Below are 57,671 nucleotides of genomic sequence, written 5' to 3'. Positions count from 1 at the left end.
AAAGTTGAAAAAGTTTTATGATTGTAAAAAGTAGAAATATTAATAGGTCTTGGATCATAAATTTTAAACCTTTTCGATTCAGTAGCAAAATCAATCTGACCTATTTCTTTTAGTTCATCAGAATAGGACGTGCTTACCCATGTATTTGTTTCCTTGTCAATCATGTAAGAAGGCGTAATGTTATATTTGAATTTATCATCTTTAAATCCATAGCCAACAAAACCGCCAATTTTATATTTATCAGATAATTTAGTATTGGTAACGCCACCTATTCCAAGTCGAAAACCTTCGTAATTGTTATATTTTATAACACTTCTCAAGTCAATATCAACAACATTAATTGGAAAATAACCATTAATTATTTTTCTTCCAAGAAGTAATCTATGTTCAATTTTTTCTACTTCTGATAGACTGTCTAAGCTTGTGTAAGTTTGAATTCTTCTTATGTCTAATGTGTCTTTTTGAAATGTTTTCCAAAACTCTTTTGGTTTAGACATTCCCGATTCTGGAACATCTATTTTTATTTGCGGATGCTTAATTATAGTATTCTTATTGATTTCGATATCATAAGGAGTCGATTCCAATTTCATAAAAACTCTATCAGAAGCGTCTTGATTTATTCCTTCCAAACTCGAATTAAACTTGATTGTTCCTCCAAGAATATTCAAATCTCGAGTATTATTTCCTTTTACAACATTAAAACTTCTTTTTTTAGGAAACCATATTTTTTGGTCTTTCAAATAGGTGTAACTAAACGCGGCATTTATATTTACAACACCATAAATTCTGAAAAACGCTTTGGCAATTCCATAATTTTCGGCATCAACATAGACAAGTCCGCGTAATCGATTGGCAGTGAGTTTTTTTGGCTGAAAATATACACAGTAAACTTGTCTTTTATCTACCATTACAGTATCTACAATTCGGTAATAGTATAATTTTCTACCTGAATTAGATAGCGGATTCTTCATGGCATTTTCTAGAATTTCTATTTGATTTTCATAAAGCGAATACGAAACCAAATTTAATCCTAAATATTCGTAGATTGGTTTTTTGAAACCTGCCATTCTGCTTGCAATAACAGTTTCTTTGGTTGTTTTTCCGTCAAACTGAATTTGATTTACCTTTTCTGTTTGGTAAACATGTTGTTTTTTGAGAATTTTTTTGAATTTGTAATTGCTCGAATCTATTTTAATTCTTCTTTGACCCAAAAGATTTCTTTTTAAAATAGTATCAATTTTACTCGAAATTGAATCTGGATTTGCAGAAACCAAAACTGATTCATAATTTTTATATTGAAAACTTTTAAATGCCTTTTCAGGTTGGTTTTTATGTCTATTCTCAACCAATTTTCTAATTATTGCATTCGATTTATCTTCAGAAAGGAGTTCGTCTTTTACAGAATAATTAGTCGCCATTTTTATTAATAAAAAATTCTCATCGGGCGATAGATAGTGTTTTTTATCATAATAACCTTTGTAAGTAACAATAATTGGTTTTTTGTTATGAAAGATTTCTAGGGTAAATTTTCCTTCCCAATCGGATAAAATAGTTTTGTTGTTATAGGATATTTTGGCAAAAGAAATCGGCACAGTAGTTTCTATATCAATAACTTGACCTTGCAGTAATTCTTGCGATTGCATTGCCGAACAAATCAATAAAAAGAAAGCTAAAAGCAGATTTCGCATTAAAAAATAAGTTTTTCCAAATGTAAGAATAAAAAAAACCGTCTCATCAATTATTTATTGAAGAAACGGATTTTTAATATAGTTTTAACGTAAGGCAATTTACACCTTCATTATTTCGGCTTCTTTGACAATCAAATGTTCTTCAATTTTTTTGATGAAATTGTCAGTCATTTTTTGAACTGTTTCTTCTGCTGTTTTGCAAACATCTTCAGAAACGCCTTCTTTTTCTAATTTTTTGATGTCTGTATTAGCATCTTTACGGTGGTTACGAACACCAATTTTTGCTTCTTCTGATTCGTGTTTGGCTTGTTTTACTAAGTCACGACGACGCTCTTCTGTCAATGGTGGAACGCTAATAATAATAACATCACCATTATTCATTGGGTTGAAACCAAGATTAGCCACCATAATTGCTTTTTCAATTGGTGTCATCATGCTTTTTTCATATGGCTGAATAGTCAATGTTCTCGCATCTGGAACATTGATATTAGCAATTTGCGAAAGCGGTGTTTGTGAACCATAATAATCAACAAAAACACTTCCAAGCATTTGAGGTGAAGCTTTACCGGCACGAATATTTAAAAATGATTTTTCTAAATGCTCAACCGAACCATTCATCGCTTCTTTTGTACTGTCTAAAATAAATTCTATATCTTCCATGTTATTTTAAAGTTTTTTAGTCGCAGTCGCAGTTTTCAGTATTTAAAAACTGAGACTGTAAACTGAGACTGTTTACTAAATATTAACTACTGTTCCTACGTTTTCGCCTTCACAGATTTTTAATAAATTTCCTTTTTTGTTCATATCAAAAACTACGATTGGCAACTTATTTTCTTGGCTTAATGTAAAAGCAGTGGTGTCCATTACATTTAGTCCTTTTTTCAACACATCTTCAAATGAAATGTAGTCGAATTTTACTGCTGATTTATCTTTTTCAGGGTCGGCAGTGTAAATACCATCAACTCTTGTTCCTTTCAAAATCACATCGGCATGAACTTCTACTCCACGAAGAACTGCTGCTGTATCCGTTGTAAAATATGGGTTTCCAGTTCCTGCTCCAAAAATAACAATTCTTCCTTTTTCTAGGTGACGAACAGCTCTTCTTTTTATATAAGGTTCAGCAATTGCCTCAATTTTTAAGGCAGTTTGCAAACGAGTTAGCATGCCTTTATCTTCCAACGCACCTTGCAAAGCCATTCCATTAATAACTGTTGCTAGCATTCCCATATAATCACCTTGTACTCTGTCCATTCCGTTGCTTGCACCGGCAACACCTCTAAAAATATTTCCACCACCAATTACAATCGCAATTTCAACACCTTTGTCGTGAATTTGCTTAATTTCATCTGCATATTCGGCTAGAATTTTTGGGTCAATTCCGTATTGTCTTTCACCCATTAATGCTTCGCCACTTAATTTTAGAAGGATTCTTTTGTATTTCATTACTCTTTATTTTTTTTTTAGTTGTGTAATGCTGTCGCTCACGCTCGAGTCATTTTGTTTTGGAGTTGTGTTAATCTAAATTTTCGTTGCAAATATAAACATTAGTTTTTTATTTTTTTTTATCAAAATTCATGTTGTGTAACATTTCTTACTACTAAAAGAATTTAGATTTACTAATTTTGAAGCATAAATAAAACAATTATGAAATCAATCCTGAATAAAAGTCTAGAAAATAGTTATTCATATCAAGAATATAGAGCATTTGTAACCAATTTAGCTAATGAAAATTTAACAACTGGTAACGAGCAAAGAGAAGATCTAGTTCATTATACACAGCTTAATGAAGCGCGTTTGCATCGCTTAGATAAAACCATACAACTTATAGATGAAGTACAAAGTTTTTTAGAAAATTTAGAAAAAGTATATACTTGGCTAGTTATTAGTGAAAGTTGGTGTGGGGATGCGGCTCAAATTTTGCCTATTATCAATAAAATGGCTACTGTTTCAGATAAAATAAATTTGAGAATTGTTTTGAGAGATGATAATGAAGAGTTGATGAATCAATTTTTGACAAATGGCTCAAAATCAATTCCAAAACTGATTATCATTGATAAAGAAAGTAATGATGTTATCACCGATTTTGGACCAAGACCAGTTGGAGCAAAACAACTTATTTTAGATTATAAGTCAGAGCATGGAGTTGTGGATGAAACAGCAAAAATAGAATTGCAAAAATGGTATTTACAAGACAAAGGAATTTCAACTCAAAAGGAAATTGTGAAGTTGATGAAGTAGTTTTAGACTTTTACTTTTCTAACTTGTTTGATGATTTTAGGAGAACGACTTCCGTGAAAATCTCTTAAAACTTCAATCTTGTTGGTTTTGATTCTGTAGATAATTAAATAGGAACCTAGAATAATATTTCGATAAATTTTGGTTTTAGTTTCTAGATGACGACATTCGGGATGAACTAAATAATTTGTTTCCAAATTACGCACCTTTAATTTTAAATCTTCATAAAAATAGAATGCTGCCTTTTCACCAAAAGTAGATTCTCCGTATTCAAAAATATCTTGAATATCATTAAGATAAAAAATTGAACGAACTACTTCTTTCTTTGTAATCTCCATTCTTCGAACTTTTTATCAAATTCTTTTTCAGTTAAAAAAGTGCCTTCTTCAGCTTCTTTTATCAAAGAAACAAATTCATCTTGTGACATTGGTTTGCCTGGAGTTGCAAGATTTTTGGTTTTTTTATTGGCAGTTTTCATAGCAAAGATTTTGAATAAAAAGTAAAAATAAGAAATTAATGAATTGAAAAGTAAAACTTTACAAAATTTATTCCAAAGTTTTTTCAAATTCTTCTGGTAAAACGCCATTTACAACTGAATAATTTCCAATTTTTGTTCTGCGAAGAGCGGTTAAATGTCCGCCAGAATTTAATGCATTTCCAAAATCGAATGCTAGTGAGCGAATGTAAGTTCCTTTGCTACATTTGACTCTAAAATCAATTTCAGGCAAGGCTATTCTTGTGATTTCAAACTCGTAAATAGTTGTTTTTCTTGAAGCAATTTCGATTTCTTCACCAGCGCGGGCATGTTCATACAATCGTTTTCCGTCTTTTTTTATGGCAGAAAAAACAGGCGGTTTTTGGTCAATTTCACCAATGAATTGTTGGGTTGTTTCTAGAATTAATGCTTCTGAAATATGTTGGGTTGGAAAAGTTGCGTTGACTTCGGTTTCCAAATCATAACTTGGTGTTGTGGCTCCAACGCTAATTGTTCCAGTATATTCTTTGGCTTGCGCTTGAATTTCGCTGATTTTTTTGGTAAATTTTCCTGTACAAATTATCAGTAAACCAGTTGCTAATGGATCAAGAGTTCCAGCATGACCAATTTTGAATTTTTTTGGCAAATCAAATTTTCTTTTCAGAATATATTTCAATTTATTCACCGCTTGAAATGAACTCCAAGTCAGCGGTTTATCTATCAAAATAATTTGTCCTTCTAGAAAATCTTCTGGTGTTTTCAAATCTTATTTGTTTAAAGAAAAATAAGCCAAAAGTATAATTCCGGCCACAATTCGGTAATAACCCCAAGGTTTAAAACCATATTTTTTGATAATTCCAATAAAGAATTTTATGGCAATAACGGCCACAATAAATGCTACAATATTCCCTATTACAAACATTTTTAAATTATCACTTGATTGCGTCAAAAGTTCGTAACCTTTTAGCTGAGAAACCTCATATGTTTTTAAAAATAACGAATAAGTTGTAACCGCTAACATAGTCGGAACTGCTAGAAAAAAAGAGAATTCTGCAGCTGTTTCGCGTGTCAAACCTTGTTGCATTCCACCAATTATAGAAGCTGCCGAACGACTTGTTCCAGGCATCATAGCCAAGCATTGCCAAAAACCAATTGTTATAGCTTTTTTAATCGTGATGTCTTCTTCATTTGCAATGGTTGGATTATGAAATCTTCCGTCAACAAATAACAAAACTATTCCACCTAGAATCAACACAATCGCAATGGGAATAGGATTTCCAAGAATTGCATCGATTTTATCATCAAATATTTTTCCTAAAACCAATGCAGGAATAACCGCGCAAGCCAATTTAATATAAAAGTTAATTTTAGAAAAATCAAAAAACTTTTTCCAATACAAAACAACCACTGCCAAAATAGCACCAAACTGAATTGATACTTGAAATAATTTTACAAAGTCATCTTCTTGAATACCAAAAAAAGAACTGGTAAAAATCATGTGGGCCGTCGAAGAAACGGGCAGATATTCAGTTAATCCTTCAACAATTGCAATAAGTATTGCCTGTAAATAATCCATTTTTAGTAGTGATTAGTGATTAGTTATAATGAAGAGTAAAAAGGCTAATTACTATTCACTTAGTACTATTTACTTTTTTTAAATATCGAGTAAATAGTAATTCCAAAGCCAATTAACACAACTGTTGGTGCCAATCGAATTCTTCTAAAACTAAAAACTTCGTCGTTCCACACTTTTGGGTCATCGCTTCCGCCACCAGACATTAGTATGAATCCTAATGCGATAACTGCAATACCAATAAGAAGAATTTTATAATTTACTTTATCAAAAAGAAAATCTGATTTAGGTTGTTCGTCGTTTTTCATTTGTACTTTTAATAATTCAAAAAATCTAAAATCGTTAATCAGCAATCTTTCATTAATAAAGATTGTCCGTTCTCAAGTTCAAAAATCGTTGTGTAGCAAAGTAAGTGCTTATCCAAGTAATTAAAATACCTATTACCAAAACACCAACTAAAACCAAAACGGTAAGTTCAATATCTTTCAAAATATCCAATGCTGGGAAATTGGTTTCTATATAAACCAACACGCCAATAATTGCCAAAATCGCCAAAACAGAACCAATCAAACCTAGTAAAATGCTTTTTCTTACAAATGGTTTTCTGATAAACGCTTTGGTTGCACCAACCATTTGCATCGTTTTTATTATAAATCGATTGGCATAAATTGAAAGCCGTAATGAACTGTTAATCAGTAAGAAAGCGATTATTGCAAAAATACCGCTGATAATCAAAACCCACATAGTTATTTTCTTAATATTATCATTTACTAGCGTAATCAGTTGTTTGTCATATACAATATCGGCGACCATCGGATTTTTTCTAATAAGGGTTTCTACTTTCGAAAACCCAGGATTGGTAACATAAGCAGCTTTCAAATTAATATCATACGAATTCTGCAACGGATTTACACCTAAAAACTGCATAAAATCCTCTCCAAAAACCTCTTTGTGTTGCTTTGCTGCATCGTCTTTTGATACATATTTAAAGCTTTTAGCAAATTTTGCCGCTTTAATTTCAGCTTCAAAAGCATTAAAAATGCTGTCAGTAGCTTCATTCTTAAAGAAAACCGTCATTGCTATATCTTCTTTAAAATTATCAGATAAACGTTTCGAATTGATAATGAAAAGCCCTAATAATCCTAGCAAAAACAATACAAGAAAAACACTTAAAACCACCGAAAAATAAGATGATATTAACCTGCGCTTCTGAAATTTATCAAATGATGATGCCATATATACATATTTTAAGGTGTAAAAATAATAAAGAATTTGTTTAATTATAGTTTATAACGTTTAAAGTTTTGACTTTAGTACAATAAACGTAAATTTGTGCCTTAATTTTTTTGATTAGAGGTTTATTAAGAAACAATTTTAAACTTTTAAACTCATAAACTTTTAAATCTTTTTATGAAATATTTCCACGAACAAATCGAAGCCAAATGGCAAAAATACTGGGCAGAAAATCAAACTTTTGCAGCCTATAACAATTCCGACAAACCAAAATATTATGTTTTGGATATGTTTCCTTATCCATCAGGTGCTGGTTTACACGTTGGGCATCCGCTAGGGTATATTGCTTCCGATATTGTGGCAAGATTCAAGCGTCATAAAGGTTTTAATGTATTGCATCCGCAAGGGTACGATTCGTTTGGTTTGCCAGCAGAACAATATGCTATTCAAACTGGGCAACATCCAGATACAACTACCAAAGAAAACATAGCACGTTACCGTGAACAATTAGATAAAATCGGATTTTCATTCGATTGGAGTAGAGAAGTGCGCACTTCAAATGCCGATTATTACAAACACACGCAATGGATTTTCATTCAATTATTCAACTCGTGGTACAATAATAATAGCGATAAAGCGGAAGATATTGCAACCTTAATTTCAATTTTTGAAAAAGAAGGAAATGTTACTATAAATGCGGTTTGTGATGATAACATTGCATTTTTTTCAGCTTCAGAATGGAACGCTTTTTCATCAGACCAACAACAAAAAATCTTATTACAATATAGATTAACCTATTTAGCTGAAACCGAAGTCAATTGGTGTGCCGCTTTAGGAACCGTTTTAGCGAATGACGAAATTGTAAACGGCGTTTCAGAACGTGGTGGACATCCCGTAGTTCGTAAGAAAATGACACAATGGAGTATGCGAATTTCTGCTTACGCGGAACGCTTATTACAAGGTTTAAACGATATCGATTGGACCGAATCTATCAAAGAATCACAACGAAATTGGATTGGAAAATCAGTCGGAGCGACTGTTAAGTTTCAAGTTTCAGGTTCCAAGTTTCAAGTTGAAGTGTTTACGACCAGACCAGACACGATTTTCGGAGTTACTTTTATGACATTGGCACCCGAACACGAATTGGTAGCACAAATTACCACTCCAGAACAAAAAGCAGCGGTGGAAGCCTATGTAGAAGCCACAGCAAAACGTTCTGAAAGAGAGCGTATGGCCGATGTAAAAACCATTTCAGGTGTATTTACAGGTGCATATGCCGAACATCCGTTTACCAAAGAACCCATTCCAGTTTGGATTGGCGATTACGTTTTAGCGGGTTACGGAACTGGTGCGGTTATGGCGGTTCCTTGTGGCGATGAGCGTGATTATGCTTTCGCGAATTTCTTCAAAGGCACACAAGGAATGCCCGAAATAAAAAATATTTTCAACCAAGATATTTCTGAAGCCGCTTATGGTGAAAAAGGCGTATTCGAGTTGGTAAATTCGGATTTTTTAAACGGATTAGATTACAAAAACGGAACGAAAAAAGCCATCGAAGCTTTAGAAGAAATAGGTGCAGGAAATGCCAAAGTAAATTACCGTTTACGTGATGCCGTTTTCTCTCGCCAACGTTATTGGGGCGAACCTTTTCCAGTATATTATGTGAATGGCTTACCACAAATGATTGACAAAAAACACTTGCCAATTGTATTACCAGAAGTAGAAAAGTACTTACCCACCGAAGACGGGCAACCGCCATTAGGAAACGCAACAGTTTGGGCATGGGATAGTGTTCAGTGTTCAGTGGTTAGTAATCAGTTGATTGATAACGTGAATATTTTTCCATTAGAATTGAACACGATGCCAGGTTGGGCAGGTTCTTCTTGGTACTGGATGCGTTATATGGATGCGCATAATACAGAAGAGTTTGCAAACGAAGACGCTTTAAAATATTGGGAAAACGTAGATTTATACATAGGCGGAAGCGAGCACGCTACGGGACATTTATTATACGCTCGTTTTTGGAATAAATTCTTAAAAGACAGAGGGTATGCGCCTACCGAAGAACCATTCAAAAAACTGATTAATCAGGGAATGATTTTGGGATTGTCTGCTATTGTTTACAGAATTGATATTTCAATTTTTGGGTTACACGAAATCCATGTAAATGAAAAAGGGCATAAATTAATATCATATCACAGTGAAGCTATAGGTGCAAATAGCGATATAATTGTTTCATCTGATTTGCTAGCTGAAGCTTTAGGTAAAAAGGATTTAAAAGAATATTCAGGCGAAGGTTTTGGTCATGAATTTTATGATTTAAATTTAAATTCAAGATTGATAAATTATATTTTTGAAAATTCTGGTTTCACATCAGATGTAATAGAGGAAGTCAAAAATAATAAGCGACATTTAAATTTTTATACTTGGCCAATAAGAGTTGATGTTAATAATGTTGATGCTTCAAACGCTGTAAAAAATTTGGATTTGTTCAAAAGGCATTCAGGATTTCATAGTTTGGAGATTTTGATGAATGATTCGAAACTTATTACAGAAAGAGTTGTAGAAAAAATGTCAAAATCGAAATACAACGTTGTCAATCCAGATGATATTTGTAATGAATATGGAGCAGATACCTTACGTTTATACGAAATGTTCCTAGGGCCATTAGAGCAATCTAAACCTTGGAATACAGCTGGAATTACAGGTGTTTCTGGTTTCTTGAAAAAGCTTTGGAAATTATATCATTCTGGAGAAAATGACTCTTTTTACGTTTCTGATTCCCCTCCTTCGGAGGGGTTAGGGGAGGCTTACAAATCGTTACACAAAACCATTAAAAAAGTAACCGAAGACATCGAGAATTTCTCATTTAATACTTCAGTTTCTCAATTTATGATTTGCGTAAACGAATTGCAACAATTAAAATGTAACCATCGAGCTATTTTAGATCCTTTAGCTATTTTAGTTTCGCCTTATGCTCCTCATATCGCAGAAGAATTATGGAGTGCTTTAGGTCACGAAGGTTCGATTGCAACAGTTGCTTTTCCAAAATTTGAAGAAAAATATTTGGTTGAATCTGAAAAAGAATATCCAGTTTCATTCAATGGTAAAATGCGATTTACAATTAAGTTACCATTAGACTTAACAGCGGCTCAAATTGAAGAAATCGTAATGGCAGACGAACGAACCATAAAACAATTAGACGGAAGAACACCAAACAAAGTAATCATCGTTCCAGGAAAAGTGATTAATTTGGTAGGGTAATTACCATTTTGTCATTCTGTAGGCATTTCATATCAAAAGGGACTCTTTTCTAAATAACAAACTTTGAGCAACATTTTACCGCAGATTTGCAAAGTAATAATTTTCAAAATCTACGAATTTGTGGTTTTTTTGTAACATTTTTAAATTTTTACGTATAATGATAGAAATGTCAACTTGTCATTTTCAAAATTTGGCTTGTATTTTGCTATTTACTTTATACTTTTATATTTCTAAAACTTAAAAATTATGATGACGTATTATATTATTATTGGAATTATTGCCCTTGCAAGTTGGATGGTTAGTTCAAAACTAAAGAGCAAGTTTACACATTATTCCCAAATTTCTTTAAGAAACGGAATGTCTGGAGCAGAAATTGCTGAAAAAATGCTTGCCGATCATGGTATTCGAGGCGTACAAGTTATTTCTACGCCAGGCCAATTGACGGATCATTACAACCCAATGGACAAAACCGTTAATCTTTCGGAAGCTGTTTATAACGAAAGAAACGCCGCTGCCGCTGCTGTTGCCGCTCATGAAGTTGGTCACGCTGTACAACACGCGCAAGCTTATAGTTGGTTAACAATGCGCTCTAAAATGGTGCCAATTGTAAATGTATCATCTTCAATGTCACAATGGCTAATAATGGGTGGATTAATACTTGGGATTGCTTCAAAAGGAACATCAATTGGTCTATATGTTGCAGTTGCAGGTTTAGTGTTGATGGCTATTGCGACAGCTTTTAGTTTTATCACTTTACCAGTAGAATATGATGCAAGCAATAGAGCTTTGGCTTGGTTAAAAAACAAAAATATGTTGAGCCAAGAAGAATTTGCGGGAGCAGAAGACGCATTAAAATGGGCCGCAAGAACATACGTTGTGGCTGCTTTAGGAGCATTAGCATCATTATTATATTGGGCTTTTCAAATATTAGGAAGAAGAGAATAATAAAGATATTTTTTCTTAAAAAACAAAAATCCGTTCACAATTTTCGAACGGATTTTTTTAGGTTTAAAAATGAAAGAAAGCATCTTCTATATGTTCCAACTTATATTCTTTATCTTCTTTATAAATGGAAACAATATCAAAGCGAACTTCAACATCTAAATCGCTCGAAATCACATATTCATTGATAGCTTTTACTAAAAGTTGGATTTTTTTTGGTTTAACGAAATCTTGAGGTAATCCAAATTCTATCGACGAACGTGTTTTGACTTCTACAACGGCAAGAATATTTTCTTTTTGAGCAATAATGTCAATTTCGGCTTTTTGAAAAGTCCAATTGGTTTCTAGAATTTCATAGCCATTTTGTTGCAGAAATTCTACAGCTAATTCTTCACCAAATTTTCCGAGTTCGATGTGTTCTGCCATTTTTTTAGTATTCAGTCGCAGTTATTAGTCGCAGTGTTTAGTTATTCAAAGATAACTTTACTTTCCAAATTATTTGCTTCTAACAAAATTTGTTTTCCAAAAATCAAGGCGCGATTATCGGCTAAATGACCCGCTGGAAAATTATAAATTACAGGAATATTGTAGTTTTTAGTAATATCGTCAATAATTTGAAGCGCATTTTTCCCCCAAGGAATTTCGTTGTCTTTCATTTTGGTCATGCCCCCCACAATAATTCCCTTAAGACTTTCTAGGCAACCATTGCGTTTTAGATTCATCATCATTCTATCGATATGGTATAAATATTCATCTAAATCTTCTATAAAAAGAATTTTATCGGAACAATCAATGGCCGATGGCGATCCAAACAAACTGTATAAAATAGATAAATTGCCACCAACTAATTCGCCTTTTGCAGTTCCAAGTCGGTTCATGTTTTCACATGGAACGGTGTATTCAAGATGTTCACCAAACAACGCTTTTCGTAAACTTTCTTTAGCTTCTTCTGAAGCTTTTGTACTAACAGGCATAATTCCATGAATAGATTGAAACCCCATAGTGTTCAAATGACTGTGTAAAACGGTAACATCGCTAAATCCAACAATCCACTTTGGGTTTTGTTTGAATTTTGTAAAATCTAATAAATCAATCATTCTCACAGTTCCATAACCGCCACGAACACACCAAATTGCTTTAATATTTGGATTGTCAAGTTGTGTTTGAAAATCGGCTGCACGTTGCTCATCTGTTCCTGCTAATTGATTTTTGTCTAATCCAATTGTGTTGCCAATAACTACTTCTAAACCCCAATTTTTTAACCAAGAAATAGCTGGTTGCAAGTTGTCTTCAATGTTTTTACGAGCGGTTGCAACGATTGCTATAGTGTCGCCTTTTTGTAAATAAGGGGGTGTAATCATCTTTTTTTGAGCTTGAATGTTAATTGAGAAAAGTGAGATTAGAATATAAAATATAAATTTCTTCATTTTTGATTTTAAAACAGAACTACAAATATATAAATTAAGTTGAATTGAAAACGATTACCCTAGCCCAGATAGCAGTGAAAATCCTTTTCTTTTTTTCTTTAAAAAAGAAAAGATTGCAACGGATAGCTGGAAATAGCTTCAAATAAAAAATCTATTGCTTATTTTTGCATCATATATATAGAATTTACAATGTTAGAAAATCCAAAAAGATATACTATTACGGCTGCATTGCCCTATACCAACGGACCAATTCACATAGGGCATTTAGCCGGAGTTTATGTCCCAAGTGATATTTATGCGCGTTATTTGAGACTTCAAGGCAAAGATGTGGCGTTCATTTGCGGTAGCGACGAACACGGCGTTGCTATTTCGATGAAAGCTAAGAAAGAAGGCATTACGCCGCAACAAGTTATTGATAAATACGATGGAATTATTCGCCAATCGTTTTTTGATTTCGGAATTTCGTTTGATAATTATTCAAGAACCTCTTCTAAAATTCATCACGATACAGCTTCTGAGTTTTTTAGAAAATTGTATGACAATGGCGATTTCATTGAAGAAGTAACCGAGCAATTGTATGATGCTAAAGCCGACCAGTTTCTTGCTGACCGATTTGTAATTGGAACTTGTCCGAAATGCGGCAACGAAGAAGCCTATGGCGATCAATGTGAAAAATGTGGTTCGACTTTAAATGCAACTGATTTAATCAATCCAAAATCTACAATTACAGGTGAAACACCTATTTTAAAATCGACTAAACACTGGTTTTTGCCTTTGGATAGATACGACGATTTCTTGAAAGAATGGATTTTAGTTGGTCACGCCAAAGATTGGAAAACAAATGTTCTTGGACAAGTAAAATCATGGTTAGATGACGGATTAAAACCGCGTGCTGTAACACGTGATTTGGATTGGGGAATTGATGTACCTGTTGAAGGTGCAGAGGGGAAAAAATTATATGTTTGGTTTGATGCTCCAATTGGATATATTTCTTCAACCAAAGAATGGGCAGCTCGTGAAGGGAAAGATTGGGAACTGTATTGGAAAGATAAACACACAAAATTGGTTCACTTTATTGGGAAAGATAATATTGTTTTTCATTGCATTATTTTCCCTGCGATGTTGAAAGCCGAAGGAAGTTTTATCTTGCCAGATAATGTCCCAGCAAATGAGTTTTTGAACTTGGAAGGCAACAAACTTTCTACTTCTAAAAACTGGGCAGTTTGGTTGCACGAATATTTGTTAGATTTTCCAGACAAGCAAGATTCTTTACGTTATGCACTTACTTCAAATGCGCCAGAAACCAAAGACAACGACTTTACTTGGAAAGATTTTCAAGCAAGAAATAATAATGAATTGGCTTCTATTTTTGGAAATTTCATTAATCGTGTAGTGGTTTTAACTAACAAATATTATGATGGATTTATTCCTGCGCCAAATGATTTTACACAAGTTGACGAACAAACTTTAGCCGAATTAAAAGCGTATCCAGCGGTAATTTCTTCATCAATCGAAAGATTCAGATTTAGAGAAGCTCAAGGAGAATTAATGAATGTAGCTCGTTTAGGAAATAAATATTTAGCCGACGAAGAGCCTTGGAAAATGGTAAAAGAAAATCCTGAACGAGTTAAAACACAAATGTATGTGGCATTACAAATCGCAGCTGCATTAAGAGTTTTGTCGGAACCTTTCTTACCATTTACAGCTTGCAAATTATCAGGAATTTTAAAAACCGATTTGAATTTGAGTTGGAAAGATGTTGCTGAAAGAAGTGATTTAATTCCTGCTGGGCACAAAATAGGTGAAGCTGAAATCTTATTTGCTCAAATAGAAGATGCCGAAATTCAAAAACAAATTGACAAACTAGAAGCTACAAAAGTGGCTAATAAAGCAGAAAATAAAGTGATTGAGCCACAAAAAGAAACAGCAACATTTGAAGATTTTTCAAAATTAGATTTACGTGTTGGAACGATTTTGGAAGCCGAAAAAATGCCAAAAGCCAACAAACTTTTAGTTTTAAAAGTTGATACTGGAATTGATGTGAGAACAATAGTTTCAGGAATTGCAGAACATTTTTCACCAGAAGAAGTGGTTGGAAAACGTGTTACGGTTTTAGTAAACTTAGCACCAAGAGCTTTACGCGGCGTTGAAAGTCAAGGCATGATTTTGATGACCAATAATGCTGAAGGAAAACTAGTTTTCGTAAATCCTGATGCTGATGGGGTTGAAAATGGAGTGTTGATTTCCTAAATAACTATTCATGAATCCAAAAATAATAGCTTTCGATGCCGACGATACGCTTTGGCACAACGAACCATATTTCGATGAAGCGCAAGCAAAATTCTGTGAACTTTTTGCTGATTATGCTTCCAATCAAGAAATTTTGCAATTGATTTTGAATCATCAAGTAAAAAATCTTCCGCTTTATGGTTTTGGAATTAAGGCGTTTGTTTTGTCTATGATAGAATCGGCTTTGGAGTTGACCAATCATCAAATATCAGGAAACGGGATTGAGAAAATCATCAAAATTGGGAAAGATTTATTGCAAAAACCTGTAGAACTTTTACCCGAAGTGGAAGATGTTTTACAACAATTAAAAGGAAAATATAAACTTGTTGTAGCAACCAAAGGCGATTTGAAAGACCAACATAGAAAATTACACGATTCTGGAATTGGACATTATTTTCATCACATCGAAGTAATGAGCGACAAAAAAGAATTGGATTACGAAAAAATGTTAGGTCGTTTAGATGTGAAACCTGAATACTTTATCATGATTGGAAACTCTTTAAAATCGGATGTCTTACCTGTTTTAAAAATTGGCGGGCATGGTTATCATATTGCCTATCACACCACTTGGGAATACGAAAAAATTGATTTTGAAATAGAACACGATAATTTCAAATCACTAGAAAAAATCTCAGATGTTTTACCAATTTTATTGAAATAACGTAACAATGTATTACCGCAAATTACTTTATTAACTAAAAAGAAAATTTGCGAATTTGCGGTAAAATTATTTTCCATGAAACAAAAACTCAACCTAGAAACCTGGAATCGTAAAGAACATTTTCTGTTTTTCAAACAAATGGAAGAACCTTTTTTTGGCGTAACCATAACTGTTGATTGTACCAAAGCTTATGAAAAAGCCAAAGAAATAGGGGTTTCGTTTTTTACCTTTTATTTGCATAAAACTTTGGTTGCAGTAAATTCCATCGAACCTTTTCGTTATCGAATTTTAAATGATGAGGTTTATATTTTTGATAGAATTGATGTTTCCTCTACGATTTTGCGTGAAGATAAAACGTTTGGATTTTCACAAATTGCATTTTCTGAATATTTAAATGAATTTGCAGAAAACACCAAAAATGAAATTGCAAGAATTCAATCTACAACTGGACTTTTCACAAGAGAATATTCAGAAAATCTAATTCATTTTTCGGCATTGCCTTGGATTAACTTTACTTCATTTTCACATGCAAGAAGTTTTTCGTGGCCAGATAGTTGTCCAAAAATATCTTTCGGCAAAATGGTGGATGAAAATGGCAAAAAAACCATGTCAATGTCCATTCACGTGCATCACGGATTGATGGATGGTTATCATGTTGGAGAATTTATTGAATTATTTCAAAAGTTAATGAACAATTAGAAAAAGTAAGACCAGTTTTCACCATCGCTTATTACAATAATTGTTTTTAAATCACCTGTATTTGGTAATTTTAAATAAGAAGGATTGCCAATTCCATCAGGATAGGTTGCATTCATTGAATTTTTTGGAAAAAATTTACTCGTTCCTGCCGAATATAAAAACGCCCAATTTACAGAAGCAATATTTCTAATTATGTAAATTCTGCCTGGAACTGTTGCTGCATCTGGAAGTTCAAAATCATTGTTAGCACCACTTGGTGAAAGTGAAATATAAACACCGTCATTAATAGGGGTTTTATTGGCAAAAGTTCCACCATTGAAAATCGCTGAACCTACAACATTTGGATTTACAATTCCAATTTCTTTTACATTCAAATTCCCATTGATATCTAATGTGCTCAATGGAGTTGAGGTGTTAATTCCAACTTGAGAAAAGCCAAATTGATAAAAAAGAAAGAAAGAAATGACTAAAAAGAAAGGTTTTATATGAGACATAGTGCGTTATTAGCTATAATTAAAATAAAGGTACTAAAAAATGTAGTAATTACTTATTTAAATTTCCGCGAAATCGTTTTCGTGTTAAAAAGTTATTAGAGTTGTAAGTTTGTCTTTTTAGTAAAAATAAAAAAGCGACAGAATGTTTCTTCTATCGCTTTTCAAAAGTAAAGAACAATTGCTTTAAAAAGCGTTCAACAATGAAATAATGTCGTCGCCATAATTTAATGTTCTACTTTCTCCAAAATTTTTCACTTTTTTAAGTTCGTCCAAATTCTGTGGTTTCTCTTTTGCAATTGAAATTAAATGTGAATTGTGGCAAATTCTAATAGCCGACCAACCTAATTTTTGAGCTAAATCATGTCGCCATTGTTTTAAGGCAGTGAAGATTTTCTCCTCTTTTTCGTTAAGCTCGATAACTTCTTTTTGAATTGAATTTGCTTTTTTTGGTTCATAAAAAACTACCGCTGACCAAAAATCAACCGTTCCTGTGGTTACAAAATTTGTGGAAGTAAGTTTTACTTCTACCGAATCTAAAAACGCATTCATTTTGCTTTGATCGTTTTGACAGTTTTCCTTATCTAATCGAATATTAAATACTTTGATGTTCATAGTGACACTTTTTCCGTTAGACTATTTTCCTAAAAGCAACAAATCTGTAACAACAATCTCTGTTATGTAACGTTTGTTTCCGTCTTTGTCGTCATAACTTCTGTGCGTTAGTTTTCCTTCAATAGCAATTTCTTTACCTTTTATAACGTACTTATCTATTAAGTCTGCCAGTTTTCCCCATGCGGTAATTCGATGCCATTCGGTTTGTTCCACTTTTTCGCCTTTATTGTTGGTGTAATTTTCATTGGTAGCCAACGTAATGTTTGCTAACTTTTTTCCACCTTCAAAAGTTTTGATTTCAGGTTCTTGTCCTACGTGTCCTATTAATTGTACTTTGTTTTTTAATGCATTCATGGCGTGTAAAATTTAAAATTGTTTTTGTTATGTAAATTATTGATTTTTGACATTGCAATTGAAATTAATTTTTGCAATTGATATTGAAAACTATTTGTTCATCAAAACTAGTTCGTTGGCAACTACTTCAGTTATATAGCGTTTGTTTCCGTCTTTGTCGTCATAACTTCTGTGCGTTAGTTTTCCTTCGATAGCAATTTCTTTTCCTTTGGTTACATATTTTTCGATAATGTCGGCTGTTTTTCCCCAAGCACTTACTCGGTGCCATTCGGTTTTTTCGGCTTTATCACCGTTTTCTTTGTAATATACTTCGCTTGTAGCAATAGTAATGCTGGCAAGTTTTCTTCCACCTTCAAAGGTTTTGATTTCAGGTTCTTGACCTACGTTTCCGATTAATTGTACTTTGTTTCTCATGGCGTGTAAAAATTTAATTGTTATTATTTTTAATTATCTGTTGTCGGTTGTGAGTTATCAGTTTCTCATTTCCGACGATGCAAAGTTGTGGCGAGTTGCAAATTTTATTCGGTTGATAACCATTTAATTTCGGTTGTAAATGTTTGTAAGCGTTTGTAAACGGAAAATAATTTATATATTTGTTTGATTTTTAAAGAATTGTGGCTGGTAAATTATCTTTATATTTTTTTTAGAAATTTATAAGAAATACAAAAGACAAAACCCATCTAGCCCTGTTTGCAGTGGCATCTCGTCTTTTGGGACGAGATAGAACGAAAAGCAGGAATTAGGTAACCAAAAATACCAGAGCCACCTGTCTGCCGACAGGCAGGTTCGCTCCTAAAAATATATAGAACTATGAGCAAAAACTGTTTAGAATGTGGTGAAAAAATTGTAGGTCGTGAGGACAAAAAGTTCTGTAGCGATGGTTGTCGCAATGCTTACAATAACAAAATTAACAAGGATAGCAATAATTATATGCGTAATGTGAATAACAAATTGCGTAAAAATTACCGAATTTTGTCGGATGCAAATCCGGATGGGAAATCGAAAATTACCAAAACTAAATTGCTAAGCAAAGGTTTCGATTTTGAGTATTTTACCAATATGTTGACTACAAATACGGGTAATACTTATCATTTTGTGTACGATCAAGGCTATCGTTTTTTGGAAAATGATTATTATATGTTGGTAAAAAAAGAATATTAATAAGTACGAGGTTCTATATATGAAGTACAAAATAAAAGGGTTACGATAAATGAAAAAAAATTACTCAATTGAGTCTATGTTGGTTCTCTTGGCACTTTTGATAGGTGTCTTTTACTTCATAATGCCACAAGATTATGATACTACTGAAGCGCCACTTTCGGAGTTTTCTACCAAAAGAGCTTTGGTAAAAGTGAAACAAATGACTAAAGAACCGCATTATGTTGGTTCTAAAAATCATGAAGTTGTCGCTCAATATTTGGTAAATGAATTGGAGGATTTAGGATTGCAAACCAACCTTCAAGAAGGTTTTACGATGACTGAAAAAGGAACGTTGGTTTATTCTAAAAATATTTTAACAAAAATAAAAGGTTCTGCCAACACAAAGGCTTTATTGTTGCTTTCGCATTATGATTCAGCACCGCATTCTTTTTCTAAAGGTGCAAGTGATGATGCTTCTGGTGTTGCAACAATTTTGGAAAGTGTTCGGGCTTTTTTGCATAACAAGACTAAGCATAAAAACGATATTATCATCTTATTTTCTGATGCGGAAGAATTGGGATTGAACGGAGCTGCACTTTTTGTTACCAAGCATAAATGGGCAAAAGAAGTGGGATTGGTGTTAAATTTTGAAGCGCGTGGTTCGGGCGGGCCAAGTTATATGTTGATGGAGACCAACCAAGGAAATGCCAAAATGGTAGATGCTTTTAGTGATGGAAATGTTGATTATCCAGCATCTAATTCGTTGATGTACAGTATTTATAAAATGTTGCCTAATGATACTGATTTGACTGTTTTTAGAGAAAGCGGAAAAATTCAAGGGTACAATTTTGCTTTTATTGACGACCATTTTGACTATCATACTTCGCAAGATACTTATGAGAATTTGAATCCGAAAACTTTGGCACATCAAGGAACGTATTTATTTCCGTTACTTAATTATTTTTCAAATGCAGATTTGACCAATTTGAATTCGGGCGAAGACAAAATCTATTTCAATATTCCATTTACATTTGTAAACTATCCATTTACATGGATTTTTCCAATGTTGATTGTTGGGTTTTTGTTGTTTTTTGGAGCAGTATTTATTGGATTAGGCAAACAAGTTTTACGAATAGATTTGATTATCAAAGGATTTTCACCTCTTCTAGCGACACTTATTGTAGCTGGCGGCATCACTTTTTTTGGATGGAAAATGTTTCTTTTCATATATCCACAATACAATGATATTTTACACGGATTCACCTATAACGGTCACGATTATATTTACGGATTTGTGAGTTTGACTTTGGCAATTTGTTTCTTTTTTTACAAAAATAGCGGAAATATAAATCCAGAAATGAATAAAATGATTGCGCCAATGTTGATTTGGTTGGTGATTAATACATCAATTGCATTTTATTTAAAAGGCGCAGGTTTCTTGATAATTCCTGTAATTTCTAGTTTGATAATGTTGCTTTATTTTGTGTTTACGCAAAAGTCGAGTTGGTTATTAAATCTCATTTTGGCAATACCAACTTTAGCAATTTTACCACCATTTATTCAAATGTTTCCTGTTGGATTAGGATTGAAAATTTTAGTTGGCAGTGCTGTTTTGACGGTTTTAAGTTTTACACTATTATTACCAATTTTTGGGACTATTACAAATAAAAATCGTTGGTCAATGTTGTTCTTACTTCTTTCGATAGGTTTGTTTGTAAAAGCGCATCAATCATCAGGATATGTTTATGGAAAAGCAAAACCGAATAGTTTGGTTTATGTTTTAAACGCAGATACAAATAAAGCAAATTGGGCAACTTATGACACCAATTTAGACGAATGGACAAAAGGATATTTAGGTGAAAAACCAAAAGATGCCAAATCATTAAACACCAATAAAATGTACAGTAAATACGGTTCACAATATACTTTTATGGCTAATGCCGAAGTTAAGAATGTAGCAAAACCAACCATTGAATTTTTAAAAGATTCAACAATAGGAAGCCGACGTTATTTGAAAATTGTGATTACTCCTAATAGAAAAGTAAATCGTTACGACATTTTTTCTAATTCTGAAATTACAAATTTGAAAGCAAACGGTGTAAAATCGATTGATTTAGAAAGTAAAATTTCTGGAAAAGTTAGCAATAAAATGTTGAGTTATTATGTGGTAGATGATATACCGCTTGAACTTCAATTTTCGATTTCTAGTTCGGAAAAATTAGACATGAATTTGGTTGAAAGTTCGTTCGATTTAATGACCAATCCGCAATTTAGCATGGCAAAAAGACGCAATTGGATGATTCCAACGCCTTTTGTATTAACAGACGCAGTCATTATCAAGCAAAAAATAAAACCGACGCCAATAGTTGAAATTGTTGAGTAATCGAATTATTAAAATTAATAGCTCATCTCGACAATTTCACGTACTTTTTCTAAAGTGATATTTTGTTTTTCGCCTAAACCTTTCCAACCTCTTTCTTCAAAACGATTTACAATAAAATCGGCTGTATTTTCAATGTTTTCGGCGTTTTCAGAGATTTTGGTTTTCATTCCCATTATGTGGAAAAATTCTATTGTTTTTTCAATAGCTTGATGTGCCGTTTCATCGACTGTGTTTCTTGAAATATTCCAAACTCTTTCACCGTATTGTGCTAGTTTGTCTTTTTTGGTTTCAAACATTACTTTGTATAAGTTTGGACCGATAATCGCCAATGTTCTAGCGTGGTCGATTTCGTATAAAGCGGTTAATTCGTGACCAATCATGTGTGTTGCCCAATCAGAAGGAACACCTTTTTGAATCAAACCGTTCAATGCCATTGTAGCGCACCAAACAAAATTAGAAGCCAATTTGTAATCACCAGGATTTTCTACGACACTTGGACCAACTTCTATTAAAGTTTTTAAAATACTTTCTGCTAATCTATCTTGTAAAAGTGCATCGTGAGGAAACGTTAAATATTGTTCCATAACGTGTGTAAAGGCATCCACAACACCATTTTGAAGCTGTCTTTTTGGTAACGAAGTAATTACGGTTGGATCAACAATAGAAAATCTTGGAAATAATGCGCTTCCGCCAAGCGTTAGTTTTTCTTGTGTCGCTTCTATAGTTACAACAGCACCAGAATTCATTTCGGAACCTGTTGCTGGCAAAGTTAAAACCGTTCCAAACGGAACAACGGCTTTAGTATCTTTAAATAAAATTCTTTTTCTAAGAATGTCTTCTTCATTTCCATCAAAATTGACAGCAGCCGAAATAAATTTCACGCCATCAATAACACTTCCACCACCAACTGCTAGGATAAAATCGATTTTTTGTTCTCGAATTATTTGAACGGCTTTCATCAAAGTTTCAAATCTTGGATTGGGTTCAATGCCACCAAATTCAACGATTTCAAAACCTTTTAAAGCGTTTTTAACTTGCTCATAAACACCATTTTTGAAAATGCTTCCACCACCAAAAGCCATAAGCACTTTGCTGTTAGCAGGAACAAGTTCAGAAAGTTTAGCGATTTGGTCTTTACCAAAAATATAATTTACAGGATTGTATAATTCGAAGTTAAGCATAAGTAGTTTGTATTTAGATTACAAAGTTACAAAACGCTTACTGGAACAAGTGGTAAAGGAATGTTAAGTTATTTTACTTCTTATAAAAATTATTATGATCCACATATTCCCAAACTTTTTCGGACAATAATGGTTTTATGTTTTTTTTGTTTTTGATGTTTTCTCTAATAAAAGTTGATGATATTTCAACAATCGGAGCATCTATCTTGTGAATTCTTGGATGTTTTTTCAAGTCTAAATTTTCTGCTTCTTCTGAAATTCTTGGATAAATATAAATATCGTGATTGTCTAAAATGAATTCATAGTTTTTCCATTTATGAAGCGAATTCAGATTGTCTTCACCCATAATTAGGGAAAACTCATGTTGCGGAAATTTGTCTTTAAGATGCGCTAATGTATTTACGGTATAATTAGGTTGTGATAATTTGAATTCAATATCAGAAGGTTTTATTTTTGAATACTCTTCAGTTGCTAAAAACACCAAATGCAATCGTTGGAAATCATCGAGTAAGGTGTTTTTTTGCTTCAGCGGATTGTGTGGCGTTACGACCATCCAAATTTGTTCTAAATCGGAATGTTCTGCCATGTGATTGGCGATAATCAAATGCCCAATATGAATTGGGTTGAAAGTTCCAAAATAGAGTCCGATTTTCATTTTTACTTAAATTGAGTTTTACACTAATGGCACAAATTTACACCAATTATTTACTGTTTCAATTTCACTAATTCAAAATTCGTGTATTCGGTTTAGTTTGATTACAATTTGTGTTAATTTGTGAAATTTGTGTCTTTTTTTTTATCAAAAATATAAAAATAGATTTGTATAAAAATGATTCTTTACTTTTGTTTGGAATAAGAAGTTCAAATCATGACAAAATTGGAGTTAAGAAAAAAATATAAATCGTTGCGTGAGTCATTTTCGGTCAACGAAATTGAAGAAAAAAGCCTTGCAATTGCGAATCATTTGATAAAAATGGATTTGTGGAGTAAAACCTATTTTCATTTATTTCTAACTATAGAAGAACAAAAAGAAGTTGATACTGAATTTATCCTGCAAGTTTTAGCTGGAAAAGACAAAGAAATTGTGGTTTCAAAAAGTGATTTTGCAACGTTTGAAATGACACATTATCTGCTAACCGATAATACCAAATTCAAAAAAAACAACTACAATATTGCAGAACCAATAGATGGAATTGAAGTGCCTGTTTCTAAAATTGAAGTAGTATTTGTTCCACTTTTAGCTTATGATGAAAAAGGAAATAGAGTAGGTTATGGTAAAGGATTTTATGACAAATTTCTTTCAAAATGTAATCCTGAAACCATTAAAATCGGCTTCTCTTTCTTTGAATCAGAAGAAACTATTGAAGATATTTCGGTTACAGATATCAAACTGGACTTTTGCATAACTCCAAATAGAATTATTTCTTTTTAGGAATTAATTTGCCCAATAATGTTTTTCTCCGAATGCTTTTTTGTTGAAGAAAATTAAAATTCCAACACCAGTCGAAATTGCAAAATCAGCTACGTTAAAGATTGCGTTGAAAAAAGTAAATGGTTTTCCGCCCCAAACAGGAATCCAACTTGGTAAAGTTCCTTGCCAAATTGGAAAGTAAAACATATCGACTACTTTACCATGAAACCACGTTCCATATGGATTTGGGTTATTAAAAGTAGCTAATTGATGATGGCTATCATTGAAAATAACTCCATAAAATACTGAATCAATTATGTTTCCTAGAGCTCCAGCAAATATTAATGAAATGGCAACAAGCAAGTAATTTGAGCCATTTTCTCTTTCTGCTTTCCAAAGCCAATAGCCAATTCCAGAAATAGCTACTAAACGGAAAAGAGTTAAGAATAATTTACCGTATTCACCAGGTATTTTTGTTCCCCAAGCCATTCCTTCGTTTTCAATAAAAAGAATTTTAAACCAACGAAATACTTCAACATCTTCACCCAGAATAAAGTTAGTTTTGACAAATACTTTTGAAAATTGATCGATGATTAATATAAAAACAATAAAGAAATAGGCTTTTGTAAGTCTCATTTATATAAAATTTGTTTGCAAAAGTAATTAAATTCCAAAAAAGAAATTCCAAATCCCAAAATTTAATTAAAAGAATGGAATTTGGAATTGCGTAATTTGTTTTTTCAAACTATTATCGTTGCATATTTTTAGCTTCGATACTCATTGTTGCATGAGGAACGATTTTTAATCTTTCTTTACCGATTAATTTTCCGCTTACTTTACAAACACCGTACGTTTTATTTTCCACACGGAAAAGTGCATTTTTAAGGTCACGAATGAATTTTTCTTGACGAATGGCTAATTGTGAATTCGCTTCTTTACTCATTGTTTCGCTTCCTTCCTCAAATGCTTTGAATGTTGGTGACGTATCGTCGGTTCCATTATTCAAATCATTCATGTAAGCACTTTTGATTAATTCTAAATCATTTTGTGCTTTCTCAATTTTATTTAAGATAATTTCTTTAAACTCTGCTAAATCAGCATCAGAGTATCTCATCATTTCTTCAATCATCTTTGTACTATTTTGAAATTAATATTCTTGTTTTTATCTCATCAAACTCAATTTCTATACCATTTTCTAAATTATCAGTAAAATTTAATTCTTCTGTTAATGTTTCGTCTTTGATATAGTTTTCGTTATTTTTTATTGCTTGTTCTAATTCTCCATTTCGTTGAACTTGAACTTTAATTTTATCTGTTACTTCAAAACCAGAATCTTTTCTAATATTTTGAATTCTGTTTACTAATTCTCTTGCAATTCCTTCTTGTTTCAATTCTTCAGAAATTGTGATATCTAATGCAACTGTAATTCCGTTAGAATTTGCAACCAACCAACCTGGAATATCTTGTGAAGATATTTCGACGTCTTGGGATGTTAAAATTATACTATTTCCTGAAATAACAAGCGATAACTCACCTTTAGCATCAATTTCGTTGATTTGTTCTTGTGAAAATTTTTGTATCTCACTAGAAATCAAGTTCATATCTTTACCGAAACGCGGTCCTAACGCTTTGAAATTTGGCTTAATTTGTTTCACTAATACACCCGATGCATCGTCTAAAAGTTCAATTTCTTTAACGTTTACTTCTGCTTTTATTAGGTCAGAAACTGCCTCTATTTCAGCACGTTGATTTTCGTCAAGTATAGGAATCATAACCTTTTGCAAAGGTTGACGCACTTTTATCATTTCCTTTTTACGAAGCGATAAAACTAGTGATGAAACTGTTTGTGCTTTCATCATTTTGCTCTCTAACGATTTATCAACAAAGTTTTCAACCGAAACTGGAAACAGGGCCAAATGTACACTGTTTGATTTTTCTGTCGATGTTGCCAGCGTTAAATCTCTGTAAAGTTTATCCATAAAAAATGGCGCTATCGGAGCCGAAAGTTTAGCTACATTCAACAAACAAGTGTAAAGCGTTTGATAAGCTGCAATTTTATCTGTTCCGTATTCGCCTTTCCAGAATCGTCTTCTGCACAGACGAACGTACCAGTTACTTAAATTTTCTTGAACAAAATCAGAAATAGCTCTTGCTGCTTTTGTTGGCTCGTAATCTGCGTAAGCTTCATCAACCGTTTTTATCAAAGTGTGTAATTCTGATAAAATCCAACGATCAATTTCAGGTCTTTCGTTTAAAGGAATTTCGGCTTCTGCATATTTGAAACCATCGATATTAGCATATAAACTAAAGAACGAATAGGTGTTATATAATGTTCCGAAGAATTTTCTTCGCACTTCTGCAACTCCTTCGATATCAAATTTCAAGTTATCCCATGGATTTGCATTCGAAATCATGTACCAACGAGTAGCATCCGGACCATATTCTGCCAAAGTTGTAAATGGATCAACCGCATTTCCTAAACGTTTAGACATTTTTTGTCCGTTTTTGTCCAAAACTAAACCATTTGAGACTACATTTTTATAGGCAATTTTATCAAAAACTAAAGTTCCGATGGCGTGTAATGTATAAAACCATCCACGAGTTTGATCAACACCTTCGGCAATAAAATCGGCAGGAAATGCCTTGTTTTCGTCAATTAAATCTTTGTTTTCAAATGGATAATGCCATTGCGCATAAGGCATCGCGCCCGAATCGAACCAAACATCAATCAAATCACTTTCACGTTTCATTAATTTTCCTGATGGCGATACCAAAACGATGTTATCAACCACATTTTTGTGTAAATCAACTAAATCGTAGTTTTCTTCGCTCATGTTTCCAACCACAAAACCTTTAAAAGGATTTTCTGATTGAAAACCAGCTGCGATAGATTTTTCAATTTCAGCAAATAATTCTTCTACTGAACCGATTAGGATTTCTTCAGTTCCGTCTTCGGTTCTCCAAATTGGCAATGGAATTCCCCAATAACGTGAACGAGATAAGTTCCAATCGTTGGCATTTTTCAACCAATTTCCAAAACGACCTTCGCCAGTTGCTTTGGGTTTCCAGTTGATGGTTTCGTTCAAATTGAACATTCTGTCTTTGATTTCGGTTACTTTGATGAACCAAGAATCTAATGGATAATATAAAATTGGTTTGTCAGTTCTCCAACAATGTGGGTAACTGTGCACATATTTTTCAACTTTGAAAGCTTTATTTTCTTCTTTTAATTGAATAGCAATTTCAACGTCGGCAGAGCGTTCAGGTGCTTCGCCATCGTTGTAATATTCGTTTTTAACGTATTTTCCAGAATAATTTCCTAAACCTTGAATGAATTTACCTTGTAAATCAACTAAAGGAACAGGATTTCCGTTTTCGTCTAAAACCAACATTGGCGGAACTTCAGGCATTGCTTCTTTTGCAACTTTAGCATCATCTGCACCAAAAGTTGGAGCTGTGTGTACAATTCCAGTTCCATCTTCTGTAGTTACGAAATCTCCAGCAATTACTCTAAACGCATTTTCAGGGTTTTGATACGGTAATGCTAATGGCATTAATTGTTCGTAGCAAATTCCTACTAAGTCAGCACCTTTGCATTCAGCTAGAATTTGATAAGGAATACTTTTATCACCTTCTTTAAAATTTTCAAAATCAGAAGGTTCAACAGAGGCAAAAAATCCTTTTCCAAATTGTTTTCCTACTAAATTCTTAGCTAAAATAACATTTACAGGCTCAAAAGTATATTGATTAAATGTTTGTACTAAAACATAGTCAATTTTTGGACCAACTGTCAAAGCGGTATTTGATGGTAAAGTCCAAGGAGTTGTTGTCCAAGCTAAAATATGAACATCTCCAAAACCTTGTAAAAAGTTTGGTAACGTTTCATTTTTGATTTTAAATTGCGCTACTACAGTTGTATCCGTAACATCACGATACGAACCAGGCTGATTTACTTCGTGTGAAGATAAACCTGTACCTGCTTTTGGCGAATACGGTTGTATGGTGTAACCTTTGTATAGTAAATCTTTGTTGTAAATTTGTTTCAACAACCACCAAACAGTTTCCATATATTTGGATTTATAAGTCACATATGGATCTTCCATATCTACCCAATACCCCATTTTTTCGGTTAAATCGTTCCACACGTCGGTGTATCGCATCACGGTTTTTTTACACGCTTCGTTGTATTCTTCTACCGAAATAGTTTTTCCGATGTCTTCTTTGGTAATTCCTAATTCTTTTTCAGTCCCAAGTTCTACTGGTAAACCGTGAGTATCCCAACCTGCTTTACGTTTTACTTGAAAACCTTTTTGAGTTTTATAGCGACAAAAAATATCTTTAATAGCACGCGCCATCACGTGGTGAATTCCTGGTAATCCGTTTGCCGAAGGTGGTCCTTCAAAAAACACATACGGTTGGTTGCCTTCACGCGAAGTTACACTTTGTTCAAAAATGTTGTTTTTCTTCCAAAAATCAAGAACTTCTGATGCAACTGTTGGCAAGTCAAGTCCTTTGTATTCAGTAAATTTTGTGCTCATTTTGTCGAAATCTTAAATCAGTTTGCGAAAGTAATAAATAGTTGTGAGTTATGAGTTATGAGTTATGAGTTTTTGCGATTGCGCAAGAAAATTTAACCACAAGTTTCTCAGAGCTTTGTGTATTTTGTGGTTAGATTTTATAAAAAAACTTCTTTTAAAACGTCTAAAGATTTTGGTTTTTTGAATCCGTCAAGGTGAATGGAATAGTAATCTAATAGTATTTTTAGAAGAATTTGACGTTCAATTCCAGCGAAGACTTTTTGATTAGAATCAAATTTTAGATTGATTAGTTTTTTGAATAAAAAAGTTTCGTGTTCCGAAAGACAACTTATTCCTTGAAAGGGCGAAAAAATGCCTTCGGTCATTTCGAAAAAATTAAATTCTGTTTCTGAATTATCAGGATAAAACCCAAGGAATTTTGTTGTTTCTAGCAGTAAAATTAAATGAAAATTGGAGGTTTCTTCGTGAGTATCTAACCAAATTAAAGCCGTTTCAAGGAAGGTAAACAAATCTTCGTTTTTTTCTTCTTCGTGGATGCTATGGTGTAACATTTCGGATAAGAAAATTACAATAGTACTTTTTACAACATCCGTATTTATAGTTTGATAGGCAGTTGCTAATTTTATTTCTTTAAAATGTTCTAAGGTTCCTTTATTCTTGTGATTGGCTTCAATTTCAAGTAAAGTTAGAGGTTGAAAATAGGCAATTTTTTGATTGGATTTTTTTCCAGAATATGCGCTTTGAACAAAGTAACTTTTTAATCCGTCACTTTGTGTAAAACATTTTACAATCAAGCTTTTTTCTTGAAATTTTATAGAAGAAATTACTATTGCTTTGGTTTTAATTAGCATAAAATAAAAGTACTTCGAATGTACTAAGCGTGACAAATCATTATCGAATAATCATAACTTTTTTTACCTTGGTTTCAACACCATCTTTGGCAGAAATAAACACCATATAAACTCCCGATGCTACTTTATATTTGCTAAAAGCAGTTGTATCCCATTCTATTGTTCCGCCTTCTGATGTAGTCTCATGTACTAGATTTCCACCAATATCGGTTATTTTTACGGTAGCTTTATCAAGTAAACCACTAATTTTAACAGTTCCGGTATATTCAGGACGAACAGGATTTGGATAAATATATACATTTTCAAGATTTTCACTCGCATCTGTTGCTATACCTTTAAAGGAAATCATTCCTTTATTTGTTGCTATGTAAACTTCACCTGTAATAGAATCAATTTCTATATCATTGATTGTATTGCTTGGCAAAGGAGAGTTAGTAGTTGTAAAATGCTGAAGTGTTTTTTGACCATCAGGAGACACCTGAAAAACCCCAGCATCTGATGTTGCAATCCATTTATTATTTGCGCCATCAACAACTATATCTGTTATATTTTGTTCAAATAAAAGCTCTTGTGCTAGTCCGTCTTCAAGGATAATGATGGCTTCAGTTGATAATGTTGTATTGGTTAAAAAACTATCGACACTTGACAATATTCTTAATCCACTAGTTGTTCCAATCCATAGTTGACCTCTGTTGTCAACAGCTATAGCTTGAGTTGTTACAACAGGTAGATTGCCATTTGACCCATCGGATATTTTAATAAATTTTGTTCCACCAGCTTCATTAAATCCTAGTATCCCATCTTGTCTTGAAGTTATCCATTTAGTGTTGTTTTTATCAATTACCATTCTTCCAAAACGTTTGGATATAGTAACACCTTCTACACTATAACTTTGCCATTGTCCATTTGTTTTTAATACTTTGATGGCCTTATTAATAAAGCCATTTGTCATCCAAAGGTTTCCGTTGGAATCAAAAGCGCTTTGTTCTATTCTAATGTCATTATTTGAATTTGCAGTTAAAGATTCCAAGCCACTATTGAGGGTTGTATATTGAGTTAATAAAACATCATTATCATACTTTAATAGGCCTGAATAATATGAACTAATGAAATATTGTTTAGGATTACTAGGGTTAATAGTAACTCTCGTTAGATCTAGTGAATTATTAGTTTGTGAAACCGAAAAACTTTTCCAACCTGTCTCAACAGAATACTTGTCAAATCCTTTTAGTTTGTAAAATGGAATATATTGTTCTGTATGGCCACCATAAAGTATCCAAATAGTTTTAGAGTTGTTAGTTACAGAAAAAATTGTGTTTTGTGACGGGCCATCAGGTTGTATAGATTCAAAATTTGCTCCGTTATTGATTGATGTTAAAAGCACTCCATTTTCTTTAGTTCCAACAAACACTTTTTCTTTAATTACTGTCCCACAAGAAAAAACAACACTGTTTTCAGTAGCAATTTGAGTGCTATTTATATCTAAAATTTGACTCAAATTGGAATTGTAAACATAAACATGATTTTGTGTTGTTGCAATTAAATGATTGTCATTTACTCTAAAATCAACTGGATTTTGTGCTATAGAATTTTGATTTACAAATACACCACTTTGCAATTTTTGAATATTTCCATTTAAAGTAATTGCGAGTAATTTATCATCAAAACTTACAATTCCTTTCCATCCATTCCCATCCATTGTTGTCCATTGGTTGAAGTCGTTTAGGTTAGCATTAGAAATAGAAGCATTTCTAATCCCGAAGTTTTGTGTTGCTGCATATATTTTGTCTTCAAAAACAGTAGTTTGATTTACAATGATTTGACTTCCGCCGTTTCCTATAAAATAAGTGTCGCCAAATTGAAGTGTTGCTAAATTATATTGAACAATTCCAAAATCGCATGAAACATAAAGAATGCCTTGATATTCCATGAAATGATTGACTTTTTTTATATTTTGAGGAATAGCTTTGTTTAGTATATCAACCACATTTAATATAGAACCATTTATTTCGTTTCTTACAACCATCAATCCATTTTCGTAACCAAAGATTGTTTTTTTGGACGTTTCACTGTGATAAATTGCCGAAATTGTTTGCCCAGATAAACCATCAATTGTAGTGTAGGTTTTAACTTCGCCACTTAAATTGTTTTTGGTAAATAATGCATTTTCGCTAGCGGCGTAAATTTTATCTGGACTTTCAGAAAGATCTTTAATTTCATTATAAGAAAAATAACCTTTCCATAACTGTTGACTCTGAGAGAAAACAGTTGAAAAAGTAAGTAAAAAAAGTAAAGCAATTTTTTTTTTCATTGAGCAAGTGCAATTTTGGAATACAAATATAGTGTAAAACGAAAAATTTTGCTTTTTAATATAATTTGAAGAAGATTTAGCGAACTTTTTTACTTCCAATTTAGGCTTTCCATTAGTCTTCGCATATCATTTTTAACATAATTTACCGCTGGATAAATAGAGTCGAAGTTAGGTTTTGCATAAAAATAAAGCGAGCAATCTATAAAGTTTTTTGTACTATCAGTTGCATAAAATTGTGCATTTGTTGCAGCATTTCCATTTACTTGATAAAACATTCCATAAACTTTATTATTCTCATTAATAAACGGTTGATCTGTAATTGCGTCGGCTTTTATTACATGTTCGTATGTAAGTTTTTGTGCATCACGAAGTAGGAGTTTCAAATTATTGTTGATTGGCTTGTAAGTTATATAGATAGTAGCCTTCATTTTGGGATAATTAATCTCAAAGTTACAAGGTGTTTTTTCTTTAATAACAGCATCAGTATTCAAATCAAATGTGAACGGACAACTATTTTCAAAAGGCACATATTCAGCCACTGGATAATCTAGTCGTAAATGACTGGATGGTTTTGGTAAAACATCATCTTTGCAACCAAAAATTGAAAAAAAGACACTAGTTAAGACTAAAAAAGGAATTATTTTTTTTAACATTATAAGTTTAGAATAGTGATGAAATGCAATTTAATAAGGCATATCATTTTCTGGCAAATGTGAATCTTGACTATTGCTTTTTAGTTCAGGTGTTTTGTTAGAATCGGCATCTTTTTTTACAGTTAAAAATGTAAACTCTGTTACCTGAATTTCAGTTGTATACTTAGTAGTTCCATCTTCAGCTTGCCATTGACGAGATTTAATGCGCCCTTCTATATATATTTTGTCACCTTTTGATAGATATTTTTCACATATTTCTGCAGCTTTATTTCTAACTACAAGATTATGCCATTCGGTAGATGTGATTTTTTCATTTGTAGTCTTATTCACATAAACTTCATTAGTGGCCAATGGGAATCTGCCAATACAGTTGCCTCCTTCAAAATAGTGCATCTTTATATCGTCGCCCAAATGACCTATTAGCATTACTTTATTTAATGTTCCGTGCATAACTCTAAAATTTATGAATTCAAAAATACAATTTTTATAGAAATTTACCAATGCTTTTCAATAAAATTATAAATCACTATCGGAAAAGGGAATTTTATTAGCTCATTATAACTAATCCCATTTGCAATTTTACCATTAACTAAAATTTTCCAAAATTTGATATGCAATGTTTGATGCGACAACTTATGAAGAACTTTATTTTCATTTATTTCGGTTATTGAAATAATTTTATTTCCTATTAATAATGTCTCATTTATTTTTTCATAAATATATTCTGTAACAACTTCATTGTCTGTTTCTATTAATGGAAATTCGTATAAATTATGCCAAATTCCTTTTTTATCTCTTTTTGAAACTACTGTTTTTTGATCTTCATCTTCTACTACTAAATAATTAAGGTAGCGATGTGTGATTTTTAAAGTCTTTACTTTTATTGGGAGCTGCCTTACTTTCTTTTTTTGCAAAGCCAAACAACTCGAATTTAAAACACATTTTGAACAATCAGGATTTTGAGGAACACATTGCAATGCTCCAAATTCCATTATTGCTTGATTGAACAAAGCTGGATTTTCTCTCGAAATTAATTCTGATGCCAATTCAAAAAACTCTTTTTTAGCTTTTGGAAGCGCAATGTTGGTTTCTATATCAAAATAACGAGCTAAAACTCTATAAACATTCCCATCGACAACAGGAATTACTTCATTAAATGAAAAAGAAGCAATTGCGGCGGCTGTATAATCGCCAACACCTTTCAATTTTAGTAATTCTTTAAAATTATTGGGAAAATTTCCATCATAATTATTTGCTATAATTTTAGCAGTTGCATGCAAATTTCTTGCTCGAGAATAATAACCCAATCCTTGCCAAAGTTTCAAAACTTCTTCTTCTGAAGCGTTTGCTAAATCAAAAACAGTCTGAAAACGTTCAATAAATTTCAAAAAATAGGGCAATCCTTGAACAACTCGCGTCTGTTGAAGCATGATTTCTGACAGCCAAATTTTGTATGGATCACTTGTATTTCGCCATGGCAAATCGCGTTTGTTTTGTAAATACCAAGCCGTTAATGAGTTACTAAAATGCATCTTATTAAATTGATTGACAAATGTAAAAGTTTAGTTGATTAAATTTTAATGAATTAGGTTGATAATTTCTTTTTTTAATTTGTATATTTGCAACCTCAAAAAAATTACAAATAAATATTAAATACGAACGAAAATGACGAAAGCAGATATCGTAGCGAAAATTTCAGAAAAATTAGGTCTTGAAAAAGGAGATGTTCAAGCAACAGTTGAATCTTTTATGGAAGAAGTAAAAACTTCTCTAGAAACAGGTGATAATGTTTACTTAAGAGGATTTGGTAGCTTTATTATCAAAACTAGAGCAGAAAAAACAGGTAGAAATATTTCTAAAAATACGACTATCAAAATTCCTGCTCACAATATTCCTGCATTCAAACCAGCTAAGGTGTTTGTTGAAGGAGTAAAAACAAACAACGAAGCAAAATAACATAGTAATAATCACTAAAATCACCGAATATGCCAAGTGGTAAAAAAAGAAAAAGACATAAGGTAGCGACGCACAAACGTAAAAAAAGAGCGAGAGCTAACCGTCACAAAAAGAAAAAGTAGTTCTAAACTACTTTTTTCTTTTTAAACGTTCATTGAAAACGAAAAAAGATAGTATTTTTCAGAATTCAGATAGCAGTTTTTTACTGCACACTGCGGCCTGAAAATTTGCAATCTGATTTCTTCGGGTAAAGTACCTGTTAAAAATTGTTTAATCCATCTGTAAAAAGTTGGAAGTTGGAAGTTGGAAGTTGGAAGTAATTCTTTCAGTCTTCAATTTTCAATTGACATCTAACCTTGCAGATAAAAATTTACAGCGTGAATAAAGAACTAATTATTAGATCTAATTCAGAAACCGTAGATTTTGCCTTATTAAAAGATGGAAAACTAATTGAATTACATAAAGAAGAAGAAACAAGCAACTTTCAGGTTGGCGATATTTTTATTGCCAAAATAAGAAAACCAGTTGCTGGACTTAATGCTGCTTTTGTAAATGTTGGCTACGAAAAAGATGCCTTTTTACATTATCATGATTTAGGTCCCAATTTAGCTTCTCAATTGAAATTCATAAAACTTGTAAGCGCAGGTAAAATAAAAGATTTCTCCCTAAAAAACTTTCAGTTTGAAAAAGAGATTGATAAAGATGGCGTAATCACGGATGTGTTCAGTGCCAATCAATCTATTTTAGTACAAGTTGTCAAAGAACCGATATCTACAAAAGGACCAAGAATAAGTGCAGAACTTTCTCTTGCTGGAAGATTTATCGTTTTAGTTCCTTTTTCGGATAGAGTTTCTATTTCGCAAAAAATAGAAATAAAAGGCGAAAAAGAAAGACTTAAGAAATTAGTACAATCAATCAAACCAAAAGGATTTGGTGTTATTGTGAGAACAGTAGCAGAAGGCAAAAATACAGCCGAATTAGAAAAAGATTTGCAGAACCTACTAAGTAGATGGACTGCGATGTGTAAAAAATTACCAACTGCTCCTCATCCGTCTAAAGTTTTAGGAGAGCTAAATAGAGCATCTTCTATTATTAGAGACGTTTTTAACGATACCTTTAGCGGTATTCAGATAGATGACGAAGAGTTGTACAACGAAACCAAGGACTATTTAGCAGAAATAGCTCCTGAAAAACAAAAAATAGTTAAGTTTTATCAATCTAAAGACACGCCTATTTTTGAGAAATACAATATAGAGAGACAAATCAAAACTTCATTTGGTAAAACAGTATCAATGAGTAAAGGAGCTTATCTTATTATTGAACATACCGAAGCTCTTCACGTAATAGACGTAAATAGCGGTAACCGTTCTAATAAAGCTACCAATCAAGAAGATACAGCCATGGAAGTAAACATGATTGCAGCAGCAGAAATCGCTAGACAACTACGTTTGCGTGATATGGGCGGCATAATCGTTGTCGATTTTATCGATATGCAAAATCCAGAAAATAGAAAAGTCTTGTTCGATTTCTTGAGAGAAGAAATGAGCGATGATAAAGCCAAACACAAAATATTGCCTCCGAGCAAATTTGGTTTAGTACAAATTACTAGGCAAAGAGTTCGACCAGAAGTAAATATAAAAACTAGAGAAGAAGATCCTAATAACGAAAATGGAGAAATTGAAGCTCCAATTTTGATAATAGATAAAATAGCTTCTGATTTAGAAAGAGTATTGTTAGCCAACAAAAAAGTGACTTTAAATGTGCACCCGTTTGTGGCAGCATATCTTAAAAAAGGATTTCCATCATTACGTTCAAAATGGTTTTTTGAACATAAAAAATGGGTGAAAATAATACCTCGTGACGCTTACACGTATCTTGAATATCATTTTTTTGATAAAGAAGGAAATGAAATTAAAGAATAAATAAATAAAAAACCGTCTAGTTTTCTAACTAGACGGTTTTTTTATGTTTAAAATTGTTTAAAAATCAAATTACAATTCATTCAACATTTTAGAAATTTCATCCAATTTTGGAGTTAGAATAATTTCAATTCTTCTGTTTTTTGCTTTACCTTCTGAGGTGTCATTTGAAGCAATTGGAGCAAACTCTCCACGACCAGCAGCCGTTAGGTTTTGCTTGTTCACATTTTTGTTTTCTGTCAAAATGTTTACAATCGCTGTAGCACGTTTTGTCGATAAATCCCAGTTGTTTTCTACACCACCAACGGCACCGCCAAATTTATCATTGTCTGTATGACCTTCAATTAAAACAGATAAGTCGGGATTGTCTCCAAGCACTTTTGCAACAGCAACAACCGCTTTTTTTCCTTCGTCTCCTACAGCCCAACTTCCTGTTTGAAACAATAATTTATTTTCCATAGAAACATAAACTTTCCCATCTTTTTCGTGAACAGTAAGTCCTTTACCGTCAAAAGCTTTTAGCGATTTGGTTAACGTTTCTTTAAGTTTTTTCATGCCAGCATCTTTGGTAGCAATCAAACTTTCTAATTCGCTCAAACGTTTTGCACTCGAATCTAATTCGGCTTTCAATTTGTCTAATCTTTCTTTTTCGGCAGAAAGCTTTTTTTCTTTTGCTTCTAATTGCGCTAATAGCTCACGATTTTTGTTCATGTTGGCTTGCAACGATTCGTCACTATTTTTTTCTAAAGCCGAGTAAGATGCTTGCAATGTTTTAAGATTTTTATCGGTAGCAGCATAATCTGCTAACAATTTATCTCTTTCAGCTTTGGTTTTTGCTAATTCAGTTTTTAGATTTTCACCGTCTAAACCAAGTTGATTTTTAGATTTATTCAACTCATCGTTTTCATCGGCAAGTTTTCGATTTTCTTTTTTAAGTTCGGTAAATTTATTTTCTAAATCAGCATATATTTTTTTAGAAACACATGAAGTAGTTAAGGAAAGAACAAGCAATCCTAGAGAAATTTTCTTAATCATTTTTATTTAGGTTTAATTGTAAAACAAATTTACTTCAACAAGCAATAGGTTGAAAAGCATTCCAATATTGTTATTGACATTGTTATTGACATTTTTTAACTTATTTCTACCAATATTGGGCAATGGTCAGAATGTTTTGCTTCTGGTAAAATTACAGCTCTAGATAATTTGTCTTTTAAGTTTTCGCTAACCAAGTTGTAATCGATACGCCAACCTTTGTTATTGCCTCTTGCGCCAGCTCTATAACTCCACCATGAATAATTATGAGGTTCTTTGTTGAAATGGCGAAAACTATCTATAAATCCTGATTTCATAAAAGCATCTAACCATGCTCGTTCTTGGGGTAAAAACCCAGAAACGGTAGCGTTTCTTATCGGATCATGAATGTCAATTGCTTGATGACATATGTTATAATCGCCACAAATGACAAGGTTTGGCGTTTCTTTTTTCAAATTATTTATATAGTTTTGAAAATCATCCATATACTTGAATTTATGGTCTAATCTATCCATATTTGTTCCTGACGGCAAGTATAAACTCATTATAGAAAGGCCTTCAAAGTCGGCTCTTATGTTTCTACCTTCAAAATCCATGTGCTCAATTCCGGTTCCGTAAACTATTTTTTTTGGTTCAATTTTCGATAAAATTGCCACGCCACTATATCCTTTTTTGGTTGCCGAAAAATAATATTGATACGGATAGCCAGAAGCAGTAATCTCGTTTGTCGGAATTTGGTCTTCGTTGGCTTTTATTTCTTGAAGGCAAATAACATCTGGATTTGCCATTTGTAACCAATCTAAAAATCCTTTTGAAATGGCGGCACGAATACCATTTACATTATAAGAGATGATTCTCATTTGAAAAAAATTATTGTTTTTTCAAAAGTAAATAAAAAGGCTATAATTTGCTGCATATTGTTCAAATTATAGTAAATTTTATTCTATTTTACTTAAAATAGAATTTTGCCAAAATCCTTTCAATAAGATTTACTATATTTGTGTCTTGTTCAAAAACGAAAAATAATAAATGGGGTTAGTTACTGCTAAAGAAGTTGCAAAAGCAATCAATACTGATAAATACGGGATTTTAGGGACTTTTTCGGGCTGGTTACTGATGAAAGTGCTTAAAATATCTGCGCTTAACAAGCTTTATGACAGACATAAACATTTAAATGATGTTGAGTTTTTAAATGCCATTTTGGACGATTTACAAATCAAATTTGAAATTCCAGAAGAAGATTTAAAGCGTTTGCCTAAAGATGGCGCCTATATTACTATTTCTAATCATCCGCTTGGTGGAGTTGATGGTATTTTGCTACTAAAATTAATGCTTGAAAGAGAGCCAAATTTTAAAATCATTGCCAACTTTTTATTACACAGAATACTTCCTTTGAAACCTTATATAATGCCAGTTAATCCTTTTGAAAATCATAAGGATGCCAAGTCTAGTGTTATCGGAATTAAGGAAACATTACGTCATTTGAGCGATGGAAAACCTCTAGGAATGTTTCCTGCGGGTGAAGTTTCTGCCTACAAAGATGGAAAACTAATGGTTGATAAAGATTGGGAAGAAGGTGCAATCAAAGTGATTAGAAAAGCGCAAGTTCCAGTTGTTCCAATTTATTTTCACGCTAAAAACAGTCGTCTTTTTTATGTTTTATCTAAAATTGGTGGCACATTGCGTACTGCAAAGTTACCTTCGGAAGTGTTTACTCAAAAAGATAGAATTATAAAGGTTAGAATTGGGAAACCTATTTCTGTTGCTGAGCAAAATGAACATAAAACCATCGAAGAATATTCAGAGTTTTTGAGAAAGAAAACTTATATGCTAGCAAATCCTTTTGAAAAAGAATCTAAATTTTTGCCTTCAAAAGCAGATTTGATGATTCCAAAAAACCCGAAAGCGATTGTAACTGCTGCCAATCAGGAAAAAATGATTGCAGAAGTCAATAAACTTAGAGATTCAGATTCTAGATTATTACAAAGTAAAAATTACGAAGTTTTCTTTACCGAAGCTTCTATGATTCCAAATGTACTTCATGAAATTGGAAGATTAAGAGAAATCACTTTTAGAGAAGTTGGTGAAGGCACAAATGAATCAATAGACCTAGATAAATATGACCAATATTACCACCACATGTTTTTGTGGGATGACGAAACCAATCAAATAGCAGGTGCTTACCGAATGGGATTGGGTTCAGAAATTTTCCCAAAATATGGAATAGAAGGTTTTTATTTGAATGATCTTTTTCGTTTTGAATCGGAATTGCATGATATGATGAAAAATTCTATCGAAATGGGTAGAGCTTTCATTATCAAAGAATACCAACAAAAACCTATGCCACTTTTCTTGTTGTGGAGAGGAATTATTCATACTACTTTGCGATATCCAGAACATAAATTCTTACTTGGCGGAGTAAGTATTAGCAATCAATTTTCTAATTTTTCTAAATCATTGATGATTGAATTTATGAAATCCAATTATTATGATCCTTATATTGCACAATATGTTCATCCTAAGAAAGAATTTAAAGTAAAATTGAAAGATGCCGACAAAGACTTTATATTTGATGAAGCTGAAGCAGATTTAAATAAATTTGATAAAATTATTGACGAATTAGAGCCTGGAAATTTAAGATTACCTGTTTTAATAAAAAAATATATTAAGCAAAATGCGCGTCTAGTAGCGTTCAATGTTGATCCACTTTTCAATAATGCTGTAGATGGATTAATGTATATTCGAATTGCAGATATTCCTGAAAGCACTATGAAACCTGTAATGGAAGAGTTTCAGGCTGAATTGGAGCGTAAGTTAGGCGAAAAATAGTTAGCAGATTTCAGATTTTAGAAATCAAATAGAATAAAAAAATCCCAACTTCAATTTTGAAATTGGGATTTGTTGTTTATTAGAACCAGCCTTTTTTGTTGGCTTGATAGGTGTTATAAAACTCTTCGTCTGATTTAGTTAGATAAATAATTCCTTCTATTAATCCGATTAGACTTGAAGCAATACCACAACTAAACAAACTAATAACCAACATGATAATTCCTTCTTGTGTATATCCAAGAACAAATTTGTGAATCCCCAATGGACCAAATAATATTCCCATTAAACCAGCTAAAACTTTTTTATTTTCTTGCCGTGGTTGAGTTTGTTTGTTCCAGTTTTCTGATTGATTCGTTACTTCCATGGTTTTGGTTAATTATATGATTTTTATAAAAATTATTCGTTAGTACCAATTTGATTGATTTCGTCATTTTCATTTTTTGGATCTGGACCATATTGGTTTTCTCCATGTTGTCCTTCGGTAAAAAATAATACTAAAAGCCAAATTGCACCAATAAGTGGAACAAGTATAATAAAGTAAAACCAACCACTTTTTCCAACATCATGTAAACGTCGTACACCAACAGCTAGACCAGGAAGAAATACTGCTAAAGAGTATATGATGTAAGCATAGCCATAAGGTAATGGTTCAATGTTTGTTCCTAAAACAGAATCAAGTGTCATGGCTATAATTGCCATAATAATGTTAGCTAATGCATACCACCAAAATTCGGATCTTCTTGCTCTGCCATTAAAATTTGCGTAGTTTTCAAGAACTACTTTTTTGTACCATTGAATCATAATTATTTAATTTATTTGGTTAGCCCTACTCTTTATGGATTTTCGGATACTCCAGTTTATTTAGTTTTTCAAAAATATAAAAAAAAGTTAAATTTTTAACAAACGTTCATTTATTTTAGATTAAAAGTAGGCTTTAATTTTATCGACTATTGTTTGTGCTAGTTTTTCGTGGCTTTCAAAAGTCCAGCCGGCTATGTGTGGCGTTAGTATAACATTTTCTGAATCCAATAGATATTGAAAGGCTGCAGGTTTTTCAGAATCTAAGAATAAATTTTCAAACGATAGTTTTTCATATTCTAAAACATCCAATCCAGCACCAAGAATTTTTCCAGATTTTAAGGCATCTACAATATCGGCAGTAATAACATTTTTTCCGCGGGAAGTATTAAGTAACCAAAAAGGTTTGGCAAATGAATTTATAAATTTGGTCTCCACCATTTTGTCCGTTTCTGGCGTCCATGGAATATGTAAACTAATAACATCGGCTTTTTGTTGTAATTCTTGTAACGAAACTTGTTGTGCGTTTTCATCGCCAACATTTTCTTGAATATCATAGCACAAAACAGTCACATCAAAACCTTTTATCTTTTTGGCAAATGATTTTCCCATGTTTCCATAACCTATAATACCAACCGTTTTACCTTCGAGTTCGTAACCGCGATTTCCTTCTCTTATCCAGTTTCCTTCGCGAACTAGTTTGTCGGCACGATTTAGTTTGTTGAATAATGAAAGTAACATTCCAAGGGTGTGTTCGCCAACGGCATTTCGATTGCCTTCGGGAGCAGCTATAAGATGGATATTTTTGCTTGTGGCATAGTCACAATCGATGCTTTCTAAACCTGCACCTACGCGAGCAATAAACTTTAAATTAGTGGCTTTGTCGATAAATGTTTTGTCAATTTTGAATCGGCTACGAATTACAATTCCAGTATAATCTTGAATTTTGGCTTCAATTTCTTCTTTGGTTGATTTGTAATCTTCATGGTTTGTAAAACCAGCTTGTTGTAGTTGTTCTAAAAGCAATGGATGATTGCTATCGATATGAAGGATTTTGATTGAATTTGGATGCATAATGTGCTGTAATGAACCGCTAAGATACCAAAAAAAGCAAATAAAAAGACAAAAACTAACTAGCCCTGATGCAAGGGAAAAGCCTCGTCTCGTTTTTAAGAACGAGACGAGCTTTGGAAAGGTAGCAGGAACCTGTCTGCCGACAGGCAGGAATAGATAACTGATAAATCCCGAGCCACCTGCCTGCCGGCAGGCAGGTTCGCTCCTAATTTTTAAATTTTTTTTGAAATTGGCATTGCCATTGACTTTCGTTATATTTGCGCAAATTATAGTTTTTACGATGGCATGAAGCCGAAGGCAATTGCATCGAACACCTTAAATAAATATAATCTTAGTGAGATGAATAATTTAGTAGAAGAATTACAATGGCGCGGATTGGTGCACGATATGATGCCTGGCACCGAAGAACAACTGACTAAAGAAATGACCACCACGTATATTGGGTTTGACCCAACGAGCGATTCGTTGCATATAGGAAGTTTGGTACCGATTATTTTGTTGGTTCATTTAGAAAAATTTGGACATAAACCGATTGCTTTGGTTGGAGGCGCAACTGGAATGATTGGTGATCCGTCGGGAAAAAGCGATGAAAGAAATTTATTAGACGAAGCGACTTTAGATAAAAATGTAGCTGGAATAAAAGCAGTGCTGTCTCGCTTTTTAGATTTTAATTCGACTGCTACAAATGCTCCGATTTTAGTAAATAACTACGATTGGATGAAGGATTTCTCGTTTATAAATTTTGCTCGCGATGTTGGTAAACGCATTACGGTAAACTACATGATGGCAAAAGATTCGGTAAAAAAACGTTTGGCTGGAGAAGGCGAAGGAATGAGTTTTACGGAGTTTACTTATCAATTGATTCAAGGTTATGATTTTCATCATTTGTATAAAACATATAATTGTTTGTTGCAAATGGGAGGAAGCGACCAATGGGGAAATATCACTACTGGAACAGAATTGGTGAGAAGAATGAATGGTGAAGGTGCCAAAGCATTTGCAATGACTTGTCCTTTGATTACAAAAGCAGATGGGTCTAAGTTTGGAAAATCGGAAGGCGGAAATATATGGTTAACGGCTGATAAAACTTCGGTATATAAATTTTACCAATTTTGGTTGAACACAACCGATGTTGATGCTGAAAAATATATCAAGATTTTTACTTTTTTAGATAAAAGCACGATCGATTCTTTGATTGCAGAGCATCATGAAGCACCTCATTTGAGAGTGTTGCAACGAAAATTAGCCGAAGAAGTAACAGTATTTGTGCACGAAAAAGAAGAGTTAGGCAAAGCAATTCACGCTTCGGCTATTTTGTTTGGAAATGCAACGGCTGATGATTTGAAAAACTTAGATGAAGCGACTTTCTTGGAAGTTTTTGATGGTGTTCCTCAAGCAGAAATTTCAAGAGCGGATATTGAGGCTGGAATAGATATTGTAACTGTTTTGAATGAAAAAACTGGTTTTATGAAGTCAAATGGTGAAGCAAGACGCGCTTTGAGTGCCAATTCGATTTCGGTAAATAAAGCTAAAGTTACAGAGGAATTTAAATTGACATCAAACGACTTAATCAATAACCAGTTTGTTTTGTTGCAAAGTGGCAAGAAAAATTATTTTGTGATTAGAGTTAAATAATTTCACAACTATCAATATGCTTTTGAAAATTATGAAGTTCTCGGTCGGAAGTTAGATTTCTTGTCAAATTTCATTTATGTTACTTTTTTAAAAGTAAGTGTTTTTAATTCAATTTGAAATTAACTTGTAATCTTTCAAGTTCGTTTAGCAAATCAGTAGAGATTTTTACTTTTACTTTTCTACTTGGTAACACTAACGAAGTAATAACTTTTACGTGCTCTGTTTCTGATGGCGTTTCAGCAATTACTACTTCATCATCCTCCATTTCGGTTTCGATGTCTAAATTGTCTATGTCGATTTCGGTGTCATTTTCTACAGGAAGCACTTCTTTTACGGGAATTACTTCTGTTTTTTTGATGACTTTTTCTATTTCTAAAACTTCAAAACTAACTTGGTTATCGCCTTTATTGGCTTGAAAAACAGTGTTTAAATGCTGAATTAAATTTTGTTTCAAATCGTAAATATTCAATTGAATAGAAATTTTTTTGGCAAATATTGCTAATACATCGGCTAACAATTTAGCATCTTGAAAATTAATTTGCGGATCAGATTTTTTGCCCGTTTCACGATTTAACCAACCATCTTTTACATTGATTTTAAAGTAAATGAATTGATTGTTTACCAGAAAATGTCTGAATTTTAGATATTCCTCGTTGAAAATTCTAAAATCATGGCTTTCATCATAACCTTCTAAAGTAAACATTGCCCAATCTTTTCCATTTTTTCCAGTTCGGTATTGCACATTGGTTACGATACCTGCAAAAGTTAGATTTTTCCCAACTAAGGATTCTAAGCTTTTTAAATGTGCCAACTTTGAATTACAGAAATATTTCATTTCAAATCGATAATCGTCAAGCGGATGTCCTGAAATATAAATTCCGACAACTTCTTTTTCTTTTGCCAATTTTTCCATTGTACTCCATTCTTCACATGGTGGCACAATTGGTTCGGCTATTTGAACATCGCTTGCTTCACCAAACAAACTCACTTGCGATGAATTTTCGTTTTCTTGAAACTTGGAACCAAAGCGCACTGCTTTTTCCAAAAACGTAACTCCTTCGCCTTCTATATGAAAATATTGTGCTCGGTGTGTTTCATGAAAACAATCAAAACCGCCAGCATAAGCCAAACTTTCAAATGCTTTTTTGTTGGCAGCACGCAAATCAATTTTTTTAGCTAAATCAAAAATCGATTTGTAAGGGGCATCTTTTCTGTTTTGAACAATAGTATCAACAGCATTGGCACCAACACCTTTAACAGCACCCATTCCAAAACGAACAGCGTATTCGTTATTTACCGTAAATTTATAATACGATTCATTCACATCAGGGCCTAAAACCTTTAATCCCATTCGTTTACATTCTTCCATAAAGAACGAAACTTGTTTAATATCGTTCATGTTGTTGGATAAAACCGCTGCCATGTATTCGGCTGGGTAGTTGGCTTTTAAGTAAGCCGTTTGATAAGCAATCCAAGCATAACAAGTAGAGTGCGATTTGTTGAATGCATATTCGGCAAAAGCTTCCCAGTCTTTCCAAATCTTTTCTAGTTTTTCTTCCGAATGTCCTTTGGCAGCTGCTTGCGAAATGAATTTTGGCTTCATTTTATCCAAAACATCACGTTGTTTTTTTCCCATTGCTTTACGTAAAACGTCGGCATCACCTTTGGAAAAATCGGCTAATTTTTGCGACAAAAGCATTACTTGCTCTTGGTAAACGGTAATTCCGTAGGTGTCTTTTAGTAATTCTTCGCAGGCATCTAAATCGTAAACAATTTCTTCTTCACCGTTTTTACGTTTAATAAAACTTGGAATATATGCAATTGGTCCTGGACGATAAAGTGCATTCATGGCAATCAAATCAGGAAATACCGTTGGCTTTAATTCCTTCATATATTTTTGCATTCCGGGACTTTCATATTGGAAAATACCAACAGTTTCGCCGCGTTGAAAAAGTTCATAAGTCTTTAAATCATCTATCGGGAATTCGTCAGGATTGAGTTCAATTCCTGTGCGATATTTGACCAACTTTACGGTGTCTTTGATTAATGTTAAGGTTTTTAATCCCAAGAAATCCATCTTTAACAATCCGGCACTTTCTACAACCGAGTTGTCAAATTGGGTAACGTATAAATCAGAATCTTTTGCTGTTGCCACTGGAACGAAATTGGTAATGTCGTCTGGTGTGATAATAACTCCGCAAGCGTGAATACCTGTATTTCGAAGATTTCCTTCTAAAATTTGAGCTTGTTGAATGGTTTCTCCGCCTAAATCGGTAGCGTTTCCAAGTGCAATTAATTCTTTTACTTTATCAAAATCTTCTGGACGTAAAGCCGCTTTTAGCTTAGCATCATCCATTGAAAATATTTTAGCCAAATTCAAATTGGTTGGAATCAATTTGGCAATTTTATCGGCTTCAAAAAGCGGTAAATCCAAAACTCTCGCTGTATCACGAACCGATGATTTTGCAGCCATAGTACCATAAGTAATAATTTGCGCTACTTGTTTAGATCCGTATTTTTGAATCACATAATCCATAACTTTACTTCTTCCTTCATCATCAAAATCGATATCAATATCGGGAAGTGAAACCCTGTCTGGATTTAGGAAACGCTCAAAAAGCAGATTGTATAGTAATGGATCAATATTGGTAATTCCGAGACAATAAGCAACTACTGAACCAGCAGCAGAACCACGACCTGGACCAACAGAAACTCCCATTTTTCGGGCTTCGGCTATGAAATCTTGTACAATCAAAAAGTAACCAGGGTAGCCTGAATTTTCTATTGTTAGCAATTCAAAATCAATGCGTTCTTGAACTTCTGGTGTTATTTCTTTGTATCTTCTTTTGGCGCCTTCAAAAGTTAAATAATGAAGGTATTTATTTTCACCTCGTTTTCCGCCATCATTTTTATCTTCTTCTGCTAAAAATTCTTCTGGAATATCAAATTTTGGCAGCAAAACTTCACGAGCTAAATTGAAAATTTCTATTTTATCAACTATTTCAGTAATGTTGGATATAGCTTCTGGTAAATCAGCGAAGATTTTTTTCATTTCTTCACTCGACTTGAAATAATATTCTTGATTTGGCAAACCAAAACGGTAACCACGACCACGACCAATTGGCGTAGATTGTTTTTCGCCATCACGAACACAAAGTAGAATATCGTGTGCGTTGGCATCTTCTTTATTAATGTAAAATGTGTTATTGGTTGCTACCAGTTTTACATCATGTTTTTTTGCTAATGAAATCAGTGATTGATTAACGCGAGTTTCATCTTCTTGATTATGTCGCATTAATTCGATGTACAAATCGTTTTCAAATTGTTCTTTCCACCAAAGAAGTGCCTCTTCTGCTTGATTTTCACCGAGATTTAGAACTTTATTTGGAATTTCACCATACAAACTTCCAGAGAGAACGATAATATCTTCTTTGAACTGTTTTATGATTTCTCTATCAATTCTTGGCACATAATAAAATCCATCGGTATAAGCAATTGATGCCATTTTGGCCAAATTATGATAGCCTTTTTTGTTTTTTGCCAATAAGACTATTTGATATCCGTTGTCTTTTCGGGTTTTGTCTTTGTGGTTATCGCAAACAAAAAATTCACAACCTACAATTGGTTTTATAACGGTTTCAGTTGGTATTTCGCCAGCTTCGATAGCTGCAACATTTTTGGCTTCAGCCGATTTATTGTGATATAAAATGTCGCGAACAAAATGAAAAACGCCCATCATATTCCCTATGTCAGTCATGGCAACAGCAGGCATTTTATTTTTTACAGCAGCAGCAACCAAATCTTTTACCGCAACAGTTGATTGCAAAACCGAAAACTGAGTATGGTTGTGAAGATGAACAAAATCGGTATCGATTAAAATTTGTTTGTTTTCGGAAAGTGTTTCTTTGGAAATTGGAGCATTCTCTTTTTCACCAAATTGCTGACGGATTTCATCAGACGCTTCTTTAAGATTAATGTGTTTTAGACCAATTAACTGAATTGACCTTGAGTTTTTAAGTTGAAAATCTTCAAAATATTCAGGCTCTACATCGAGTTCTTCTTTGGTGAAAACTTCGGTACGAATTAATTCTAAGAAACAACGTGTTGTAGCTTCAACGTCGGCAGTTGCGTTGTGTGCTTCCGCAAATGGTTCGTTAAAAAGATATTGGTGAAGCTCGGTTAATGTTGGCAATTTGAATTTTCCTCCACGACCGCCAGGTAATTTTAAAAGTGATGCTGTGACTTCTGTACAAGTATCTAAAACAGGTATTTGGGTCATTGGCGAATCTATTCCCATACGATAAAATTCGCAACCCATAATATTTACATCGAAACCAACGTTTTGACCTACAATGTATTTGGTTTTGGATAAAGCAATATTGAATTTTTCCAACATCTCTTTAAGCTCAATACCGTTTTGTTGAGCTAATTCGGTTGAAATTCCATGAATTCTCTCAGCATCATAAGGAATATTAAACCCCTCAGGGTTTATTAGATAATCCTGATGTTCGACAAGGTTTCCCATATCGTCATGAAGTTGCCAAGCAATTTGGATACATCTTGGCCAGTTGTCTGTGTCTGATATAGGTGCAGCCCATTTCTTTGGTAAACCAGTGGTTTCGGTGTCGAATATTAAATACATATTTTTCAAAAATCAATGTCAATTGCAATAATCAATGTCAAAAAAGTGCTGTTTTGACTTTGTTCAAAAGTACAATTTACAAAATAATTTATGAATTTTAGTTATTAACAAAAGTAAAAATGGATGGCTAAATAGCCTCTCGTCAAAATTGACGAGACAAGAATGTGGATTGCTGATAAAGCCCGAGTCACCTGCATAACGGCAGGCAGGTTCGCTTCTAAAAACAAAAAAAACCATCCGAAAACGAATGGTTTATTATTTTATATTGGGAAAAAGTGAGATTTAGTAACCTCCTCTGTTTCCTCCACCACGATTATCACCATAACCACCGCCACGGTTTCCTCCTCTAGAGTCACCTCCACGGTTGTTGTTGAAACTTCTTCTTTCACCTTCTGGTTTTGGCTCAGATTTGTTTACAACAATTGCTCTACCTTGAACAGTTGCTCCGTTCAATTCGTCGATAGCTTTTTGTGCTTCATCATCATTTGGCATTTCAACAAAACCAAAACCTTTACTTCTACCTGTGAATTTATCACTAATAATTTTTACAGAATCAACTGCTCCATAAGCCTCAAAAGACTCTCTTAAATCTGCTTCCTCAATACTGAATGGAAGACTTCCAACAAAAATGTTCATATGTATTTTTTTAAATATTAAACAAATGTAGTCTATTTTTTAAAGCAAAAGATTTATTTGAGCTCTTTTGTCATTTATTTTAACTAAAATAAAAAAACCGCCTTAAAAAAGCGGTTTGTATAACTAGTTTATTTTTAGAAAATTATAGTTTTGTTATTGGAATATTATTGAAATTTCCTTCGGTAAAATCTACTTTTCTTAAATCTGACTCCTCATCTTCGTTTACAAGTGTTAGACTAAATTTACCAGAAATTGTTTTTCCATCATTTTTGGTAATTTGTAAAGTTCCTTCTCCGGAAATAATATCGTCCCCAATACCGTAATTATTAGTTTGATTGGTCTTAAATACATTAGTAAAATCTTCTTGTATAGATGTAAACGTCGCTTTAGGGTTGCTAAGAGTTGTAAAAGTATAAACACCTTTGTTGGCAGAATTTAAATTTATAGTTAAATTTTCTTGCAAGTAAGTTCCTTGTAGAGTAAGTGAGCCATTGGTGGCTATTACAGCATTATAGTCAAAAGCTTTCCATAGACTGTTGTTTTTTAGCCCTTGAAAGGCAACATAATTAAACTTAATTTCTTCAGAACAAGAACTTAAAATTAATACGACTAATAAGAATGAGGCAATTTTTTTCATTATTGAATTAATTAATATTTGTCAAAAATAGTTTTTTTAATAGAATTTTCTAAAAAAAATCATAAAATTTATTTTTTGGAACTTTAACAACTTTATTAACGCGAAAAATTTAAGTAGTTGTGGTATAATTAAAAATAATTTATATCTTTGCACCCTTAAAAATAATCGAGGTCGAGTACCTCAAATTAATCAAATAGATTATGTCAGTAAAAATTAGATTACAAAGACATGGTAAAAAAGGGAAACCTTTTTACTGGGTTGTAGCGGCAGATGCTCGCTCAAAAAGAGATGGTAGATACTTAGAAAAAATAGGTACTTACAATCCGAACACAAATCCTGCAACTGTTGAATTAAACCTTGAATCAGCTGTTCAATGGTTACACAATGGTGCTCAACCAACGGATACTGCCAGAGCAATTCTTTCTTACAAAGGTGCTTTATTGAAACATCACCTTGATGGTGGAGTTCGTAAGGGTGCATTGACTCAAGAACAAGCTGATGCAAAATTAGCTGCCTGGTTAGAAGCTAAATCTGGTAAAGTTGATGCTAAAAAAGATGGGTTGTCTAAAAAACAAGCTGAAGCGAAAGCTAAAGCATTAAAAGCTGAAACTGTTGCTAATGAAAAACGTGCTAATGCTGCTTTAGAAGCTGCAAAAGCTGCTGAGGCACCAGAAGTTACTGAAGAAGTAGCAGAAGAAACTATTGAAGAAGTAGCAGTAGAAACTACTGAAGAGGTTGTTGCAGAAGTTGCAGTTGAGGAAACTCCAGCTGTAGAAGAAGCTCCAGCTACTGAAGAAGCTAGCGAAGAAACAGAAGCTTAATAAATTGCGATAATGCGTAAAGAGGATTGTTTCTACTTAGGCAAAATCGCTAAAAAATTTAGTTTCAAAGGGGAAGTGCTTATCTATTTAGATACTGATGAACCCGAATTATATGAAAATATGGAATCAGTTTTTGTTGACTTCAACAAGAATTTGGTTCCATTTTTTATTGAAAATAGCAACTTACATAAGAATGATTTTCTTCGTGTACAATTTGAAGATGTTGACAGCGAAGAAGAAGCTGACAGAATTTTAGGTTGCGAGGTTTACTTACCGCTTACAATGTTGCCAAAACTTGAGGGTAACAAATTCTACTTTCACGAAGTTATTGGTTTTGAAATTGAAGACCACCGTTTAGGTGTTTTTGGAAAAATTGTTTCTATTAATGATACTTCAGCACAACCACTTTTTGAGGTGATTAATGGCAATGTGGAGATTCTTGTTCCTATGATTGATCAGTTTTTAGTTAAAATCGATAGAGAGAATAAGAAAGTAATTATGGATTTACCAGAAGGTTTGGTAGAAATGTACTTATAAATAGTTTCAGTCGCAGTTCTCAGAATTCTAAAATCAACATTCGTTAATTTTCAATCAACAATCATTTTGTTTTCATTCAAAAAATTTTCTATTCGACAAGACAAATGTGCAATGAAAATTGGCACGGATAGTGTTTTACTTGGCGCTTGGTGTCCGATTGATAATAACCCTTTCTCGGTTTTGGATATTGGAGCAGGAACTGGGATTTTGTCATTGATGTTAGCTCAACGAAGCAATGCTGAACAAATTGATTCATTAGAAATTGACGAAGAAGCCTTCGAACAATGTGTAGAAAACTTTGAGAGTTCTCCTTGGAGTGATCGATTGTTTTGTTTTCACGCAGGTTTGGATGAGTTTGTTGACGAACCAGAAGATGAATATGATTTAATCATTTCCAATCCGCCATTTTATTCTGAAAATTATAAAACGGATGATTATCAGCGTGATTTAGCACGATTTCAAGACGCTTTGCCTTTTGAAGAATTAGTCGAAGCTGCTGATTTATTATTATCTGAAAATGGAATTTTTGCCGTAATTATTCCTTTTAAAGAAGAAGAAAAATTTATTGGTTTGTGCTCACAATTAGAACTTTTTCCTGTGAAAGTTACTCGTGTAAAAGGTTCACACACAACTCCAATTGTTAGAAGTTTACTTGCTTTTAAGCGTTACGAACTTTCTGTTTTAACAGCTGACGAATTGGTTATTGAAACTTCAAGACATCAATATACCGATGAATATATTGAGTTGACTAAGGAATTTTATTTGAAAATGTAAAAATTCTTTTAACTTTTTATTATAAGTAACTGATTCAATAATTCTTACATTAGTATTTTAAAACACTTTTGTAAATGATAAAGCCATTTTTCCTTCTTTTTTGGTTTTTAATTTCTTTTTTTAGTTTCTCTCAGTCTAAAACTGTTTTAAAAGGGAAAATAGTTAGCGATAATTTATCACTTTCTAATGCAGAAATCGTAAACATAAGAACCAAAAAAGTAGTAGTTTCTGATGAGTTTGGAGATTTTACTATTGCCGTAAATATTAATGATTTATTAGTAATAATTGCCAAGGAATACTTTGAGAAAAAAATCTATATTACATCAAATCTACTTTCTCAAGAAAAACTTTCTATATCTGTAAATAAAAAAGTAACTGAATTAAAAGAAGTTATTGTAAAAAAAGAGCAGCTTGTTTCGCCAACTGAAATAGCAGAATCAGGAAGAATGAATAGTTACAATGCAACTATGAGAGCTAATCAAACTGGTGTTTATACAGGTGAAACTATAAATGGAATAGACTTTATTGCTGTTGGAAAATTAATAGGCAAACTATTCAAGAAAAAGAAACCAATTATAACTGTCAATTTTAAAGAATATATAACAGATAATATTACTAAATCTTTTCTTTTTGAAACACTAAAACTTGATGAAAAAGATTATTTTAGATTTTTAGATTTTTGTGAAGCAGATTCAGATGCAAGTAAGTTGGCGCTAGAAGGAAATGAATTCAAAATAGTAAATTTTTTATTTGAAAAAAAAGAAGCTTTTGATCGCTTATAAATGATTTTTTTAAAAATTTCTCCCAAAAATAACAATTGTTAAACATTTTCTAAAATATGTTTAATTAACTTTGCAAACGTTTTCGTAAAATCGATGTACAATATAAAACATTACAATATACAATAATTATGAAACCAGATTTATTTCAAGCTCCAGATTATTACTTGTTAGACGATTTGCTAACAGAAGAACATAAATTAGTGCGCGATTCTGCTCGTGCATGGGTAAAAAGAGAAGTGTCTCCAATTATAGAAGACTATGCTCAACGTGCTGAATTCCCAAAACAAATAATTAAAGGTTTGGGAGAAATTGGGGGTTTTGGGCCTTATATTCCAGAAGAATATGGTGGAGCAGGATTAGACCAAATTTCGTACGGATTAATTATGCAAGAAATTGAAAGAGGTGATTCTGGAGTTCGCTCTACATCATCAGTTCAATCGTCTTTAGTGATGTATCCTATTTGGAAATTTGGAACTGAAGAACAACGAATGAAATATTTACCTAAACTATCTACTGGTGAATTCATGGGTTGTTTTGGATTGACAGAACCAGATCACGGTTCGAATCCAAGTGGAATGACAACAAACTTTAAAGACATGGGCGACCATTATTTATTGAATGGTGCCAAAATGTGGATTTCAAACGCTCCCTTTGCAGATGTTGCTGTAGTTTGGGCAAAAAATGAAGAAGGAAGAATTCACGGATTAATTGTTGAACGTGGAATGGAAGGTTTTACAACCCCTGAAACGCACAACAAATGGTCACTCCGTGCTTCTGCAACCGGAGAATTAATTTTTGATAATGTAAAAGTTCCAAAAGAAAACTTGATGCCAGGAAAATCTGGACTTGGTGCGCCAATGCAATGTTTAGATTCAGCTCGTTATGGAATCGCTTGGGGTGCAATTGGTGCCGCAATGGATTGTTATGACACGGCTTTGCGTTATGCAAAAGAAAGAATCCAATTTGACAAGCCAATCGCTGGAACACAATTACAACAAAAGAAATTGGCCGAAATGATTACCGAAATCACCAAAGCGCAATTACTTACATGGAGATTAGGGGTTCTTAGAAACGAAGGAAAAGCAACTACAGCTCAAATTTCAATGGCAAAAAGAAACAACGTTGATATGGCAATAAACATTGCTCGTGAAGCAAGACAAATTCTTGGTGGAATGGGAATTACAGGAGAATATTCTATCATGCGTCACAGTATGAATTTAGAATCTGTAATTACTTACGAAGGTACGCATGACATTCATTTATTGATTACTGGTGCCGATATCACGGGAATTCCTGCTTTTAAGTAAAATTCCAAATTCCAATTTTTTTGGAGCGAACCTGCCTGCTGTAAGGCAGGTGGCTTAGGCATTTAGCAATCCATTTTCCCGCTTTTCGTTACAACATTTGCCCAAAAGCATGTATTTTCTCTACAATCGGGGCTAAAGAGTTTTCTTTTGGTTACTAGGAAGTATAAAGATTAAACAATAAATAAAATTGATATAAAAAGCTTCTCATTTTCGAGAAGCTTTTTTACATTTGTATTTATAACATACTGAAATTACAATAAATTTGTAAATAACCAAAAAATAGCCATGAAAATTGAAACTATAAATACTAGTATTCAACCTCAAAAAGACCAATTATTACAACATTCGCTTTATGAAAGAGTAAAAACAGTTGAGCATTTACACACCTTTTTAGAAAATCACGTTTTTGCCGTTTGGGATTTTATGTCGCTACTAAAAGCACTTCAAGAAAAGTTAACCTGTACAACAACACCTTGGTTGCCAACAGCAAACCCAGAAGCAAGGTATTTAATAAACGAAATTGTTGTTGCAGAAGAAACCGATTTAACACTTGATGGAAAACGCCTTTCGCATTTTGAAATGTACGTGGATGCTATGGAAGATTGTGGCGCCAACACAGCACAAGTTTTAGCATTTTTAGAAAATGTAAACGAAACCAAAAACATCTTCGTTTCAATCAAAAAAAGTGAGTTGCATCTCAATGTAAAAGAGTTTTTAAACTTCACTTTTAGAATTATTGACGAAGGAAAACCTCATAAAATTGCTGCAGCTTTTACTTTTGGTAGAGAAGATTTGATTCCAAGTATGTTTACCGAAATCTTAAAAAACTTTCAGAATAATTTCCCTGAAACCGATTTATCAAAACTAATTTATTATTTTGAACGTCATATTGAATTAGATGCTGATGAACATGGCCCAATGGCAATGCAAATGATAACCGAGCTTTGCGGTGATTCTGAACAAAAATGGAAAGAAGTTGAAGAAGTTTCTGTTCAAGCATTAGAAAAAAGAATCGGACTTTGGAATGCGATACAAGAGCAAGTGGAACAGAAATTGGAAATGGTATAAAACTAGATTTCATTTTTTTTAATTGCAAATACTTAGTAATAAATTATGAAAATTCAACATAATGTTACGTTATTTCTAGTATTGCTCTTGATAGGTTGTAGCACAGAAAACATTTCTACCACCAATCCCGAGCCCAACAAAATTATCAAGTATTTAGCTCTTGGCGATAGTTATACAATAGGTCAAAGTGTTTGTGAAACTTGTCGATTCCCAATTCAATTACAAACAGAACTTAAAAATAATCTTACTCCCAAGGATGTTTTTATAACGAATATAATTGCTCAAACAGGATGGACGACAACCAATTTAAAATCGGCTATTTCTGCTCAGAGTCCTTCAAATGACTATGATTTTGTAACATTATTAATTGGTGTAAACAATCAGTATCAAAACCGGCCATTTAGTTTATACGAATTAGAGTTTCCTGAATTGGTAAACATTGCCGTTACTAAAGTAAAAGGAATAAAAGCAAATGTAATTGTAGTTTCAATACCAGACTATGCTTACACGCCCTTTGGAAACGGAAACACAACAATTTCGTCACAAATTGACGCTTACAACGCTTTTGCAGAAAATTATTGTATTCAAAACAATATCACTTTTGTAAACATTACTGATATTACAAGACAAGGATTAGCACAACCTAATTTAGTAGCTAGTGATGGTTTACATCCGTCAGAACTTGCTTACTCAAAATTTGTGGAAAGAATTTTTCCTAAAGCGAAAGTGGTTTTGGGGTTGTAAAACAATTATGCCTCAAAAAGCTAAGCATGAATGATTTGAATTATTGTTCTGGTGCTATTTGAATTTCTAGACCGTCAATTTCTTCTGTAATTCGTATTTGGCAACCTAGTCTAGAATTTTCTTTTACATGATAGGCTTCCCAAAGCATGGCTTCTTCATCGGGATTTCTTTCTAATGAAATAACATCGTTTAAAACATAGCATTGGCATGATGCACACATTGCCATTCCGCCACAGACACCAACGGTTCCCTCTTCGGCTAGTTCATACATTCTAATGACTTCCATGACATTTAAATTCATGTCTGTTGGCGCTTGAATTTCGTGAGTTTGTCCGTTTCGGTCGGTTATTTTTAAGGTAATATCTTGTGGCATTATTCTTTTTTTAGTTTTTTTAATTGTTCTATGTCTGCCAAGTCTTTATATCTTCCTGATGCCAATTTGTTTTTAATTAAATCTTCAAAATCGATGTAAGGAATTTGCAATTTATCTATATTAAAATAGTTGCGATTTTTATAGCTTTCATTAAATTGCAACCCATCAACTTGAGTAAGAATTTCAATTTTAGATGGTTCAACTCCAATTCCCCAAACATTAAATTTAGGATTTGAAAATTGTTCCTCTGGAAATATGGGCGCACTAAAATCTAAATAAACCTTTTTTAATTTCTTATAATTATCATCTGTTCGTTCTATCCACAAATCCATATCTCCTGTGCTTCTAATATAACCGTGAAGCACAACAGCGTATCCACCAACTAATAAAAACTCAACTTTGTGTTTTGATAAAAGCTCAAGGAACTCTAAAAAATCTACATTAAAAATATTATTTGACATGTTTTCGTGCAAATGTTACTTTTCTATCAATTTTAGTAAATTGAGTTACATTAAAAATAGAGTTTATAATAAAACAAGCATGATTTAGTCTCTCAAGTGGTGTTTTATTTTTGTAGTAAGTAACATGATCGTCTGCTTCATCAAAAGTAGATTTTGTAACAACTGATCTATCCATTCTAAAATTTTCCATAAATTCCTTTTAATGAAACAAATATAAAAATTTAATCAATCGATTTTACAACTGCTTTTTCTGCTTCTTTTCTGGTTCCGTCGAATCCGTCAACTCCTGAAACTGTTGTGTATTTTAAAACATATTTTTTACCCGGATTAATTCGGTTGTAAACACTTTGACACATTAATGTTGCTTCGTGGAAACCACACAAAATTAATTTTAATTTTCCTGGATAGGTATTTACGTCACCAATTGCATAAATTCCGTCGATGTTGGTTTGATAATCTAATGCGTTGTTTACTTTGATGGCATTTTTCTCAATTTCTAATCCCCAATTGGCAATTGCTCCTAATTTTGGAGTTAATCCGAAAAGTGGAATAAAATAATCGGTTTCAAAAACTTGCTGAACGCCTTCGTTTTCTAAAACAATACTTTCAACATGGTCTTTTCCGTTAATGGCAACAACTTCTGCTGGTGTAATCAAATTGATTTTTCCAAGTTTTTTCAATTCTTGCACTTTTTCAACTGAATCTAAAGCACCTCGGAATTCGTTTCTTCTGTGAACTAAAGTTACTTTTGAAGCGACATTGGAAAGAAAAATACTCCAGTCTAAAGCAGAATCTCCACCACCAGCGATTACAATTCGTTTATCGCGGAATAATTCTGGATCTTTTACAAAATATTCAACACCTTTTTCTTCGTAGAAAGCAATGTTTTCTAATTGTGGTTTTCTTGGTTCAAAAGTTCCTAAACCACCTGCAATAGCAACCGCTTTTGCGTGATGTTTTGTTCCTTTGTTTGTAGTAACAATAAAAGTTCCGTCTTGTAATTTATCAATAGTTTCAGCCGTTTCAGCCAAGGTAAATCCTGGTTGAAATTGTTTGATTTGTTCCATTAAATTGGTGACTAAATCGCCTGCTAAAACTTCGGGATAACCTGGAATATCAAAGATTGGTTTCTTTGGATAAAGTTCGGCAAGTTGTCCGCCAGGTTGCGGAAGTGCGTCAATGATATGACATTTTAATTGTAATAATCCTGCTTCAAAAACGGTGAATAAACC

Annotated in this window: 57 protein-coding genes (1 of these 57 running past the window's edge); 20 read left to right on the top strand and 37 right to left on the bottom strand. The window is 32.9% G+C overall.

Annotation, left to right across the window (positions count from 1 at the left end):
• The 3 genes from ACIQ66_RS00285 to pyrH all read right to left on the bottom strand — a co-directional run.
• Positions 1-1,688, bottom strand: the 5' portion of a protein-coding gene (locus tag ACIQ66_RS00285) for a DUF5686 family protein (protein WP_396210817.1). 790 nt of this gene lie to the left of the window's left edge; 1,688 of the gene's 2,478 nt are visible here — the first part of the coding sequence; its start codon is at positions 1,686-1,688; its stop codon lies off the left edge, out of view.
• Positions 1,689-1,787: 99 nt separating this feature from the next.
• On the bottom strand, positions 1,788-2,348 hold the full coding sequence (frr, locus tag ACIQ66_RS00280; protein WP_396210816.1) for a ribosome recycling factor: 561 nt from the start codon (positions 2,346-2,348) through the stop codon (positions 1,788-1,790).
• A gap of 75 nt (positions 2,349-2,423) precedes the next feature.
• Positions 2,424-3,131, bottom strand: a complete 708-nt coding sequence (pyrH, locus tag ACIQ66_RS00275; protein WP_396210815.1) for a UMP kinase — start codon at positions 3,129-3,131, stop codon at positions 2,424-2,426.
• Positions 3,132-3,332: 201 nt separating this feature from the next.
• On the opposite strand from pyrH, the gene ACIQ66_RS00270 reads away from it, so the two are divergent.
• Positions 3,333-3,926, top strand: coding sequence for a thioredoxin family protein (locus ACIQ66_RS00270; protein ID WP_396210814.1), 594 nt, complete (start codon positions 3,333-3,335; stop codon positions 3,924-3,926).
• 2 nt (positions 3,927-3,928) lie between these two features.
• Here ACIQ66_RS00270 and ACIQ66_RS00265 read toward each other — a convergent pair whose 3' ends face one another.
• The 6 genes from ACIQ66_RS00265 to ACIQ66_RS00240 form a co-directional block, all read right to left on the bottom strand.
• Positions 3,929-4,261: a type II toxin-antitoxin system RelE/ParE family toxin gene (locus ACIQ66_RS00265; protein WP_396210813.1), complete on the bottom strand. Its 333-nt coding sequence runs from the start codon at positions 4,259-4,261 to the stop codon at positions 3,929-3,931.
• Positions 4,237-4,401 (bottom strand): hypothetical protein, encoded by a 165-nt coding sequence (locus ACIQ66_RS00260; RefSeq protein ID WP_396210812.1) that lies wholly within the window; start codon positions 4,399-4,401, stop codon positions 4,237-4,239. The genes ACIQ66_RS00265 and ACIQ66_RS00260 overlap by 25 nt, the downstream gene beginning before the upstream one ends.
• A 67-nt stretch (positions 4,402-4,468) precedes the next feature.
• Positions 4,469-5,161, bottom strand: coding sequence for a tRNA pseudouridine(55) synthase TruB (truB, locus tag ACIQ66_RS00255; RefSeq protein ID WP_396210811.1), 693 nt, complete (start codon positions 5,159-5,161; stop codon positions 4,469-4,471).
• Positions 5,162-5,164: 3 nt separating this feature from the next.
• Entirely contained in the window at positions 5,165-5,974 is an 810-nt protein-coding gene (locus tag ACIQ66_RS00250) for an undecaprenyl-diphosphate phosphatase (protein ID WP_396210810.1), read from the bottom strand.
• Between the two features lie 65 nt (positions 5,975-6,039).
• Entirely contained in the window at positions 6,040-6,279 is a 240-nt protein-coding gene (locus ACIQ66_RS00245; protein WP_396210809.1) for a DUF3098 domain-containing protein, read from the bottom strand.
• Between the two features lie 52 nt (positions 6,280-6,331).
• Positions 6,332-7,207 (bottom strand): cell division protein FtsX, encoded by an 876-nt coding sequence (locus tag ACIQ66_RS00240; protein ID WP_396210808.1) that lies wholly within the window; start codon positions 7,205-7,207, stop codon positions 6,332-6,334.
• A 174-nt stretch (positions 7,208-7,381) separates the two neighbouring features.
• Between ACIQ66_RS00240 and ACIQ66_RS00235 the strand changes: the two genes are divergently transcribed.
• Entirely contained in the window at positions 7,382-10,468 is a 3,087-nt protein-coding gene (locus ACIQ66_RS00235) for a leucine--tRNA ligase (RefSeq protein WP_396210807.1), read from the top strand.
• A 246-nt stretch (positions 10,469-10,714) separates the two neighbouring features.
• Positions 10,715-11,413: a zinc metallopeptidase gene (locus ACIQ66_RS00230; protein ID WP_396210806.1), complete on the top strand. Its 699-nt coding sequence runs from the start codon at positions 10,715-10,717 to the stop codon at positions 11,411-11,413.
• Positions 11,414-11,476: 63 nt separating this feature from the next.
• Here ACIQ66_RS00230 and ACIQ66_RS00225 read toward each other — a convergent pair whose 3' ends face one another.
• Both ACIQ66_RS00225 and ACIQ66_RS00220 read right to left on the bottom strand, forming a co-directional pair.
• Positions 11,477-11,836, bottom strand: a complete 360-nt coding sequence (locus tag ACIQ66_RS00225; protein WP_396210805.1) for a YraN family protein — start codon at positions 11,834-11,836, stop codon at positions 11,477-11,479.
• Between the two features lie 41 nt (positions 11,837-11,877).
• Positions 11,878-12,771, bottom strand: coding sequence for an LD-carboxypeptidase (locus ACIQ66_RS00220; protein ID WP_396210900.1), 894 nt, complete (start codon positions 12,769-12,771; stop codon positions 11,878-11,880).
• Between the two features lie 255 nt (positions 12,772-13,026).
• Between ACIQ66_RS00220 and metG the strand changes: the two genes are divergently transcribed.
• From metG to ACIQ66_RS00205, 3 genes are all read left to right on the top strand, one after another.
• Positions 13,027-15,087 carry a methionine--tRNA ligase gene (gene metG, locus ACIQ66_RS00215; RefSeq protein ID WP_396210804.1) on the top strand — a complete coding sequence of 687 codons (2,061 nt, stop codon included), beginning with the start codon at positions 13,027-13,029 and terminating at the stop codon, positions 15,085-15,087.
• Between the two features lie 10 nt (positions 15,088-15,097).
• Positions 15,098-15,787: an HAD family hydrolase gene (locus ACIQ66_RS00210; protein ID WP_396210803.1), complete on the top strand. Its 690-nt coding sequence runs from the start codon at positions 15,098-15,100 to the stop codon at positions 15,785-15,787.
• Positions 15,788-15,862: 75 nt separating this feature from the next.
• On the top strand, positions 15,863-16,486 hold the full coding sequence (locus ACIQ66_RS00205; RefSeq protein ID WP_396210802.1) for a CatA-like O-acetyltransferase: 624 nt from the start codon (positions 15,863-15,865) through the stop codon (positions 16,484-16,486).
• On the opposite strand, the gene ACIQ66_RS00200 is transcribed toward ACIQ66_RS00205, so the two are convergent.
• From ACIQ66_RS00200 to ACIQ66_RS00185, 4 genes are all read right to left on the bottom strand, one after another.
• Positions 16,483-16,980 (bottom strand): hypothetical protein, encoded by a 498-nt coding sequence (locus ACIQ66_RS00200; protein ID WP_396210801.1) that lies wholly within the window; start codon positions 16,978-16,980, stop codon positions 16,483-16,485. The genes ACIQ66_RS00205 and ACIQ66_RS00200 overlap by 4 nt on opposite strands.
• 183 nt (positions 16,981-17,163) lie before the next feature.
• Entirely contained in the window at positions 17,164-17,592 is a 429-nt protein-coding gene (locus tag ACIQ66_RS00195; protein WP_396210800.1) for an HRDC domain-containing protein, read from the bottom strand.
• Between the two features lie 21 nt (positions 17,593-17,613).
• Positions 17,614-17,946: a single-stranded DNA-binding protein gene (locus tag ACIQ66_RS00190; RefSeq protein WP_396210799.1), complete on the bottom strand. Its 333-nt coding sequence runs from the start codon at positions 17,944-17,946 to the stop codon at positions 17,614-17,616.
• A gap of 90 nt (positions 17,947-18,036) precedes the next feature.
• Positions 18,037-18,360, bottom strand: a complete 324-nt coding sequence (locus tag ACIQ66_RS00185; protein ID WP_396210798.1) for a single-stranded DNA-binding protein — start codon at positions 18,358-18,360, stop codon at positions 18,037-18,039.
• Between the two features lie 396 nt (positions 18,361-18,756).
• Here ACIQ66_RS00185 and ACIQ66_RS00180 point away from each other — a divergent pair, with 396 nt between their 5' ends.
• Both ACIQ66_RS00180 and ACIQ66_RS00175 read left to right on the top strand, forming a co-directional pair.
• A complete protein-coding gene (locus tag ACIQ66_RS00180) occupies positions 18,757-19,107 on the top strand; it encodes a hypothetical protein (RefSeq protein WP_396210797.1) in 351 nt (116 codons plus the stop codon).
• A gap of 49 nt (positions 19,108-19,156) precedes the next feature.
• On the top strand, positions 19,157-21,469 hold the full coding sequence (locus tag ACIQ66_RS00175; protein WP_396210796.1) for a M20/M25/M40 family metallo-hydrolase: 2,313 nt from the start codon (positions 19,157-19,159) through the stop codon (positions 21,467-21,469).
• Between the two features lie 14 nt (positions 21,470-21,483).
• Here the strand turns inward: ACIQ66_RS00175 and ACIQ66_RS00170 are convergent, their stop codons facing one another.
• Together ACIQ66_RS00170 and nadD are read right to left on the bottom strand one after the other, a co-directional pair.
• Entirely contained in the window at positions 21,484-22,650 is a 1,167-nt protein-coding gene (locus ACIQ66_RS00170; RefSeq protein WP_396210795.1) for an iron-containing alcohol dehydrogenase, read from the bottom strand.
• 73 nt (positions 22,651-22,723) lie between these two features.
• Entirely contained in the window at positions 22,724-23,305 is a 582-nt protein-coding gene (gene nadD / locus ACIQ66_RS00165) for a nicotinate (nicotinamide) nucleotide adenylyltransferase (protein WP_396210794.1), read from the bottom strand.
• Between the two features lie 213 nt (positions 23,306-23,518).
• Here nadD and ACIQ66_RS00160 point away from each other — a divergent pair, with 213 nt between their 5' ends.
• Positions 23,519-24,082 carry a 5-formyltetrahydrofolate cyclo-ligase gene (locus ACIQ66_RS00160; protein ID WP_396210793.1) on the top strand — a complete coding sequence of 188 codons (564 nt, stop codon included), beginning with the start codon at positions 23,519-23,521 and terminating at the stop codon, positions 24,080-24,082.
• Between the two features lie 3 nt (positions 24,083-24,085).
• Here ACIQ66_RS00160 and ACIQ66_RS00155 read toward each other — a convergent pair whose 3' ends face one another.
• The 8 genes from ACIQ66_RS00155 to mutY all read right to left on the bottom strand — a co-directional run bounded on the left by ACIQ66_RS00155 (position 24,086) and on the right by mutY (position 33,946).
• Positions 24,086-24,697, bottom strand: coding sequence for a lipoprotein signal peptidase (locus ACIQ66_RS00155; protein ID WP_396210792.1), 612 nt, complete (start codon positions 24,695-24,697; stop codon positions 24,086-24,088).
• Between the two features lie 112 nt (positions 24,698-24,809).
• Positions 24,810-25,190, bottom strand: a complete 381-nt coding sequence (locus tag ACIQ66_RS00150; RefSeq protein WP_396210791.1) for a TraR/DksA family transcriptional regulator — start codon at positions 25,188-25,190, stop codon at positions 24,810-24,812.
• A 7-nt stretch (positions 25,191-25,197) separates the two neighbouring features.
• Positions 25,198-28,599 (bottom strand): isoleucine--tRNA ligase, encoded by a 3,402-nt coding sequence (gene ileS / locus ACIQ66_RS00145; RefSeq protein WP_396210790.1) that lies wholly within the window; start codon positions 28,597-28,599, stop codon positions 25,198-25,200.
• Between the two features lie 137 nt (positions 28,600-28,736).
• Complete coding sequence (gene recO, locus ACIQ66_RS00140; protein ID WP_396210789.1) at positions 28,737-29,450, bottom strand: DNA repair protein RecO; 714 nt, start codon at positions 29,448-29,450, stop codon at positions 28,737-28,739.
• A gap of 40 nt (positions 29,451-29,490) precedes the next feature.
• Positions 29,491-31,761, bottom strand: coding sequence for a T9SS type A sorting domain-containing protein (locus ACIQ66_RS00135; RefSeq protein ID WP_396210788.1), 2,271 nt, complete (start codon positions 31,759-31,761; stop codon positions 29,491-29,493).
• A gap of 89 nt (positions 31,762-31,850) precedes the next feature.
• Positions 31,851-32,414 (bottom strand): gliding motility lipoprotein GldD, encoded by a 564-nt coding sequence (gene gldD, locus ACIQ66_RS00130; RefSeq protein ID WP_396210787.1) that lies wholly within the window; start codon positions 32,412-32,414, stop codon positions 31,851-31,853.
• Between the two features lie 30 nt (positions 32,415-32,444).
• Entirely contained in the window at positions 32,445-32,864 is a 420-nt protein-coding gene (locus tag ACIQ66_RS00125) for a single-stranded DNA-binding protein (protein WP_396210786.1), read from the bottom strand.
• Positions 32,865-32,908: 44 nt separating this feature from the next.
• A complete protein-coding gene (gene mutY / locus ACIQ66_RS00120) occupies positions 32,909-33,946 on the bottom strand; it encodes an A/G-specific adenine glycosylase (protein WP_396210785.1) in 1,038 nt (345 codons plus the stop codon).
• A 133-nt stretch (positions 33,947-34,079) separates the two neighbouring features.
• On the opposite strand from mutY, the gene ACIQ66_RS00115 reads away from it, so the two are divergent.
• Both ACIQ66_RS00115 and ACIQ66_RS00110 read left to right on the top strand, forming a co-directional pair.
• Positions 34,080-34,370 carry an HU family DNA-binding protein gene (locus ACIQ66_RS00115; protein ID WP_166333787.1) on the top strand — a complete coding sequence of 97 codons (291 nt, stop codon included), beginning with the start codon at positions 34,080-34,082 and terminating at the stop codon, positions 34,368-34,370.
• 377 nt (positions 34,371-34,747) lie between these two features.
• Positions 34,748-36,292 carry an Rne/Rng family ribonuclease gene (locus ACIQ66_RS00110; RefSeq protein WP_396210784.1) on the top strand — a complete coding sequence of 515 codons (1,545 nt, stop codon included), beginning with the start codon at positions 34,748-34,750 and terminating at the stop codon, positions 36,290-36,292.
• 69 nt (positions 36,293-36,361) lie between these two features.
• On the opposite strand, the gene ACIQ66_RS00105 is transcribed toward ACIQ66_RS00110, so the two are convergent.
• Both ACIQ66_RS00105 and ACIQ66_RS00100 read right to left on the bottom strand, forming a co-directional pair.
• The gene (locus ACIQ66_RS00105; RefSeq protein ID WP_396210783.1) at positions 36,362-37,324 is read right to left on the bottom strand and encodes an OmpA family protein; all 963 of its coding nucleotides are present in this window, start codon (positions 37,322-37,324) and stop codon (positions 36,362-36,364) included.
• A 95-nt stretch (positions 37,325-37,419) separates the two neighbouring features.
• Positions 37,420-38,181 (bottom strand): exodeoxyribonuclease III, encoded by a 762-nt coding sequence (locus tag ACIQ66_RS00100; RefSeq protein ID WP_396210782.1) that lies wholly within the window; start codon positions 38,179-38,181, stop codon positions 37,420-37,422.
• Positions 38,182-38,350: 169 nt separating this feature from the next.
• On the opposite strand from ACIQ66_RS00100, the gene ACIQ66_RS00095 reads away from it, so the two are divergent.
• Positions 38,351-40,150 carry a GNAT family N-acyltransferase gene (locus ACIQ66_RS00095; RefSeq protein WP_396210781.1) on the top strand — a complete coding sequence of 600 codons (1,800 nt, stop codon included), beginning with the start codon at positions 38,351-38,353 and terminating at the stop codon, positions 40,148-40,150.
• Between the two features lie 79 nt (positions 40,151-40,229).
• On the opposite strand, the gene ACIQ66_RS00090 is transcribed toward ACIQ66_RS00095, so the two are convergent.
• From ACIQ66_RS00090 to ACIQ66_RS00080, 3 genes are all read right to left on the bottom strand, one after another.
• On the bottom strand, positions 40,230-40,514 hold the full coding sequence (locus tag ACIQ66_RS00090) for a TM2 domain-containing protein (protein WP_396210780.1): 285 nt from the start codon (positions 40,512-40,514) through the stop codon (positions 40,230-40,232).
• A 32-nt stretch (positions 40,515-40,546) separates the two neighbouring features.
• Positions 40,547-40,951 (bottom strand): DUF805 domain-containing protein, encoded by a 405-nt coding sequence (locus ACIQ66_RS00085; protein ID WP_396210779.1) that lies wholly within the window; start codon positions 40,949-40,951, stop codon positions 40,547-40,549.
• A 120-nt stretch (positions 40,952-41,071) separates the two neighbouring features.
• A complete protein-coding gene (locus tag ACIQ66_RS00080; RefSeq protein WP_396210778.1) occupies positions 41,072-42,022 on the bottom strand; it encodes a 2-hydroxyacid dehydrogenase in 951 nt (316 codons plus the stop codon).
• A 339-nt stretch (positions 42,023-42,361) separates the two neighbouring features.
• Here ACIQ66_RS00080 and tyrS point away from each other — a divergent pair, with 339 nt between their 5' ends.
• Entirely contained in the window at positions 42,362-43,657 is a 1,296-nt protein-coding gene (gene tyrS / locus ACIQ66_RS00075; protein ID WP_396210777.1) for a tyrosine--tRNA ligase, read from the top strand.
• Positions 43,658-43,760: 103 nt separating this feature from the next.
• Here tyrS and dnaE read toward each other — a convergent pair whose 3' ends face one another.
• The 3 genes from dnaE to ACIQ66_RS00060 all read right to left on the bottom strand — a co-directional run bounded on the left by dnaE (position 43,761) and on the right by ACIQ66_RS00060 (position 49,572).
• The gene (gene dnaE, locus ACIQ66_RS00070; protein ID WP_396210776.1) at positions 43,761-48,299 is read right to left on the bottom strand and encodes a DNA polymerase III subunit alpha; all 4,539 of its coding nucleotides are present in this window, start codon (positions 48,297-48,299) and stop codon (positions 43,761-43,763) included.
• 282 nt (positions 48,300-48,581) lie between these two features.
• The gene (locus tag ACIQ66_RS00065) at positions 48,582-48,935 is read right to left on the bottom strand and encodes an RNA recognition motif domain-containing protein (protein WP_396210775.1); all 354 of its coding nucleotides are present in this window, start codon (positions 48,933-48,935) and stop codon (positions 48,582-48,584) included.
• A gap of 142 nt (positions 48,936-49,077) precedes the next feature.
• On the bottom strand, positions 49,078-49,572 hold the full coding sequence (locus ACIQ66_RS00060; RefSeq protein ID WP_396210774.1) for a DUF6252 family protein: 495 nt from the start codon (positions 49,570-49,572) through the stop codon (positions 49,078-49,080).
• A gap of 200 nt (positions 49,573-49,772) precedes the next feature.
• Here ACIQ66_RS00060 and ACIQ66_RS00055 point away from each other — a divergent pair, with 200 nt between their 5' ends.
• The 7 genes from ACIQ66_RS00055 to ACIQ66_RS00025 all read left to right on the top strand — a co-directional run bounded on the left by ACIQ66_RS00055 (position 49,773) and on the right by ACIQ66_RS00025 (position 55,605).
• Positions 49,773-50,393 (top strand): 30S ribosomal protein S16, encoded by a 621-nt coding sequence (locus ACIQ66_RS00055; protein WP_396210773.1) that lies wholly within the window; start codon positions 49,773-49,775, stop codon positions 50,391-50,393.
• Between the two features lie 12 nt (positions 50,394-50,405).
• Positions 50,406-50,930, top strand: coding sequence for a ribosome maturation factor RimM (rimM, locus tag ACIQ66_RS00050; protein ID WP_396210772.1), 525 nt, complete (start codon positions 50,406-50,408; stop codon positions 50,928-50,930).
• A gap of 111 nt (positions 50,931-51,041) precedes the next feature.
• Positions 51,042-51,704, top strand: a complete 663-nt coding sequence (locus ACIQ66_RS00045) for a tRNA1(Val) (adenine(37)-N6)-methyltransferase (RefSeq protein ID WP_396210771.1) — start codon at positions 51,042-51,044, stop codon at positions 51,702-51,704.
• Positions 51,705-51,778: 74 nt separating this feature from the next.
• Complete coding sequence (locus ACIQ66_RS00040) at positions 51,779-52,486, top strand: hypothetical protein (RefSeq protein WP_396210770.1); 708 nt, start codon at positions 51,779-51,781, stop codon at positions 52,484-52,486.
• A gap of 128 nt (positions 52,487-52,614) precedes the next feature.
• A complete protein-coding gene (locus tag ACIQ66_RS00035; protein ID WP_396210769.1) occupies positions 52,615-53,793 on the top strand; it encodes an acyl-CoA dehydrogenase family protein in 1,179 nt (392 codons plus the stop codon).
• A 285-nt stretch (positions 53,794-54,078) separates the two neighbouring features.
• Positions 54,079-54,861: a DUF3050 domain-containing protein gene (locus tag ACIQ66_RS00030; RefSeq protein WP_396210768.1), complete on the top strand. Its 783-nt coding sequence runs from the start codon at positions 54,079-54,081 to the stop codon at positions 54,859-54,861.
• Positions 54,862-54,906: 45 nt separating this feature from the next.
• Positions 54,907-55,605 carry an SGNH/GDSL hydrolase family protein gene (locus tag ACIQ66_RS00025; RefSeq protein WP_396210767.1) on the top strand — a complete coding sequence of 233 codons (699 nt, stop codon included), beginning with the start codon at positions 54,907-54,909 and terminating at the stop codon, positions 55,603-55,605.
• A 40-nt stretch (positions 55,606-55,645) separates the two neighbouring features.
• On the opposite strand, the gene ACIQ66_RS00020 is transcribed toward ACIQ66_RS00025, so the two are convergent.
• The 4 genes from ACIQ66_RS00020 to ACIQ66_RS00005 all read right to left on the bottom strand — a co-directional run.
• On the bottom strand, positions 55,646-55,978 hold the full coding sequence (locus ACIQ66_RS00020) for a ferredoxin (protein WP_396210766.1): 333 nt from the start codon (positions 55,976-55,978) through the stop codon (positions 55,646-55,648).
• Entirely contained in the window at positions 55,978-56,439 is a 462-nt protein-coding gene (locus ACIQ66_RS00015; protein ID WP_396210765.1) for a nucleotidyltransferase, read from the bottom strand. The genes ACIQ66_RS00020 and ACIQ66_RS00015 overlap by 1 nt, the downstream gene beginning before the upstream one ends.
• Positions 56,429-56,629, bottom strand: coding sequence for a hypothetical protein (locus tag ACIQ66_RS00010; RefSeq protein WP_396210764.1), 201 nt, complete (start codon positions 56,627-56,629; stop codon positions 56,429-56,431). The genes ACIQ66_RS00015 and ACIQ66_RS00010 overlap by 11 nt, the downstream gene beginning before the upstream one ends.
• A 31-nt stretch (positions 56,630-56,660) precedes the next feature.
• On the bottom strand, positions 56,661-57,671 hold a 1,011-nt coding region (locus tag ACIQ66_RS00005), incomplete at its 5' end, for an NAD(P)/FAD-dependent oxidoreductase (RefSeq protein WP_396210763.1).

This window comes from Flavobacterium sp. (assembly GCF_044377315.1).
Classification (GTDB): Bacteria; Bacteroidota; Bacteroidia; order Flavobacteriales; family Flavobacteriaceae; genus Flavobacterium.
The sequence above is the reverse complement of the archived record's forward strand: the minus strand, read 5'-3'. Positions and strand labels throughout refer to the sequence as shown.

Coding starts and splice junctions, on each gene's coding strand:
- frr (WP_396210816.1), bottom strand. CDS start 2,348: ATGGAAGATATAGAATTTATTTTAGACAGTACAAAAGAAGCGATGAAT.
- pyrH (WP_396210815.1), bottom strand. CDS start 3,131: ATGAAATACAAAAGAATCCTTCTAAAATTAAGTGGCGAAGCATTAATG.
- ACIQ66_RS00270 (WP_396210814.1), top strand. CDS start 3,333: ATGAAATCAATCCTGAATAAAAGTCTAGAAAATAGTTATTCATATCAA.
- ACIQ66_RS00265 (WP_396210813.1), bottom strand. CDS start 4,261: ATGGAGATTACAAAGAAAGAAGTAGTTCGTTCAATTTTTTATCTTAAT.
- ACIQ66_RS00260 (WP_396210812.1), bottom strand. CDS start 4,401: ATGAAAACTGCCAATAAAAAAACCAAAAATCTTGCAACTCCAGGCAAA.
- ACIQ66_RS00250 (WP_396210810.1), bottom strand. CDS start 5,974: ATGGATTATTTACAGGCAATACTTATTGCAATTGTTGAAGGATTAACT.
- ACIQ66_RS00245 (WP_396210809.1), bottom strand. CDS start 6,279: ATGAAAAACGACGAACAACCTAAATCAGATTTTCTTTTTGATAAAGTA.
- ACIQ66_RS00240 (WP_396210808.1), bottom strand. CDS start 7,207: ATGGCATCATCATTTGATAAATTTCAGAAGCGCAGGTTAATATCATCT.
- ACIQ66_RS00235 (WP_396210807.1), top strand. CDS start 7,382: ATGAAATATTTCCACGAACAAATCGAAGCCAAATGGCAAAAATACTGG.
- ACIQ66_RS00230 (WP_396210806.1), top strand. CDS start 10,715: ATGATGACGTATTATATTATTATTGGAATTATTGCCCTTGCAAGTTGG.
- ACIQ66_RS00225 (WP_396210805.1), bottom strand. CDS start 11,836: ATGGCAGAACACATCGAACTCGGAAAATTTGGTGAAGAATTAGCTGTA.
- ACIQ66_RS00220 (WP_396210900.1), bottom strand. CDS start 12,771: ATGATTACACCCCCTTATTTACAAAAAGGCGACACTATAGCAATCGTT.
- metG (WP_396210804.1), top strand. CDS start 13,027: ATGTTAGAAAATCCAAAAAGATATACTATTACGGCTGCATTGCCCTAT.
- ACIQ66_RS00210 (WP_396210803.1), top strand. CDS start 15,098: ATGAATCCAAAAATAATAGCTTTCGATGCCGACGATACGCTTTGGCAC.
- ACIQ66_RS00205 (WP_396210802.1), top strand. CDS start 15,863: ATGAAACAAAAACTCAACCTAGAAACCTGGAATCGTAAAGAACATTTT.
- ACIQ66_RS00200 (WP_396210801.1), bottom strand. CDS start 16,980: ATGTCTCATATAAAACCTTTCTTTTTAGTCATTTCTTTCTTTCTTTTT.
- ACIQ66_RS00195 (WP_396210800.1), bottom strand. CDS start 17,592: ATGAACATCAAAGTATTTAATATTCGATTAGATAAGGAAAACTGTCAA.
- ACIQ66_RS00190 (WP_396210799.1), bottom strand. CDS start 17,946: ATGAATGCATTAAAAAACAAAGTACAATTAATAGGACACGTAGGACAA.
- ACIQ66_RS00185 (WP_396210798.1), bottom strand. CDS start 18,360: ATGAGAAACAAAGTACAATTAATCGGAAACGTAGGTCAAGAACCTGAA.
- ACIQ66_RS00180 (WP_396210797.1), top strand. CDS start 18,757: ATGAGCAAAAACTGTTTAGAATGTGGTGAAAAAATTGTAGGTCGTGAG.
- ACIQ66_RS00175 (WP_396210796.1), top strand. CDS start 19,157: ATGAAAAAAAATTACTCAATTGAGTCTATGTTGGTTCTCTTGGCACTT.
- ACIQ66_RS00170 (WP_396210795.1), bottom strand. CDS start 22,650: ATGCTTAACTTCGAATTATACAATCCTGTAAATTATATTTTTGGTAAA.
- nadD (WP_396210794.1), bottom strand. CDS start 23,305: ATGAAAATCGGACTCTATTTTGGAACTTTCAACCCAATTCATATTGGG.
- ACIQ66_RS00160 (WP_396210793.1), top strand. CDS start 23,519: ATGACAAAATTGGAGTTAAGAAAAAAATATAAATCGTTGCGTGAGTCA.
- ACIQ66_RS00155 (WP_396210792.1), bottom strand. CDS start 24,697: ATGAGACTTACAAAAGCCTATTTCTTTATTGTTTTTATATTAATCATC.
- ACIQ66_RS00150 (WP_396210791.1), bottom strand. CDS start 25,190: ATGATTGAAGAAATGATGAGATACTCTGATGCTGATTTAGCAGAGTTT.
- ileS (WP_396210790.1), bottom strand. CDS start 28,599: ATGAGCACAAAATTTACTGAATACAAAGGACTTGACTTGCCAACAGTT.
- recO (WP_396210789.1), bottom strand. CDS start 29,450: ATGCTAATTAAAACCAAAGCAATAGTAATTTCTTCTATAAAATTTCAA.
- ACIQ66_RS00135 (WP_396210788.1), bottom strand. CDS start 31,761: ATGAAAAAAAAAATTGCTTTACTTTTTTTACTTACTTTTTCAACTGTT.
- gldD (WP_396210787.1), bottom strand. CDS start 32,414: ATGTTAAAAAAAATAATTCCTTTTTTAGTCTTAACTAGTGTCTTTTTT.
- ACIQ66_RS00125 (WP_396210786.1), bottom strand. CDS start 32,864: ATGCACGGAACATTAAATAAAGTAATGCTAATAGGTCATTTGGGCGAC.
- mutY (WP_396210785.1), bottom strand. CDS start 33,946: ATGCATTTTAGTAACTCATTAACGGCTTGGTATTTACAAAACAAACGC.
- ACIQ66_RS00115 (WP_166333787.1), top strand. CDS start 34,080: ATGACGAAAGCAGATATCGTAGCGAAAATTTCAGAAAAATTAGGTCTT.
- ACIQ66_RS00105 (WP_396210783.1), bottom strand. CDS start 37,324: ATGATTAAGAAAATTTCTCTAGGATTGCTTGTTCTTTCCTTAACTACT.
- ACIQ66_RS00100 (WP_396210782.1), bottom strand. CDS start 38,181: ATGAGAATCATCTCTTATAATGTAAATGGTATTCGTGCCGCCATTTCA.
- ACIQ66_RS00095 (WP_396210781.1), top strand. CDS start 38,351: ATGGGGTTAGTTACTGCTAAAGAAGTTGCAAAAGCAATCAATACTGAT.
- ACIQ66_RS00090 (WP_396210780.1), bottom strand. CDS start 40,514: ATGGAAGTAACGAATCAATCAGAAAACTGGAACAAACAAACTCAACCA.
- ACIQ66_RS00085 (WP_396210779.1), bottom strand. CDS start 40,951: ATGATTCAATGGTACAAAAAAGTAGTTCTTGAAAACTACGCAAATTTT.
- ACIQ66_RS00080 (WP_396210778.1), bottom strand. CDS start 42,022: ATGCATCCAAATTCAATCAAAATCCTTCATATCGATAGCAATCATCCA.
- tyrS (WP_396210777.1), top strand. CDS start 42,362: ATGAATAATTTAGTAGAAGAATTACAATGGCGCGGATTGGTGCACGAT.
- dnaE (WP_396210776.1), bottom strand. CDS start 48,299: ATGTATTTAATATTCGACACCGAAACCACTGGTTTACCAAAGAAATGG.
- ACIQ66_RS00065 (WP_396210775.1), bottom strand. CDS start 48,935: ATGAACATTTTTGTTGGAAGTCTTCCATTCAGTATTGAGGAAGCAGAT.
- ACIQ66_RS00060 (WP_396210774.1), bottom strand. CDS start 49,572: ATGAAAAAAATTGCCTCATTCTTATTAGTCGTATTAATTTTAAGTTCT.
- ACIQ66_RS00055 (WP_396210773.1), top strand. CDS start 49,773: ATGTCAGTAAAAATTAGATTACAAAGACATGGTAAAAAAGGGAAACCT.
- rimM (WP_396210772.1), top strand. CDS start 50,406: ATGCGTAAAGAGGATTGTTTCTACTTAGGCAAAATCGCTAAAAAATTT.
- ACIQ66_RS00045 (WP_396210771.1), top strand. CDS start 51,042: ATGAAAATTGGCACGGATAGTGTTTTACTTGGCGCTTGGTGTCCGATT.
- ACIQ66_RS00040 (WP_396210770.1), top strand. CDS start 51,779: ATGATAAAGCCATTTTTCCTTCTTTTTTGGTTTTTAATTTCTTTTTTT.
- ACIQ66_RS00035 (WP_396210769.1), top strand. CDS start 52,615: ATGAAACCAGATTTATTTCAAGCTCCAGATTATTACTTGTTAGACGAT.
- ACIQ66_RS00030 (WP_396210768.1), top strand. CDS start 54,079: ATGAAAATTGAAACTATAAATACTAGTATTCAACCTCAAAAAGACCAA.
- ACIQ66_RS00025 (WP_396210767.1), top strand. CDS start 54,907: ATGAAAATTCAACATAATGTTACGTTATTTCTAGTATTGCTCTTGATA.
- ACIQ66_RS00020 (WP_396210766.1), bottom strand. CDS start 55,978: ATGCCACAAGATATTACCTTAAAAATAACCGACCGAAACGGACAAACT.
- ACIQ66_RS00015 (WP_396210765.1), bottom strand. CDS start 56,439: ATGTCAAATAATATTTTTAATGTAGATTTTTTAGAGTTCCTTGAGCTT.
- ACIQ66_RS00010 (WP_396210764.1), bottom strand. CDS start 56,629: ATGGAAAATTTTAGAATGGATAGATCAGTTGTTACAAAATCTACTTTT.